Annotated in this window: 45 protein-coding genes (1 of these 45 running past the window's edge); 19 read left to right on the top strand and 26 right to left on the bottom strand. The window is 74.9% G+C overall.

Annotated elements, in window-relative coordinates:
- Both ACZ7LB_RS09640 and ACZ7LB_RS09645 read left to right on the top strand, forming a co-directional pair.
- Positions 1-342: transposase (locus tag ACZ7LB_RS09640; RefSeq protein WP_471466647.1), on the top strand; the 342-nt coding region annotated here is incomplete at its 5' end.
- Between the two features lie 457 nt (positions 343-799).
- On the top strand, positions 800-1,138 hold the full coding sequence (locus ACZ7LB_RS09645) for a DsbA family protein (protein WP_471466649.1): 339 nt from the start codon (positions 800-802) through the stop codon (positions 1,136-1,138).
- Positions 1,139-1,161: 23 nt separating this feature from the next.
- On the opposite strand, the gene ACZ7LB_RS09650 is transcribed toward ACZ7LB_RS09645, so the two are convergent.
- Positions 1,162-1,569 carry a VOC family protein gene (locus tag ACZ7LB_RS09650; protein WP_471466651.1) on the bottom strand — a complete coding sequence of 136 codons (408 nt, stop codon included), beginning with the start codon at positions 1,567-1,569 and terminating at the stop codon, positions 1,162-1,164.
- A gap of 589 nt (positions 1,570-2,158) precedes the next feature.
- Positions 2,159-3,904, bottom strand: a complete 1,746-nt coding sequence (locus ACZ7LB_RS09655) for a SulP family inorganic anion transporter (RefSeq protein ID WP_471466653.1) — start codon at positions 3,902-3,904, stop codon at positions 2,159-2,161.
- A 1,729-nt stretch (positions 3,905-5,633) separates the two neighbouring features.
- Between ACZ7LB_RS09655 and ACZ7LB_RS09660 the strand changes: the two genes are divergently transcribed.
- Complete coding sequence (locus ACZ7LB_RS09660; protein WP_471466655.1) at positions 5,634-7,592, top strand: AfsR/SARP family transcriptional regulator; 1,959 nt, start codon at positions 5,634-5,636, stop codon at positions 7,590-7,592.
- Between the two features lie 328 nt (positions 7,593-7,920).
- Here the strand turns inward: ACZ7LB_RS09660 and ACZ7LB_RS09665 are convergent, their stop codons facing one another.
- Complete coding sequence (locus ACZ7LB_RS09665; protein WP_471466657.1) at positions 7,921-8,787, bottom strand: pyridoxamine 5'-phosphate oxidase family protein; 867 nt, start codon at positions 8,785-8,787, stop codon at positions 7,921-7,923.
- A 792-nt stretch (positions 8,788-9,579) separates the two neighbouring features.
- Here ACZ7LB_RS09665 and ACZ7LB_RS09670 point away from each other — a divergent pair.
- The 9 genes from ACZ7LB_RS09670 (at position 9,580) to ACZ7LB_RS09710 (ending at position 22,647) form a co-directional block, all read left to right on the top strand.
- Positions 9,580-10,611: an iron-containing redox enzyme family protein gene (locus ACZ7LB_RS09670; RefSeq protein WP_471466659.1), complete on the top strand. Its 1,032-nt coding sequence runs from the start codon at positions 9,580-9,582 to the stop codon at positions 10,609-10,611.
- Between the two features lie 35 nt (positions 10,612-10,646).
- The gene (locus ACZ7LB_RS09675) at positions 10,647-11,333 is read left to right on the top strand and encodes a 2OG-Fe dioxygenase family protein (RefSeq protein ID WP_471466661.1); all 687 of its coding nucleotides are present in this window, start codon (positions 10,647-10,649) and stop codon (positions 11,331-11,333) included.
- An 83-nt stretch (positions 11,334-11,416) separates the two neighbouring features.
- Entirely contained in the window at positions 11,417-12,325 is a 909-nt protein-coding gene (gene dapF / locus ACZ7LB_RS09680) for a diaminopimelate epimerase (protein WP_471466663.1), read from the top strand.
- On the top strand, positions 12,322-13,425 hold the full coding sequence (locus ACZ7LB_RS09685) for a pyridoxal phosphate-dependent aminotransferase (protein ID WP_471466664.1): 1,104 nt from the start codon (positions 12,322-12,324) through the stop codon (positions 13,423-13,425). Before dapF ends, ACZ7LB_RS09685 begins: the two co-directional genes overlap by 4 nt.
- Positions 13,426-13,487: 62 nt before the next feature.
- Positions 13,488-16,667, top strand: coding sequence for a non-ribosomal peptide synthetase (locus tag ACZ7LB_RS09690; RefSeq protein ID WP_471466666.1), 3,180 nt, complete (start codon positions 13,488-13,490; stop codon positions 16,665-16,667).
- Positions 16,660-18,102, top strand: coding sequence for a serine hydroxymethyltransferase (locus tag ACZ7LB_RS09695; protein ID WP_471466668.1), 1,443 nt, complete (start codon positions 16,660-16,662; stop codon positions 18,100-18,102). The genes ACZ7LB_RS09690 and ACZ7LB_RS09695 overlap by 8 nt, the downstream gene beginning before the upstream one ends.
- The gene (locus ACZ7LB_RS09700; protein ID WP_471466670.1) at positions 18,099-20,525 is read left to right on the top strand and encodes a non-ribosomal peptide synthetase; all 2,427 of its coding nucleotides are present in this window, start codon (positions 18,099-18,101) and stop codon (positions 20,523-20,525) included. The genes ACZ7LB_RS09695 and ACZ7LB_RS09700 overlap by 4 nt, the downstream gene beginning before the upstream one ends.
- Positions 20,522-21,331 (top strand): thioesterase domain-containing protein, encoded by an 810-nt coding sequence (locus ACZ7LB_RS09705; RefSeq protein WP_471466672.1) that lies wholly within the window; start codon positions 20,522-20,524, stop codon positions 21,329-21,331. The genes ACZ7LB_RS09700 and ACZ7LB_RS09705 overlap by 4 nt, the downstream gene beginning before the upstream one ends.
- A 2-nt stretch (positions 21,332-21,333) precedes the next feature.
- Positions 21,334-22,647: an MFS transporter gene (locus ACZ7LB_RS09710; RefSeq protein ID WP_471466673.1), complete on the top strand. Its 1,314-nt coding sequence runs from the start codon at positions 21,334-21,336 to the stop codon at positions 22,645-22,647.
- Positions 22,648-22,863: 216 nt separating this feature from the next.
- Here ACZ7LB_RS09710 and ACZ7LB_RS09715 read toward each other — a convergent pair whose 3' ends face one another.
- From ACZ7LB_RS09715 to ACZ7LB_RS09735, 5 genes are read right to left on the bottom strand one after another with little or no spacing between them, the layout of a single operon-like run.
- Positions 22,864-24,162 (bottom strand): NtaA/DmoA family FMN-dependent monooxygenase, encoded by a 1,299-nt coding sequence (locus ACZ7LB_RS09715; RefSeq protein WP_471466675.1) that lies wholly within the window; start codon positions 24,160-24,162, stop codon positions 22,864-22,866.
- Entirely contained in the window at positions 24,159-25,238 is a 1,080-nt protein-coding gene (locus ACZ7LB_RS09720; protein WP_471466677.1) for an LLM class flavin-dependent oxidoreductase, read from the bottom strand. Before ACZ7LB_RS09720 ends, ACZ7LB_RS09715 begins: the two co-directional genes overlap by 4 nt.
- A 41-nt stretch (positions 25,239-25,279) precedes the next feature.
- Positions 25,280-26,041: an amino acid ABC transporter ATP-binding protein gene (locus ACZ7LB_RS09725; RefSeq protein WP_471466679.1), complete on the bottom strand. Its 762-nt coding sequence runs from the start codon at positions 26,039-26,041 to the stop codon at positions 25,280-25,282.
- Positions 26,038-27,819, bottom strand: coding sequence for an FAD/NAD(P)-binding protein (locus tag ACZ7LB_RS09730; RefSeq protein WP_471466681.1), 1,782 nt, complete (start codon positions 27,817-27,819; stop codon positions 26,038-26,040). The genes ACZ7LB_RS09725 and ACZ7LB_RS09730 overlap by 4 nt, the downstream gene beginning before the upstream one ends.
- The gene (locus tag ACZ7LB_RS09735; protein ID WP_471466683.1) at positions 27,816-28,673 is read right to left on the bottom strand and encodes an amino acid ABC transporter permease; all 858 of its coding nucleotides are present in this window, start codon (positions 28,671-28,673) and stop codon (positions 27,816-27,818) included. Before ACZ7LB_RS09735 ends, ACZ7LB_RS09730 begins: the two co-directional genes overlap by 4 nt.
- Positions 28,674-29,151: 478 nt before the next feature.
- Between ACZ7LB_RS09735 and ACZ7LB_RS09740 the strand changes: the two genes are divergently transcribed.
- On the top strand, positions 29,152-30,174 hold the full coding sequence (locus tag ACZ7LB_RS09740) for an ABC transporter substrate-binding protein (RefSeq protein ID WP_471466685.1): 1,023 nt from the start codon (positions 29,152-29,154) through the stop codon (positions 30,172-30,174).
- Positions 30,175-30,271: 97 nt separating this feature from the next.
- Here the strand turns inward: ACZ7LB_RS09740 and ACZ7LB_RS09745 are convergent, their stop codons facing one another.
- From ACZ7LB_RS09745 to ACZ7LB_RS09755, 3 genes are all read right to left on the bottom strand, one after another.
- Positions 30,272-31,252, bottom strand: coding sequence for an SGNH/GDSL hydrolase family protein (locus ACZ7LB_RS09745; protein WP_471466687.1), 981 nt, complete (start codon positions 31,250-31,252; stop codon positions 30,272-30,274).
- A 279-nt stretch (positions 31,253-31,531) separates the two neighbouring features.
- Positions 31,532-32,377, bottom strand: a complete 846-nt coding sequence (locus tag ACZ7LB_RS09750; protein ID WP_471466688.1) for an ankyrin repeat domain-containing protein — start codon at positions 32,375-32,377, stop codon at positions 31,532-31,534.
- Positions 32,378-32,436: 59 nt separating this feature from the next.
- A complete protein-coding gene (locus tag ACZ7LB_RS09755; RefSeq protein ID WP_471466690.1) occupies positions 32,437-33,366 on the bottom strand; it encodes a carbamate kinase in 930 nt (309 codons plus the stop codon).
- A gap of 128 nt (positions 33,367-33,494) precedes the next feature.
- Here ACZ7LB_RS09755 and ACZ7LB_RS09760 point away from each other — a divergent pair, with 128 nt between their 5' ends.
- The 4 genes from ACZ7LB_RS09760 to ACZ7LB_RS09775 all read left to right on the top strand — a co-directional run bounded on the left by ACZ7LB_RS09760 (position 33,495) and on the right by ACZ7LB_RS09775 (position 38,005).
- On the top strand, positions 33,495-34,451 hold the full coding sequence (locus ACZ7LB_RS09760) for an oxamate carbamoyltransferase subunit AllH family protein (protein WP_471466692.1): 957 nt from the start codon (positions 33,495-33,497) through the stop codon (positions 34,449-34,451).
- Positions 34,448-36,004: an acyl-CoA synthetase FdrA gene (gene fdrA / locus ACZ7LB_RS09765; protein WP_471466694.1), complete on the top strand. Its 1,557-nt coding sequence runs from the start codon at positions 34,448-34,450 to the stop codon at positions 36,002-36,004. The genes ACZ7LB_RS09760 and fdrA overlap by 4 nt, the downstream gene beginning before the upstream one ends.
- Positions 36,001-37,428: a YlbE family protein gene (locus tag ACZ7LB_RS09770; protein ID WP_471466696.1), complete on the top strand. Its 1,428-nt coding sequence runs from the start codon at positions 36,001-36,003 to the stop codon at positions 37,426-37,428. The genes fdrA and ACZ7LB_RS09770 overlap by 4 nt, the downstream gene beginning before the upstream one ends.
- Before the next feature lie 85 nt (positions 37,429-37,513).
- Complete coding sequence (locus ACZ7LB_RS09775; protein ID WP_471466698.1) at positions 37,514-38,005, top strand: DUF1097 domain-containing protein; 492 nt, start codon at positions 37,514-37,516, stop codon at positions 38,003-38,005.
- A 146-nt stretch (positions 38,006-38,151) separates the two neighbouring features.
- Here ACZ7LB_RS09775 and ACZ7LB_RS09780 read toward each other — a convergent pair whose 3' ends face one another.
- The 9 genes from ACZ7LB_RS09780 to ACZ7LB_RS09820 form a co-directional block, all read right to left on the bottom strand.
- Entirely contained in the window at positions 38,152-39,450 is a 1,299-nt protein-coding gene (locus ACZ7LB_RS09780; RefSeq protein ID WP_471466699.1) for an MFS transporter, read from the bottom strand.
- A complete protein-coding gene (locus ACZ7LB_RS09785) occupies positions 39,447-40,634 on the bottom strand; it encodes an amidohydrolase (RefSeq protein ID WP_471466701.1) in 1,188 nt (395 codons plus the stop codon). The genes ACZ7LB_RS09780 and ACZ7LB_RS09785 overlap by 4 nt, the downstream gene beginning before the upstream one ends.
- A gap of 283 nt (positions 40,635-40,917) precedes the next feature.
- Positions 40,918-41,586 (bottom strand): GntR family transcriptional regulator, encoded by a 669-nt coding sequence (locus ACZ7LB_RS09790; RefSeq protein WP_471467149.1) that lies wholly within the window; start codon positions 41,584-41,586, stop codon positions 40,918-40,920.
- A 399-nt stretch (positions 41,587-41,985) separates the two neighbouring features.
- Positions 41,986-42,924 carry an NAD-dependent epimerase/dehydratase family protein gene (locus ACZ7LB_RS09795; RefSeq protein ID WP_471466703.1) on the bottom strand — a complete coding sequence of 313 codons (939 nt, stop codon included), beginning with the start codon at positions 42,922-42,924 and terminating at the stop codon, positions 41,986-41,988.
- A complete protein-coding gene (locus tag ACZ7LB_RS09800; protein ID WP_471466705.1) occupies positions 42,921-44,075 on the bottom strand; it encodes a cytochrome P450 in 1,155 nt (384 codons plus the stop codon). Before ACZ7LB_RS09800 ends, ACZ7LB_RS09795 begins: the two co-directional genes overlap by 4 nt.
- A gap of 304 nt (positions 44,076-44,379) precedes the next feature.
- Complete coding sequence (locus tag ACZ7LB_RS09805; RefSeq protein WP_471466707.1) at positions 44,380-45,858, bottom strand: class I adenylate-forming enzyme family protein; 1,479 nt, start codon at positions 45,856-45,858, stop codon at positions 44,380-44,382.
- A complete protein-coding gene (locus ACZ7LB_RS09810; RefSeq protein WP_471466708.1) occupies positions 45,858-46,598 on the bottom strand; it encodes a glycosyltransferase in 741 nt (246 codons plus the stop codon). The genes ACZ7LB_RS09805 and ACZ7LB_RS09810 overlap by 1 nt, the downstream gene beginning before the upstream one ends.
- Entirely contained in the window at positions 46,595-47,203 is a 609-nt protein-coding gene (locus ACZ7LB_RS09815) for a 3-oxoacyl-ACP synthase III family protein (protein WP_471466710.1), read from the bottom strand. The genes ACZ7LB_RS09810 and ACZ7LB_RS09815 overlap by 4 nt, the downstream gene beginning before the upstream one ends.
- Entirely contained in the window at positions 47,200-47,628 is a 429-nt protein-coding gene (locus ACZ7LB_RS09820; protein ID WP_471466711.1) for a 3-oxoacyl-ACP synthase III family protein, read from the bottom strand. The genes ACZ7LB_RS09815 and ACZ7LB_RS09820 overlap by 4 nt, the downstream gene beginning before the upstream one ends.
- Positions 47,629-48,492: 864 nt before the next feature.
- Here ACZ7LB_RS09820 and ACZ7LB_RS09825 point away from each other — a divergent pair.
- Both ACZ7LB_RS09825 and ACZ7LB_RS09830 read left to right on the top strand, forming a co-directional pair.
- Positions 48,493-48,858, top strand: a complete 366-nt coding sequence (locus tag ACZ7LB_RS09825) for a hypothetical protein (RefSeq protein ID WP_471467151.1) — start codon at positions 48,493-48,495, stop codon at positions 48,856-48,858.
- Positions 48,859-48,877: 19 nt separating this feature from the next.
- The gene (locus tag ACZ7LB_RS09830) at positions 48,878-49,981 is read left to right on the top strand and encodes a protein kinase family protein (RefSeq protein ID WP_471466713.1); all 1,104 of its coding nucleotides are present in this window, start codon (positions 48,878-48,880) and stop codon (positions 49,979-49,981) included.
- Positions 49,982-50,113: 132 nt separating this feature from the next.
- Here ACZ7LB_RS09830 and ACZ7LB_RS09835 read toward each other — a convergent pair whose 3' ends face one another.
- The 6 genes from ACZ7LB_RS09835 to ACZ7LB_RS09860 all read right to left on the bottom strand — a co-directional run.
- A complete protein-coding gene (locus ACZ7LB_RS09835; protein WP_471466715.1) occupies positions 50,114-50,899 on the bottom strand; it encodes an NYN domain-containing protein in 786 nt (261 codons plus the stop codon).
- A 199-nt stretch (positions 50,900-51,098) separates the two neighbouring features.
- On the bottom strand, positions 51,099-52,064 hold the full coding sequence (locus ACZ7LB_RS09840; protein ID WP_471466717.1) for a ribose-phosphate diphosphokinase: 966 nt from the start codon (positions 52,062-52,064) through the stop codon (positions 51,099-51,101).
- Positions 52,061-53,143, bottom strand: a complete 1,083-nt coding sequence (locus ACZ7LB_RS09845) for an alkene reductase (RefSeq protein ID WP_471466719.1) — start codon at positions 53,141-53,143, stop codon at positions 52,061-52,063. Before ACZ7LB_RS09845 ends, ACZ7LB_RS09840 begins: the two co-directional genes overlap by 4 nt.
- 18 nt (positions 53,144-53,161) lie before the next feature.
- On the bottom strand, positions 53,162-54,094 hold the full coding sequence (locus tag ACZ7LB_RS09850) for a pseudouridine-5'-phosphate glycosidase (RefSeq protein WP_471466721.1): 933 nt from the start codon (positions 54,092-54,094) through the stop codon (positions 53,162-53,164).
- The gene (locus ACZ7LB_RS09855) at positions 54,091-54,345 is read right to left on the bottom strand and encodes a tautomerase family protein (RefSeq protein ID WP_471466723.1); all 255 of its coding nucleotides are present in this window, start codon (positions 54,343-54,345) and stop codon (positions 54,091-54,093) included. The genes ACZ7LB_RS09850 and ACZ7LB_RS09855 overlap by 4 nt, the downstream gene beginning before the upstream one ends.
- Positions 54,346-54,443: 98 nt before the next feature.
- Positions 54,444-57,671, bottom strand: the 3' portion of a protein-coding gene (locus tag ACZ7LB_RS09860) for a non-ribosomal peptide synthetase family protein (RefSeq protein ID WP_471466725.1). It continues 606 nt past the right edge of the window; the window shows 3,228 of its 3,834 coding nt (coding positions 607-3,834); its start codon lies beyond the right edge, outside the window — the gene reads right to left on this strand; the stop codon is at positions 54,444-54,446.

Below are 57,671 nucleotides of genomic sequence, written 5' to 3' on the forward strand. Positions count from 1 at the left end.
GACAGTCAGGCCCTGGTCCCGCTCGTGAAGGGCATCCCGCCGATCCGTTCGCGCCGCGGTCGGCGACGGCGCAAGCCCGGCAAACTCCACGCCGACAAAGGATACGACTACGCCCACCTGCGGCGATGGCTACGCGAACGCGGCATCACCCACCGCATCGCCCGCAAAGGAATCGAGTCCTCGCAACGGCTGGGTCGCCACCGGTGGACCGTGGAACGCACCATGTCCTGGCTCGCCGGCTGCCGCCGCCTCCACCGACGCTACGAACGCAAGGCCGACCACTTCATCGCCTTCACCAGCATCGCCTGCACTCTCATCTGCTGCCGCAGACTCGCCAAATGAGATGACTTCTTAGGGCATCGGCGCGGCAGCGAAGCCGTCGCACCCGTGCGGGTGTGCTTCGCCCCGTCGTTCGCGGTCCGCGGGCGGGACGAGGCGGGGCGACAGCCACAGCGGCGCCGAGTGTGATGGCGGAGGCGGTGGCTGCGTGGGTGGCCTCCTCACCTGACCGCCGCCCGGGGAAGACGCGCCCGGGCTCGGCGCGCCTTCACCGGGCCGGAGCAGACGACCCCGGCCGAGCAGCCACTCACCCGACATCGACGCCTCGCACATCAAGGCCCTGCTCCGCGGCGCGCCGAACGCGCGGAACAGGAAGCCGAAGGCTGCGACCATCCCTCGCAACACACCACCCCGCGGTTCACGGAGTGAGCGCAGCGGCCCCGGGGACTTCTCGGGGTCCCTGCCAGGACAAGCAGCACCCCTTCGCCCGTACGGCGCCGAACTGCGCGATGCTGGAGACATGGAAATCGAAATCCTGGTCGTGCCGGACTGCCCCCACCAACAGCTCGCCGAGCAGCGCCTGAGACAGGCCCTGGACGACGCCGGGCTGGACACCGCCGGCTTCACCACCCGGGTGGTCACCGACCAGGCCGAAGCCGAGCGGTCCGCCTTCACCGGGTCCCCGACGATCCTGATCGACGGCCGCGACCCGTTCGCCGAGCCCGGCACCACACCCTCGCTCTCCTGCCGGATCTACCGCACCCCGCAGGGCCCGGCCGGAGCACCCGGCCCCGACCAGCTCCGGCAGGCCCTTCGCGAAGCAGCCCACACCGCAGGCCGGACGGGTGGTGCGAGGTAGTAGGGCGGTGGCCGGGGCCCGGGTCAGGGACGGGCGTACGGGCGGGTGATGACCTCCATGTTGTGGCCGTCGGGGTCGTCGAAGTAGACGCCGCGCCCGCCGAACAGGCGGTTGATCCGGCCGGGTTCGGTGTGCGGGGGATCGGCGTAGTGGGTCACGCCGAGTCCCTCCAGACGGGCGAGCACCGCGTCGAACCGCTCGTCGGGCACGAGGAAGGCGTAGTGCTGCGACTGGATCGGCCCGTCGGACAGTTCGTAGTAGTCGAGGGTGACGCCGTTGCCGAGGGCGACCGGCAGGAACGGGCCGAACGGCGCGCCGACCGCGAGGTCCAGGACCGCGGCGAGGAACTCGGCGGAGGCGCGCCGGTCGCGCGCGTGGACGACGGTGTGGTTCAACTCGACCGGGGCAGCGGTGGGTTGCGAAGGGGACATCGGTGAATGGTCTCCAGGTCCTGTGGTTCGTGGGGCGGAACGCCCGTACGCGGGCGGGAAGCACGAAGACGAGGAGGGAGGGGCGGCGCTCTGGCCCGCCCGGCGCTCATGCCCGGGCCGGGAACCCCACGACGACATGGCCCAAGGCCGACCCGGCAGTCACCCGGCCGACCCTAGCGGCCTCCGGCGGACGGGGGCAACAGCGTCTCCGCCGGGGACGGTGGGACCGCCGGAGGGTGAGGCCGACGGGCGGTGGGGACGCCGGACGGGTGGGAACGGTGGGCACGACCGCCGGAGCCCGGCCGCGGGGCCGTGCCGGGCCGTCCCGCCGAGCGGTGTCGCCGGGCGTCCCGTCGTGGCGCGGTGCCGTCGTCCCGCCGTCCCGGCCCTCCCGCCGTCCCAGCCGTCCTGCCGCACCGCCAAGGTGTCCCGCGACGGCGCGGGCGTCGGCGTGACACCGTCCTGCCGGGCCGGCCCTCCACCGCACTTGCCGGGCCGCGTACCACCGCGCCGCCGTGCGGTGGCCCGGGCGCGGCCCGAACGCCGGGCCCTGCGCTCCGTCCGCCCGCCCCCGGGTTCCCCGGATGCCTCAGGGCGACGGTGCCGGTGATTCCGCCGGGTCGTCCGTCCGGCCCGGCGGACGCTTCCGGGGGCCGGGGCCGGGGAGGACGCCGTGGGTCTCCAGGTGCTCGCGCGCGGCGCGGATCGCGTCGGGGGTGGTGGCGTACTCCCGGCCCGCCGCGCACAGCGGCTCCAGCGCGCCCACCGACGCGAGCACCCCGCGCTGGTCGGGGCGTATCCCGGAGGCGAGCACCAGGATGCCGCGCCGCCGCAGCTTCTCCGCCGCGTCCTTGAGGACCAGGGCGCCGGTGGCGTCCACCGTCGAGACCCGGGACATGCGCAGGATGACCACCCGGATGTCGGCGACCTCGGTCAGCTCCAGCAGGAAGCGGTGCGCGGCGGCGAAGAACAGCGGTCCGTCGATGCGGTACGCCACGATGTGCTCGGCCAGCAGCGCGTGCTCCTCCGCGTCGTGGTCGCCCCGGTCCAGCGGCACCCGGTCGAAGCGGGCCTGCCGGGCCACGGCGCGCAGGGCGAGCCCCCCGGCCACCACGAGCCCGATGACCACGGCGTACACCAGGTCCAGGACCAGGGTCGCGGCGGCGGTCAGGACGAGGACCACGGCATCGGAGCGGGTGGCCCCGGCTATCGCCCGCAGCGAGCCCACCTCGACCATCCGGACGGCGGTCGCCAGCAGCACCCCGGCCAGCGCGGCCAGCGGGATCCTGGAGACCAGCGGGGCCGCCGCGAAGACGATCACGGCGAGGACGGCCGCGTGGGACAGGGCGGCGAGCCGGGAACTGGCGCCGGTGCGCACGTTGACCGCGGTGCGGGCGATGGCTCCGGTCGCCGGGACCCCGCCGAAGAGCGGGGCGGCGATGTTGGCCAGGCCCTGGCCGAACAGTTCCCGGTCCGGATCGTGCCGCTGTCCCACGGTCATGCCGTCGGCGACCGACGCGGAGAGCAGGGACTCCAGGGCGGCCAGGGCGGCCACCGCCAGGGCCGGGGTGAGCAGACCGCCGAGGGCGGCCGGATCGAGGAAGGACAGGGAGGGGGCGGGCAGCCCGGCGGGCAGGTCCCCGATGGGGCGCACGGAGTCCAGGAGGGGGAGCTGGGCGGCGGCGGTCGCGGCGACCACGGCGATGATCGAGAAGGGCACCGTGGGCCGTATCCGCGCGCCCACCAGCATCACCGCGGCCACGGCGACCGCGAACCCGGCCGCCGTCCAGTCCGGGGACGCGGCGAACGCCTCCACCGCCCGCCAGGCCACCACGAGCACCCGGTCGCCCTCCGGCGCGGCCACCCCGAGGGCGTTCGGTATCTGCTGGAGGCCGATCACACAGGCGATGCCGAGGGTGAAGCCCTCGACCACGGGGGCCGGGATGTACTGGGTGCAGCGCCCGGCCCGCAGCAGGGCGAGGGCGACGAGGATCACGCCCGCCATCAGTCCCACCGTGAGGACGCCCGTCGGTCCGTACTCGGCCACGATGGGCACGAGGACCACGGTCATGGCGCCGGTCGGCCCCGAGACCTGGAGCCGTGAGCCGCCGAACACCGCCGCGCACGCGCCCGCCACCACCGCGGTCGCCAGGCCCGCCTCGGCGCCGAGCCCCGAGGAGACGCCGAAGCCGAGCGCGAGCGGCAGCGCGACGACCGCGACCGTGAGGCCGGCGAGCAGGTTGCGGCGCGGATCGCGCCGCACCTCCGCGAGATCGGCCCTGCCGGGCAGCAACGAGACGATCCGGGCCCACCCCCGGCTGACTGCGGTGCTCATCCGGCGGCGACCTCGGCTTTCCCTGACGACCCGGCCCCGGCCCGGCACGACCGACGGGCACGGCGCCTCTGCTCCGCTCCGCCATCCGGCTCATCCCGGTCCACCCCGCACGGGGTGTGGGCGAAGACCGTGTCCACCTCGGATTGCGTGCACGGCCAGTACAGCATCTAATCAATTGCGAAATTTTTCAATTCGGCAACTCCTCCACCGCGACACCCCGGGGTCCCCACCGCTCGGGAGCCCCGGGCCGCCCCGTCCTACGGGTCCCCTCCGTGCGTGCCGCCCACGGGGCGCACGGAGCGGACGCCCGGAGCCCGTGCGGGGGAATCCCTGTGCGGAGGAAGCGCGGGCGGAGAGGAGGCGGGAGGGCGGGGGAAGCGTGACGGCGCGGACACGGACCGGACGGCACGGACTGCACGGGCACAGGGGGTGGGGGGTCGGTGGGTCACCGGCCGCCGTGGGGCCGGCCCCACGGCGGCCGGCCGTCGTCGTCCGTTCACGGGGCCGGGCCGCCCCCGGCCGGAGGTATGCGGAAGGCCGCCGGGCCTCCGGGCCGTACCCCCGGGCGGGCGGTCGCCCGGTGCCGCCGGGCCTCCGTCGGGTGCCCGCGTCCCCGTCCGACCGGCCGTCGAATCCCGGCCCCCGGGCGAAGCCCGGCACCGGCCGGCCCGTGATCCCGGAAAGGCGGTGGGCGCCGCCCGGGGGAGGCCGATATCGACCCCTGTCCGACCGGGAGCGCGCGGTGGTCATTTCGGGGGTGGCCGGGCGGGCCGGGGGTGGGGTGACAACAACTCAGGCCGTCGCTAACCTGGGCTATCGGGGGTGTCTTACGGATACAAGTTGCGGGGGAATCGTGCTCGATCAACCTCGGGACCGTTGGTTCGGTGAGGGGTCCGGATGTGATCGCGTCGACGCGGGACGGACTCCCCGAAGTAATCCAGCCGTAGAGCCGCAGAGCGGGTAAGCCCGCCCCGGTCGCGCCGCGGTGCCGCTCCCTCCCGGCGATTCCCCTGCGCCGCCGTCCTGATCCGGCCATTCTCCCGTCGTCCGTCCGCCGCCCCGGAGACCGCCCCTTCCTCCGTGCGCTCCTCATTCGCCATGCCCCACCCGTCACACGCACATCCTTCTTCTCGTGCGCACATCCTTTTGCCGAAAGGGGTCGGGTGACGTCCTCGACGCCATTGTCCCGGCTCGGAGGGAGAGAAGTGGAGACCCGTCACCACCCGTCCGCCCCGGACACCCGCGGTGCGCCTTCCGACGGGGGAAACGGAGTAAATTGCTCCGACATCCCCGACCGGCGGGCGCGATACGAGGAACCCGATGGCTGAACCGTGACCGGAGGAATTGCGGCCGGAATTCTCCTTACTCCGTGGTGCGTTGGACGTGCCGGAAAGCGCGTGGCGCCGGTCCGCGTTTGAGCGGGGAGGCACCCGTGGCCGCGGAGGGTCTCCGGACCGGTCCGCCGGGCGTTGTCCGGACCGCGTGGGGTCGTGTTGCGGCCCCGGCGCCGGACGTGACATCGAGGAAACCGGAACCGTGAGCAAGCCGACGCTCCCACCCCGTTCGCCGGTGGCGCGTGCCCGATCCGAGGGCATGCCGCCGGACCGGCCGGCGACCCGGGGCGGTGGCGGTCGCGCCGGCCCGTTCCGCCCGAGCGGGGCGGCGGGCCCGGCGACGGACGGAACACCACTTCAGGAGGCGAATCGTGATGGCCACCGGGGGAGCCCCCTTGCGGATTCAGCTCTTAGGGCCGGTACGCGCCTGGCGGAACGGCGCGGAGGTGGCGCTGGGTCCGCCCAAACAGCGGGCCGTGCTGGCCCTGCTGGCGAGCCGCGCCAACGACGTCGTGGGCGTCGACGGCATCGTGGACGCCCTCTGGGGCTGCGACATGCCGCAGACCGCCGTCAACGGGGTGCACACCTACGTCAGCGGACTGCGCCGCGCGCTGGAGCCCGGGCGCCCCCGGGGCGCGGCGGGCTCGGTCCTCACCTCCGAGCCCGGCGGGTACTGCCTGCGGCTGGACCCCATGGACGTGGACGCCGCCCTCTTCACCCGCGTCCACGGTGACGCGCGGAGACTGCGGGGGGAGGGCGCCGCCGAGGAGGCGCTGCGGCTCTCCGAGCGGGCGCTGTCCCTCTGGTGCGGCGAGGCGTACGCGGGGGTCCCCGGACCCTTCGCGGCGATGGGCCGCACCCGGCTGCGGGACCTGCGGCTGACGGCCGTGGAGGAGTGGGCCGCCGACCTGCTGGAGGCGGGCCGCCCCACCGAGCCGGTCGCCGAACTGACCGGCGCGGTCGCCGAGGAACCGCTGCGGGAGAAGCTGCGCTGGCTGCTGATCCTGGCCCTGTACCGCTCGGGCCGGCAGGCCCACGCCCTGCGGGTCTACGAGGAGACCCGGCGGCTGCTCAGCACCGAGCTGGGGATAGAACCCGGCGCCGAACTGCGCAGCCTGCACCGACGCATACTCTCCGGGCAGCCGGAGCAACCGGACCGGCCGGACCCGGGGGAGGTGTCCGGCGGCCGCCGCCCGGCCGCCCCCCGGGACCCGTTCCACGGCGCCCCCCGGCCCTTCCAACTGCCTCCCCTCGCACGCGGGTTCACCGGACGCGTGATGGAACTCGCCCTGCTGGAGAAGATGCTGGACGAGGAGACCGACCACCACGCCGCGACCACCCCCGTGGCCGTGGTCGACGGCGCGGGCGGGGTCGGCAAGACGGCGCTGGTGCTGGAGCTGGCCCACCGCCTCGTCGACCGCTACCCCGACGGCGCCCTCTACGTCGACCTGCGCGCCACCGGGCAGCGGTCCCGGCCGCTGAGCGCCGCCGAGGCCCTGGCCCAGCTCCTCGGCGGCCTGGGCGTCGACGCGTCCCGGCTGCCAGCGGAGACCGCCGCCCGCGCCACCCTCTACCGCAGCCTGCTGCACGGCCGTCGGATGCTGGTGGTGCTGGACGACGCGGACAGCGCCGACCAGTTGCGGCCGCTGATCCCCCGGGGCACCTCCTGTGTCCTCGTGACCGGCAGGCGGCGCCTCGCCGGGCTCGCGGCACGGGACGGGGCGCACCTGGTCACCGTCGGCCCGCTCGCCGACGAGGCGTCGGCCCGGCTGCTCGTCGGCCTCAGCGGCGGACGGCTCGACGGGCAGGACCGGGCCACCGCCCGCCTGGTGGCGCTGTGCGGGGGACTGCCGCTGGCGCTGCGCGTCGTCGCCGACGGGCTGGCCGCCCACCCCGAGGTGCCGCTCGGCGTGCTGGTCGACCAGTACACGGAGGAACAGGGACGGCTGGACCGGCTGATGGTGCACGGCGACGCGGCGGCCAGCATGCGCTGCGTCTTCGAGACGTCCTACGCGGCGCTGCCCGCGGACGCGGCGCGCATGTTCCGGTACCTCGGCCTGCACCGCGGCCCGTTCACCGCCAGGACCGCGGCGACGCTGGCCGCAACGGACCGGGTGGCCACCGGGCGGCTGCTGTCGGTGCTGGTCTCCCACCACCTGCTCCAGGAGGAGGCCGGCCACCAGTACCGCTTCCACCCGCTCATCGGCGCCTACGCCGCCGAATGCGCGCTGCGGGAGCCGCCCGCCCACCGCCAGGAGGCGCTGGACCGGCTCCGGACGGGCTCCGTCGACCCCTATCCCTGGCTGCTCTCCGGGGACGGCGGCTGGCAGAACATCTGCGCCGCCGCCCTCTGACCACCGGCCCGGCCCGGGTCCCCGCCCGGATTCCCCGCCCGAGCCCCGTCCAGGGCCCCTCATCCGTGCCCCGGCGCCGAGAGCCCCTTGCCCCGGTTCCCCGGCTCCCCGATGCCTCGGCCCGGAGAGCCCCCTGTCCCCGCTCCCCGGCCCGATTCCACGCCTACCGCGCCCCGACTCCGCCCCCCCGGAAGGGGAGTTCGAGACGGGGCCCGTCTCCGGCCCGCACCCCTGTCTCCGGCCCCGCACCCCCGGGAACACCCCCGGGACTCCGCCCGGGACCGGGTTCACGGGTTCCCCGCCCGCAGCCTCCCCGGGCGGGCCGCCCTCAGGCCGTTCCGCCCGCCGGCCCGGCGGCGCCGGACTCCGGCTCCCCGGTCGGCCCCGCCTGGAGCACGCGGGTGATCCGGAACCGCACCACCGGTCCCTCCGGGGCCAGCCGCACCCGGGCGGTGCCGGTCAGGTGCAGCGTCGCGCCGCGCCGCGCGTCCACGAACACGACGCCGGCGCGGGGGTTGAGGGTGAGGTTGCCGAGCGTGGTGAACATGGAGTTGCCCGGATACTCCGCCCAGGACAGCTCGGTCGGCGACACCACCTCGACGAAGCCCGGCGCCCCGCCCCGGTGGCTGGCGTCCGCGGCGCCGGTGTCGGAGGCCGAGGCCACGAAGAAGGTGCCCGCCTCCGCGACCCACCGCCGCTGGGCCGCGTCGAGCGCGTCACCGGGGGAGACCTCGCCCCGGGGGAGGGCCAGCGGACCCGGTCCGTTCCAGTCCCGCAGCCGTCCGGGGCAGTTGGTGAAGATCTGCGCCGTGTCGACCGCCAGGCCCCGCGCGCTGGGCCGGGCCGTCCCGTTGACGCGGAGCCGCAGTCCCGTACGGCTGTCCGGGAAGAGCAGGCCGATCTCGAACGGGCCGCCCGCCGCGTCGCCCAGGGGCACGGCGCAGCGGGACCGGTCCAGGGCCAGGGAGAGCGAACGGGGGCCGGTGGCCCGCGCGAAGCCGGGCGGGCCGGTCAGGGCCGAGGCCCAGACGTCCCCTCCGGCGTCGGTCCAGCCGGTCACCACGAGCCGCTGGGTGCCCAGGAAGGCGGCGAGCACGTCGCTCAGGCCGTCCCGCATCACCCGGGCCGACCGGCCGGCCTCCGCCGACAGGCCCAGACGCTCCTGGATCTCCCGTTCGCCCCGGTGGTACCCCACGCTTCCGGTGACTCCTCCCCGAGAACACCCGCCGAGTGCAGCCCCCGGGCCGGGCGGCGCGCACCGGAACCGGCGGCGGACGTGCCGCGGCCCGTGCCGGGCGACCGGGGCAACGTAGCAGACCGCCGCCGCCCCCGCGCCGCCCCGCGACCGCTTCCGGACGACCGGAGGACGAGGACGCGCCCGACAGGCCAACCGGCCGGTACCACAAGCGGCTTGGCGCGGCCCGTGCCGACGGCCCCGCCCTTCCGGCGGCACACCCCCCGTGCGGCGGACGGTACCCCGCCGGTCGGCTCCCTCCGCCCGGGCGATCCGGACCGCGTTCCGCCCCCGCCGGGGCCCCGTTCCCGCCCCTCGGCGGGACGCCGCTCCCGTTCCCGGCGGGCCCCGCGGCACCCCTCGACGCGGGCTCGCGGGGGCATCCAGACGGCGTCCATGTCTTGTCCAGGGAGCCTTCGTACACTGCAAACGCCCACAGCCCGTGCGGAATTCGAGCCTGTCCCGGCGGCACGGGGAAGAGGAACGACGAAGGGAGGAACGGAACAGGACCGCACTCACCCTCCGTTCCGCGTCCCTCCACGGTCTCCCCGCGTCAGGGGCCGGCGGCCGGTGCCTTCGCACCGCCCGCCCACCCCTTCAGCGGCAGACGATGCCGGACCCGCGCCATCGCGCCGGGTGATCCGTCTGCCGGACGCCGCCGGGCATGAAATCCGTCCGCCACCGTCTCCCGAAGGACGGTGAACGACTTCGTGACGGAAGTCTGATTCATTCAACGACATCAGAGGAAACCACATGTTAGAGGTCAGCAGCTCCAAAGGACAGGCTCCCCCGCTGTCCACCGTGGACCGGATCACCGCCCTCCTCGGAACCGCCCCCGAGAAGGTCGACTCCACAGTGGCCGGGGCGGAGCGGGAGCGCTTCCTGGCGGAGGTGGCCGGCATCAACCGGGCGGCGGCCGCGGGCGACATGGAGGCCCTGTACGCCCAGCAGTACCTGCTCGACCGCATCTACCAGCTCTACACCAGGATCCCGAGCGGGGAGAACGCCGAGGGATCGGTCTTCGTGTACGAGATCGGGCGGCTGCTGGAGACCGCCACCGCCGCGGCCCAGGACGCCCTGATCGCCCCCGAACTGCTCGACGGGATCCCCACGGACCCGCGCGAGTACCTGTCCTGGCTCAAGCACACCGCGCGCGGCCACCGGGTGTACAAGCACCCGTACTACCACGAGTTCATCCGCAACACGGCGACCGAGAGCGACCTGCGCAACTACGTGATGCAGGAGTCCGTGGTGGACGGCCGCTTCGACGACCTCCTCGCGCTGATGCAGGTGGGCACCTCCGGCGACGCCAAGATGGAGATCGCCGCCAACTTCTGGGACGAGATGGGCAACGGCGACCACGCCCAGGTCCACACGACCCTCTTCAACAAGATCTTCGAGGTCTTCGAGATCTCGGACGACGAGCTGGAGCGCTCGCTCACCGCCACCTCGCTCCTCAACGGCAACCTCGCCGTCATGCTGTCCCGGCACCGCTCCCTGTACCCGGAGGCCGTCGGCTTCCTCGGGATGACCGAGTGGATGGCGCCCGACCGGTTCGTCCAGGTCGTGCACGCCTGGGAGCGTCTCGGCCTGCCGGAGGTCGGCATCACCTACCACCGGCTGCACATCACCATCGACTCCCAGCACGCCCAGGGCTGGTTCCACAACGTCGTGCTGCCCGCCGCCGAGTCCGCGCACATGCGCCGGGCCATCGCGCGCGGCATCCTCTGGAGGCTCAACTCCTCCGCCGCCTACCTGGACGAGCGCATGCCGTCCGCCGCGTGACGGCCGACCGAACCCCACCGACCGGAGGAGAGACCATGCCGCTCGGCAGCGAAGGCTACGCCATCATCGACCTGCCGGACGTCGCCCCCGACGTCCTGCCCAGCTACGACGACTGCCCCGTCGACGAGTACATGGGCAACGGCACCCGGTTCAAGCGGTTCACCCAGTACCGCCTCCGGGCCCGGGACGACGACAACTGGTCGTTCGAGCGGCTCCCGCACCGCGACTACACGACCTACAAGAAGTTCAACTCGGTCGGCGGCGGCATCCGCCGCGTCTACGAGCCGATCCAGGTGGACTTCACCCCGCTCATCCGGGCCGGCATCACCGGGCTCGGCCTCGACCGGTCCGAGGACTGGCAGATCAACGTCCACCAGAACCGGACCCGTGCCGAGGGCGGCAGGCCCGGCCCCCTCACCCCCGAGGGCGTCCACCACGACGGCCACGAGTTCGTGATGATCGGCATCCTCGGCAAGGTGAACGTGGCGGGCGCCGTCACCCGCCTGTGGAACCCGGGCGCCGACGAGCCCTTCTGGTCCGGCACGCTCGAACCGGGGCAGGCCGTCCTGCTCGACGACCGGGCGCTCGCCCACGACGTCACCGACGTGCGCTCCGCCGACGGCGGTCCGGGACACCGCGACATCGTCATCATCGCGTTCTCCCGGTGGGCGGAGAAGTGGTACGGCGACGAGCACGACGCCGCCGCGCTCGCCGAGCAGTAGCGCCGGGGCGCGGCGCCGCCCGGGGGCGGGTACGACGCCCCGGGCGGCGCCGCGCCGTGTCCCGCAGCCGAGGGAGACCAGCCGTGACCGACTTCTTCAAGTACCAGGCAGCAGGCAACGACTACGTGGTGATCGACCCGCGCGGCTCCGGCTTCACCGTGAGCCCCGAGGCGATCCGGCTGATATGCGACCGGCACCGCGGCATCGGTGCCGACGGCGTCCTGTTCGGGCCCCTGGAGCAGCCCCGCCCCGGGGTCCCGGTGCCGCTCGCCCTCTACAACTCCGACGGCTCCGACTGCGGCAGGAGCGGCAACGGGCTGCGGATGTTCGCCCTGCACCTCGCCACCCGCGAACCCGGCGGCTGGGCCGACGGACGGGAGTTCGTCCTGCGCACGCCCGCGGGCGACTGCCCGGTGCGCATCCTCGACGCGGAGGCGGGCCGGGTGCGGATCGGCATGGGCCGCCCCGACTTCAGCGCCGCCGCCCTGCCGCTGCTCGCCGAGGACGGGACCCCCCACCCCGGACGGGCCGTCCGGGTGCCGCTGACGGTGGACGGCGAACGGCTGACCGTCACCAGCCTGCACAACGGCAACCCGCACACCGTCGTACCCGTGGACGAGCCGACGCCGGAGCTGGCCCGGCGGCTCGGACCGGGCATCGCCCGCCACCCCCGCTTCCCCGGGGCGACCAACGTGCAGTTCCTGCGGATGCTCGACCGCGGCGTGATGCTGCTGGAGGTCTTCGAGAGGGGCGCCGGCTATGTGACCGCGTCCGGCAGCAGCGCCTGCGCCGCGGTCTCCGCCGCCCGTGAACTCGGGCTGTGCGACGGCCGCGTCGAGGTCCGGATGCCCGGCGGCACCGCCGAGATCACCGTCGCCGCCGACGGCGGCGTCACCATGACCGGCGACGCCGAGCAGGTGGCCGCCGGAACCTTCGCACCCGCCCTGCGGGCACGGCTCGACCGGCTGACGGAAGAGGTGGCGGCACGATGACCGGAACCGCGGAACCGCTCGGCGAGTACCCGATCCAGCGCTGGGTGTTCGAGGACGCCGTGGGGCGCTTCGACATCGACCTCGGCGACAGCAACATGCTCCCCGGCCGCCTCGACGACCTCACCCTGCCCGCCGGGCTCGCCCTGGACTACGGCCACGACCACGGCCTGGGGCCGCTGCGCGAGGCGGTGGCCGGGCTGTACGGCGGGAGGGCCGACTCGGTCCTCATCACCCAGGGCGCGCAGCAGGCCCTCTACCTCGTCTACCGGACCCTGCTCACCCCCGGGTCCCGGGTGATCGCCTTCCGGCCCGGCTGGCAGCAGTCCTGGGACGTGCCCGCCGACCTCGGCTGCCGGGTCGACCTGGTGGGCTTCCGCCCCGACTTCGGCTTCGACATCGAGGCCGCCGAGGCGGTGGCCGGTCCCGACGTCCGGCTGATCGTGGCCAACAGCCCGTGCAACCCGACCGGCCGGCGCATCTCCGACAAGGACCTGGACGCGCTGCTGGCCCTGGCCCGGCGCACCGGCGCCCACCTGCTGCTCGACGAGGAGTACGCGCTCGACCTCTCGCGCTCGGCGGCCCTCGGCGAGGACCGGGTGATCTCCGTGTCCAGCCTGTCCAAGGTCTACGGCTTCCCCGGGCTGCGGGTCGGCTGGCTCTACGCCGCCCCGGAGCTGGTGGAGCGCTGCACCCGGCACAAGTTCCTTTCCACCATCTCCAATTCGGTGCTGTGCGAGACCCTGGCCCTCGACGTCCTCGCCGACCGCGAACGCCATCTGCGCGCCTACCGCGACCTGACCGGCCGGGGCCTCGGACTCGTCCGGGACTTCGCCCGGCGCAACCGGGACGCGGTGACCCTCGTCGAGCCCGAGGACACGCCGTTCGCCTGGCTGTGGCTCACCACCGGGGAGCAGCCCCTCGCCATGTGCCGCAGGGCGCTGGACGAGGGCGTGCTGCTGATGCCCGGCGAGACCCTCGGCTCCGGGGACGGCTTCCGGATCTGCTTCGCCCGCCCGCCCGAGGACGTGGCCGAAGGACTGGCCCGCGTGGAACGGGTGCTCCGGCCGCCCGCCCCCGCCCCCGATCCCGCCGCCCCCTGAGGCCGGCTCCCACCCCCGTACGGCCCCCTGGGCACCTCACCACCGAACGGAGTTCTGTCACGATGAGCGACCCGTCCACCGCCGAGACGCGCCTCCCCCTGTCCTTCGGACAGGAACAGCTGTGGTTCCTGGACCAGTTGAACCCCTCGGAGACCACCTACAACGTCCCCACGGCCTACCGGCTGCGCGGCCCGCTGGACGTGCCCGCCCTGGAGCGCGCGCTCAACCTGCTGCTGGCGCGCCACGAGCAGCTCCGGACGACCTTCCACGCGGCGGACGGCGTCCCGTACCAGATCGCGACCCCTGTGCGGCACCGGCCGCTGCCGGTCCGGGACCTCGCCCAGGAGGCCCCCGGCGACCCGGAGGAGGCGCTGCGCCGGGTGCTCCAGGCCGAGGCCGACACCCCCTTCGACCTGGCGGCGGGGCCCAACGCCCGGTTCCAGCTCCTGCGGATCGCCGCCGACGACCACGTGCTCAGCCTGAACTACCACCACATCGTCACCGACGGCTGGTCCGGCGGTCTGATCAGCCGCGACATCTCCCAGGCGTACGCCGACCTCGCCGCCGGCCGCGAGCCCGCGCTGCCGGAGCCGTCCGTCGGCTACGCCGACCACGTCGAGGAGCAGCGCCGCCAGCGGGCCGAGGGGGTGTGGGAGGAGGAGCTCAAGTTCTGGCAGCAGCGGCTGGCCGGCCTGGAGGCGCTCGAACTCCCCGCAGACCGGATCCGTCCCGCCCGGCCCACCCGGAACGGCGAGACCTTCGTCGCCGAGTTCCCCGCCGAGGTGCTGGCCGGGGCGCGGGCGCTGGCCCGCGAGCAGGGGGCCTCCCTCTACATGGTCGTCGTCGCCGCGCTGAACGTGGTCCTCGGCCGCTACAGCGGACAGGACGACATCCCCCTCGGCGTGCCCATGCTAGGCCGGACCGATCCCGAACTCGAGGACGTCGTCGGCCTGTTCATCAACATGACGGTGCTCCGCACCGATCTGTCCGGCGGGGTGACCTTCGCCGAACTGCTGGAGCGGATCGCCGACACCAACCTCGACATCTACGACAACCAGGAGGTGCCGTTCGAGCAGGTCGTGGACCGGGTGCAGCCCACCCGCGAGGCCGGGCGCAACCCGCTGTTCCAGATCGCCTGCCAGCTCCTCGGCGAGTCGACCACCGGCGACGCGCTGCGGCTGGAGGGGCTGGACAGCGAGTCGATCACCGTCTCGGGCGGGCGCTCGCGCTTCGACCTGTCCTTCACCTTCATGGAGGGCGAGGAACGGCTGCGGCTGATCGTCGAGTTCGCCACCGACCTCTACGACCGCTGGCGGATGGAGGCCCTCGTCGGCCATCTCCGGAGCGTCCTCACCGCGGCGGCCGAGGCGCCGGACACCCCCATCGCCGAACTGCCGCTGCTCTCCGCCGAGGAGCGCGCCGAACTGCTGGAGGCGGGCCGCGGCGCGGACTTCGACTTCCCGGACGAGCCCGTGCACGCCACGATCGCCCGGATCGCCGAGGAGCACCCCGACCGGGTCGCCGCCGTCTGCCGGGGCGTCGAGATGACCTACGGCGAACTGATGCGCCGCGCGGGCAAGCTGGCCCGGTACATCCGCGCCCGGGGCGTGCGGCCCGAGGAGGTCGTGGCCATCGCGATGGACCGCGACCTGGACGCCCTGGTGTCGATGCTGGGCGTGATGCTCTCCGGAGCGGCCTACACGGTCATCGACCCCTCGCACCCCAACGCCCGCCTGGACCACATGCTCCGGGACACCAAGGCGCCGCTGGTCATCACCCGGGAGGCGGCCCTGGGCGACCTGCCGGACTCCTGCGGCTGGGAGAGCGTGCGCATCGACGCTGACTGGGAGCTGATCGAGGCGCGGTCCGACGCCGAGCCGCTGGCGGAGCTGACCACGCGGACCTCCCTGGTCTACATCCTCTACACCTCCGGCTCCACCGGCCGCCCCAAGGGCGTGATGATCGAGCAGCGCGGCCTGCGCATCTTCATCGAGGCCTACCGGCGCACCTTCGGCGAGTGGACCCACGGGGACCGGCTGCTCCAACTGCCCGCCCTGACCTTCGACATGTCCCAGGGCGAGATCTTCGCCGGGCTGATCAGCGGCGCCGCCCTGGTGCTGGTGGCACCGGAGGACGCCTCGTCCCCGGAGTCCCTGGGCGGCCTGATCCGCGACCAGCGGGTCACCTACGCAGGACTGTCGCCCGCGATCCTCTCCGTCGTCGAGGCCGGGCCGTACCCCGACCTGAAGCACATCATGGGCGGGGCCGAGGCGCTCCCCGCCGAACTGGTCAACAAGTGGAACCTGCCGGGGCGTTCGTTCGTCAACCTCTACGGACCCACCGAGGCGTCCATCGCGACCACCGAGTACCTGTGCGAGCACAAGGAATGGCAGTCGTCGCCCCCCATCGGCCGGCCCGAGTTCGCCCGGCTGCACTACGTGGTCGACAAGGAGTTCAACCTCGTCCCGGTCGGCGTCCCCGGCGAGCTGCTGATCGGCGGTGACGAGGGCCTGGCCCGCGGCTACCTGCACCAGCCGGAGCTGACGGACGAGAAGTTCGTGCCCGACCCCTTCCTGGGCGAGGGCCGGGTCTACCGCACCGGCGACCTGGTGCGCTGGACCCGCGACCTCCAGATCGACTTCATCGGCCGCCTGGACAACCAGGTGAAGCTGCGCGGCCTGCGGATCGAGCTCGGCGAGATCGAGTCCGGGCTGCTCACCCACCCCGGGGTCCGGATGGCCCTGGTCCTGCTGCGCGAGGACGGCGGCGAGAAGCAGCTCGTCGCCTACTACACGGTGCTGGGCGACACCTCCCCGACCGTCGCCGAACTCCGCGAGCACCTGGGCGCCACGATGCCCGAGTACATGGTGCCGACGGCCTGGGTGGAGCTGCCGGAGTTCCCGCTCACCCCGGCCCGCAAGATCAACCGTGCCGCCCTCCCGGCCCCCGTGTCGGGCACCGGCGGGGAGGCGGACTTCGTCGCCCCCGCGACCCCGACCGAGGAGAGGGTCGCCGAGGCCTTCGGCTCCGTCCTCGGCCAGGAACGGGTCGGCGCCGACGGCACCTTCTTCGACCTGGGCGGCAACTCGCTCCAGGCGATGCGGGTGGTGAGCCGCCTCAACAAGCACTTCCGCGTCAAGGTCAACGTCCGCCTGCTGTACGGGGGTGCCACCGTGGCCGCCGTCGCCGCCGCCATCGACGCGCTGACCGGCTCCGGGAACGCGGCGGCCGGCCGTGCCTGACCCCACCCGGGACACCTCCCCGCCCGGGGACGCGGCACCGGCCGCCACCGGCTCCCGCCCCGCCCAGTCCGCGCTGCTCGGCTGGGGCGCGGCCCTGCTGGACCGGACCGATCCCGAACTGGCCCTGCTCCTCGACCGCGAGGTCGAGAAGCAGGGCACCACCCTGGCCATGGTGGCGTCCGCCAGCTTCGCCGGCCCCTCCGTCCTGGCCACCGGCGGCGCCGCCCTGTCCAACGTCACCGCCGAGGGGTACCCCGGCGCCCGCTACCACCCGGGGGCGGCCCGGTTCGACGGCGTGGAGCGCCTCGCCGTCGAGCGCGCCCGCGAGGTGTTCGGCGCCCAGTACGCCAACGTCCAGCCGCACTCCTGCTCCTCGGCCAACCAGGCCGTCCTGGCGGCGCTGCTGCCCCCGGGCGGCACCCTGCTCGCCCTCGACCTGGACTCCGGCGGGCACCTCACCCACGGCTCCAGCGCGTCGGTGACCGGGCACCACTACCGGGCCGTCCACTACGGCCTCGACGAGGCCGGGTTCATCGACCACGACCAGGTGGCGGAGCTGGCCCGGACCCACCGGCCCAAGGTGCTCATCGCCGGGGCCAGCGCCTACTCGCGGATCATCGACTTCGCCCGGTTCCGGGAGATCGCCGACTCCGTCGGCGCCTATCTGATGGCCGACATCTCCCACATCGCCGGGCTGGTCGCGGCCGGGGAGCACCCCAGCCCCGTCGACCTGGCGCACGTCACCACCACCAGCACCTACAAGCAACTGGGCGGGCCGCGCGGCGGGATGATCCTCATCGGCCGGGAGCACGTCACCCCCGGCCCCGACCGACGCACCCCGCTGGCCCGGCTGATGCAGCGGGCCGTCTTCCCCCAGACCCAGGGCACCCCGAACCCGGCGGCGATCACCGCCAAGGCGCACACCCTCAAACTGGTGGCGGAACCGGCGTTCAAGGAGACCATGCGGCTGGTCGTCGACGACGCCGCGACCCTCGCCGGCGCCCTGGCGGGGCACGGGTACCGGGTCCTCACCGGAGGCACCGACAACCACATGATCCTGCTCGACCTGCGCGGGCGCGGCATGACCGGAGTGGTCGCCGAACGCGCCCTGGAGGACTGCGGCATCCTCACCAACCGCAACCGCATCCCCGGCGACACCAAGCCCCCGCTCGTCGCCGGCGGGCTCCGGCTCGGCACCAACATCCTCGCCCAACGGGGCATGGGACCCGCCGAGATGAGGATCTGCGCCGACCTGCTGGACGAGGTCCTCACCGCCACCACCGCGCTGGGCGACACCGAGTACCGCACCGACCCGGAGACCGCCGACCGGGTCCGCGCCAGGACGGCGGACCTCTGCCGCGCCCACCCGCTGCCCCTCGGGCCCCCCGACGGCACCGCCACCGCCCGCCCCCGCACGCCAGGAGAGAGGTCGTGACCCCCAACCCCGGGCCCCCCGCCCCGTCCGTCCCCCCGCCGGCCCCGCCGCCCGCGCTGCTCCCGGCCGACCGGCCGCGACGGCCCGGTGCCGCGCCCCGGCTCACCGGCACCGCCACGGCGCCGCTCGGCCCCGGGGCCCGCACCGCCCCCGGCGACCTCCTCCTGGCGGGCTTCGCCGCGCTGCTGCACCGCTGGACGGGCCAGGCCGCCCTCTCCTTCGCCGCGCGGACCCCGGAACGCGGCGCCGTCCGCGTGGGCCGAGCCGTCAGCGGCACGGCCACCCTCGCGGACCTCGCCCGGGACCTCGGGGAGGGCTGTGCACCGGCGGCCGGGGCCGCCGCGGACGAGTTCGAACTGACCCTGACGGCGCCCGCCGGGGACGGCGCCGGGCGGGAGGCCCTGCTGCGCTACGACCCGGCCCTCTTCGACCGGGCCACCGCCGACCGGCTGCTCGACGGCTACCGCACCCTGCTGGAGGACGCGCTCGCCACCCCCGGCCGCCCGGTGGAACGGCTGGCCCTGCTCCCGGAGCCCGAGCTGCGCCGGATGCTCGTGGAGTGGAACGACACCCGGGCGGACCTCCCGCACGAGAGCTGCCTGCACACCGCCTTCGAGGACCGCGCGGCCGGGGCCCCCGACGCCCCCGCCCTGATCGGCACCGACCGCTCCTGGACGTACCGCGAGGTCAACGAGGCCGCGAACCGGCTGGCCCACCATCTGCGCGACCTGGGCATCGGCCCCGACCAGCGGGTCGGCATCTGCCTGGAGCGCTCCTTCGACCTGCTGGTCGCCGTCCTCGGGGTGCTCAAGGCGGGCGGCGCCTACGTGCCGCTCGACCCCGGCTACCCCGGGCAGCGGCTCGCCGCGATGATGACCGGCAGCTCCTGCGCGGCCGTGGTCAGCCGGAGCGGCTCGGCCCGCGGCCTCCCCCTGACGGACACCCGGCCGGGCGGCCCCACCGTGCTCCTGGACCGCGACGCGGGACTCCTCGCCGCCCGCCCCGCCCACGACCCGGAGGGCGGCGCCACCCCCGACGACCTCGCCTACGTCATCCACACCTCGGGGTCCACCGGGGCGCCCAAGCCCATCGCCCTGCGCCACCGCGGCGTGGTGAACAACATCGCCGACCTCAACACCCGCTACGGAGTGGGCCCCGGCGACCGGGTCCTCGCCCTCTCCTCGCCCAGCTTCGACATGTCCGTCTACGAGTTCCTGGGACTGACCGCGGCGGGCGGCACCGTGGTCCTGCCCGACCCCGCACGGGTCAAGGACCCGGAGCACTGGGCGGAACTGCTGGCGGCCCACCGGGTCACCGTCTGGAACTCCGCCCCGGCCCTGCTCGACCTGGTCGTCGGCCACCTCACCGACACCGGCTCACCGCCCCTCCCTGACCTGCGGCTGGCCCTGCTCGGCGGCGACTGGATCCCCGTCACCCTCCCCGACCGGGCCCGCGCGCTCTTCCCCGCCCTGCGGTTCACCGCGCTCGGCGGGGCCACCGAATCGTCCATCCACTCCACCCTCCACGAGGTGACGGAGACCGACCCGGCCTGGACGAGCATCCCCTACGGCCGCCCCATGGCCAACCAGCGCACCTACATCCTCGACGACCTCCTCCAGCCCGTGCCGCCCGGCGTGCCCGGCGAACTCCACCTGGCGGGCACCGGACTCGCCCGGGGCTACCTCGACCGGCCGGAGCAGACCGCCGAGCGGTTCCTCGACTGGTCCTTCGGCCCGGTCCGCGACGAACGCCTCTACCGGACCGGCGACGTGGCCCGCTACGGGCCCGACGGCCTGATCGAACTGCTCGGCCGGTCCGACTTCCAGGTCAAACTGCACGGACTGCGGATCGAACTCGGCGAGATCGAGGCCGTGCTGCGCGCCCACGAGGACGTCCGCGAGGCCGTGGCCGCCGCGCGCCCCGACGGCTCCGGCGACCTCCGGCTCGTCGCCTACGTCGTGCCCGCCTCCGGCGCCCGCCCCGATCCGGGCGCGGTCACCCGGCACGCCGCCCGGTCACTGCCCGCCTACATGGTGCCCGGCACCGTCGTCGTCCTGGACGGACTGCCCCTGACGCCCAACGGCAAGGTCGACCGCAAGGCACTGCCGGAGCCCCCGGAGGAACCCGCCGGAGAGCGCGAGGGCTACGCGGCGCCCGCCACCGAGACCGAGCGGACGGTCGCCGGAATCTTCGCGACCGTGCTGTCGGTGCGGCGGGTCGGCGCGGACAGCGACTTCTTCGCCGTCGGCGGCAACTCGCTCCAGGCCCTGCGCGCCGTCACACGGCTCAGCAAACACTTCGGGATCAGGGCGAACGTCCGTATGCTGCACGGCGGGTCCACCGTCAGCAGCATCGCCTCCGTCATCGACCGGCAGCTCGCCCAGCCGCCGGCCCCGACCCCGAAGGAAACCCCGCGACAGTGACCGAACCCTCCCCCGACAGCCTCGTCACCCTCCGGGAGACGGGCGGTCCGAACCCGCTGTACTGCGTCCATCCGGTGTCCGGGTCGCCGTACTGCTACTCCGGCCTGGCCCACGGGCTGGGCACGGACACCCCGGTGCACGGGTTCGAGGCGCCCGGATTCGACGGTGTCTCCGAACCCGCCGCGTCCATCCGGGAACTGGCCGAACGCCACACGGCCACCCTCCGGGACGCCCGGCCGCACGGCCCCTATCTCCTGCTCGGCTGGTCGCTCGGCGGCGTCGTCGCCTACGAGATGGCCCGGCTGCTGTCGGCCGCGGGGGAGGAGGTGCCGCTCCTCGTCATCATCGACGCGGCGCTGCCCCGGCTCCAGCCGCTGCCGCCGGAGGACAGCCTGGCGCGCTACTTCCTCTACGACTTCCTGGGAGTGACCGAGGGCCGCGCCCCCGACGTCGACAGGGCGGTGTCGGGACTGGGGCCCGGAGCCCGCCCCGCCGACCTGTTCGCCGCGGTGGAACGGGAGCGCGCCGTGCCCGAGGAGTTCGACGCCGAGTTCCTGCTGGAGCGCTACGCCCTCTTCCGCACCCATGTCAGGGCCCTGCGGCAGCACCCGCTGGGCCCCGTCCACGAGGGCCCCGCGATCCTCGTCAGGGCCGCGGTGACCGAGGACTGGCTGCTGGGGTGGGGACCCCATCTGCCCCGGCTGACCGAGCACACGGTGCCCGGCGACCACCACTCCATGTGGCAGGGGCCCGGACTGGACGCCATGAGCGGGATCGTCACCCGCGCCTTACGAGAGGTGAGCTGAGCATGGCGGAGCCCACCGCCCCCACCGGGGCGGACACCGCGAAGCCCCCCGGCCCGCCCCGGTCCCTCTGGCACCACCGGGACTTCATGGTGTTCTGGACGGGGGAGGCCCTCTCCCTCTACGGCACCCAGATCACCAACCTCGCCCTCCCGCTCACCGCCGTCCTGGTCTTCGACGTCGGGGCCGAGCAGCTCGGCCTGCTGCGCTTCGCCCAGCTGGCGCCGTTCCTCGGGCTCGCCCTGGTCTTCGGCGTCTGGGTGGACCGGGTGCGCAAGCGGCCCGTGATGCTCGGCGCCAACCTGGTCCGGATGGTGCTCATCGCCCTGGTGCCGCTGCTCCACCAGTTCGACCTGCTGACCCTCCCCCTGCTGTACGCGCTCGCCCTCGGCGTCGGCGTGGCCACCGTGCTCTTCGACGTGAGCTGGATGTCCTACGTCCCCGTGCTGGTCAGGGACCGGCAGAGCCTGCTGGAGGCGAACAGCAAGCTCAACGCCACCCTGTCCTCGGCCGACATCGCCGGACCCGGGCTCGCGGGCACCCTCGTCAGCGCCTTCTCGGCCCCCTTCGCGATGACCGCCAACGCCGTCTCGTACGCCGTCTCGGTGGTGTCCCTGATGGTCATCAGGACACCCGAACCGGTGCCCGAGGCCCCCGCGGAGAAGCGGCGGCTGCGCGCGGAACTCCTGGAGGGCCTGCGCTGGGTGTTCGGCAACCGGTGGCTGCGCGCCATCGGGCTGGTCGGCTGCGCCTGCAACTTCCTGCTGACCATGGTGCAGTCGCTGTTCCTGCTCTACGCCGTGCGCGACAAGGACCTCTCGGCCGCCGCGGTCGGCTTCGTGATGGGCGCGGCGGCGGTCGGCGGCCTGCTCGGCGCGCTGGTCTCCGGCAAGGTGGTGCGCACGCTGAGCGTGGGCACCGCCTACCGGGTGTCGGTCTCGGTCATCTTCCTCGGCCCGCTGCTGGTGCCCGCCGCCGGCGGCCCCCGCTGGCTGCTCCTGGGCATGTTCGTGGCCTCGTTCTTCCTGGAGTACTTCGGCAGCAGCGTCTCGAACGTGCTCATCGTGAGCCTGCGCCAGACCATCACCCCGCAGCACCTGATGGGCCGGATGACGGCCGCCATGCGGATGCTGCTGTACGGCGGCGGCGCGCTGGGCGGCCCGGTCGGCGGTCTGCTGGCGGTGGTGGCCGGGCTGCACGGCGCGCTGTGGATCGCGGGGCTGCTCTCCGCGGCCATGCTGGTCCCGATCTTCCTGTCGCCGGTCGGCACCCTGCGCACCATGCCCACCGGGCCGGAGGACAGCGCCGTCGCCGCGTGAGAGGAGCCCCGCCGCCGGGCAGCGGCGGCGGGGCTCCCCGGTCCGCGTACACGCGGCCCGCGTGCTCCCGGGCAGGGACGGCCGGTCGGTGCCGGCCGGCACCGCGCCGCCGGGCACCGGCGGGCCGCGCGACCCGGTGTCCGGACCCGGCGGGAGGCGCCCCGTCTCCGGGGCGTCCCGCGCCTGGGCCCGGGGCGCCCGTCCGCCCCCGGGAGGTCAGTCCGTGGGCGCGGTCGGCGCCAGACCGAGGTGCGACCGCAGGGTGCCGCCCTCGTACGCGGTGCGGAACACCCCGCGCTCCTGGAGCAGCGGCACCACCCGGTCCACGAAGTCGTCCAGCCCGCCCGGCGTCACCTGCGGGACGAGGATGAAGCCGTCGGCGGCCTCCCGCGCAACGAAGTCCGTCAGCTCGGCGGCCACCTCCCCGGGGGTGCCGATGAAGGACTGACGGGCGCTCGCCTCGATCACCGTCTGCCGGATGGACAGCCCCTTCTCCTGCGCCAGCGCCCGCCACTTCTCGGCGGTCGCGAGGGCGTCCCCCCGCCCGGCCCGCCCCTGGGTGAGCTGTGCGTCGGGCACCGGGTCGAAGCCGGGCAGCGGCCCGTCGGGGTCGTACCCGGAGAGGTCGGCGCCCCACACCTGCTCCAGCGCCAGCAGCGCGGTGGCCGGGGAGATCTGCCGCCGCCGGATCTCCGCCGCCCGCTCCCGCGCCTCGGCCGGGGTGTCCCCGAGCACGACGGTGACCCCGGGCATGATCTTCAGCTCCTCCGGACGGCGGCCGTACGCCGCCAGGCGCCGCTTGACGTCGGCGTAGAAGGCCCGGCCCGCCTCCAGGGTGCCGTGCCGGGTGAAGATCACGTCGGCCGCCGAGGCGGCGAACTCGCGGCCCTCGTCGGAGTCCCCGGCCTGGATCAGCACCGGCCGGCCCTGCGGGGACCGCGGCAGGCCGAACTCGCCCGCGATGTCGAAGTGGTCCCCGCGGTGGGCGAACGGCCGGGGCTCGCCGCCCGGTGTCCAGGAGTCCCAGACCGCCCGCGCGGCGGCCACCGCCTCGGCGGCCCGGGTGTAGCGGTCGGACCGGTCGAGGAAGCCGCCGCGGCGGAAGTTCTCCCCGGTGAAGGCGTCGGAGGAGGTGACCACGTTCCACGCGGCCCGGCCCCCGCTCAGGTGGTCCAGCGTGGCGAACCGGCGGGCGAGTTCGAAGGGCTCGTTGAAGGTGGCGTTGACCGTGGCGGCCAGCCCCAGCCGCCCGGTCACGGCGGCCAGCGCGTTCAGCACGGTGAGCGACTCGGGGCGGCCGACCACGTCCAGGTCGTGGATGCGGCCCTTGTGCTCCCGCAGCCGCAGCCCCTCGGCGAGGAAGAAGAAGTCGAACAGGCCGCGTTCGGCGGTGCGGGCCAGGTGCTCGAAGGAGGAGAAGTCGATCTGCGAGCCCGACCGGGGATCGGTCCACACGGTGGTGTTGTTGACGCCGGGGAAGTGCGCGGCGAGGTGCATGGTCCTGCGGGCGGTCATGGGGTCCCCCCGGTGGCGGCGTACTGGTTGGCGGGCCGGGCCAGGCCCAGATGGTCCCGGAGCGTGGCGCCCGGGTAGAAGGTGCGGAACAGGCCCCGGTGCTGGAGCAGGGCCACCGTGCCGTTGACGAGCCGCTCCAGGTCGCGGTGCGGCTCGGCCGGACGGAAGTGGAAGCCGTCCACGGCGCCCTCCCGGTGCCAGGCGATGACCAGTTGGGCCAGGTCGACGGGCCCGCCCCGGTACCGGGGGCCGTGCGGGGTGGGCCGGGGGCCGCCCCCGCCGTGTCCGGGAGCGGCGGCGCCCTCCCCGTCCCCGAGGTCGACCTCCAGGCTCGCGAGGACCCGCAGCCCCTCCGGGTCGCGTCCGTGCGCCGCCGCCGCGGCCCGCAGCTCGGCGCGGACCGCCGCCGCCTCCCCGGGGTGCGCCGCCCGCACCAGGGCCACGTCGGCGTGGCGGGCCGCGACCGCGCGGGCCGGGCGCTCGGTGGCGTCGACCACGCGCACCGGATGGCCCTGGGGCGGGCGCGGCACGATCGAGGGGCCCCTGACGGAGAAGGAGGCGCCGCTGAAGTCGACGTGGTGCAGCTTGTCCCGGTCGACGAAGCGGCCGGTGGCGGCGTCCCGGATCTCGGCGTCGTCCTCCCAGCTGTCCCAGAGCCGGGCCGCCGCGTCGGCGACCTCCCCGGCCTCCCGCCACAGCGCGTCTGCGGGCGCGGCCCGGCGGCGCCCGAAGAGCCGGGCCTCGCCCTCGGTGGCGGACACGTCGATCCGCCATCCGGCCCTGCCCCGGGAGACCCAGTCCAGGGTGGCCACGGCGGCCTGCACGTGGAACGGCTCGGTGTGGGTGGTGGTGACCGTGGGCACCAGCCCGACCCGGGAGGTGTCGGGCGCCACCCGGGAGAGCACCGCGAGCGCGTCCGGCCCGGGGCGGCCGAAGCCGTCGCCCAGGGTCACGAAGTCCAGGGCGCCGCGCTCGGCGAGCCGCGCGGCGTCCACGTAGGGCCCGGCGGTGCGCACCGCCGGCTGGTCCAGGGCGGTGGCCAGGTGCAGCCGCCGCCCGCTGTGCGTGGAGGTCATGGGGGACCGTTCCTTCCGTTCAGCCGTCTCGGACCGCGCGCTCACAGGACCTTGGAGAGGAACGCCCGGGTGCGCGGATGCCGCGGGCGGTCCAGTACGTCGGCGGGCGGGCCCTGTTCGACGACGCGCCCCTCGTCCATGAACACCACGGTGTCGGCCACCTCACGGGCGAATCCCGTCTCGTGGGTGACGACGATCATGGTGGTGCCCCGCCGGGCCAGGTCCCGCATGACGTCCAGGACCTCGCCGACCAGTTCGGGGTCGAGCGCCGAGGTCGGCTCGTCGAACAGGAGCAGCCCCGGTTCCAGGGCGAGCGCCCGCGCGATGGCGACCCGCTGCTGCTGGCCGCCGGACAGATGGCGCGGATAGGCGTCGGCCCGCTCGGCCAGCCCGACCCGCTCCAGCAGCCGCCGCGCCGCCTCCCCGGCCTCGCGGCGGGAGCGGCCCAGCACGGACACCGGCGCCTCGGTGATGTTCTCCAGCGCCGTCAGGTGCGGGAAGAGGTGGAAGTTCTGGAAGACGAAGCCGATCCGGGTGCGCCGGCGCAGCACCTCCCGCTCGGGCAGTTCGCGCAGCCGGTCGCCGGAGCGCCGGTAGCCGACCGGTTCGCCGCCGACCTCGATCAGCCCCCGGTCCGGTTTCTCCAGGTGGTTGACGGTGCGCAGCAGCGTGGACTTGCCCGAGCCGGACGGCCCCAGGATCACGGCCACCTCTCCGGCGCGGACGGTGAGGTCGATGCCCCGGAGCACCGGATGCGGGCCGAAGCTCTTGTGGACGGACCTGATGTCCACGGTGAGGCTCATCGGGGTGTCTCCTCCAGTCGGGGGTGCGGGCGGGCGCCGTCCGGGGCGCCCAGCAGGGTCAGGGCGGACCGGGCGGCCGCGTCGTTCTGCCGGAACGCCGGCCCGCCGGTGCGCGGCCGGTGGAAGCCGCCGGAGCCGCGCGCCTCGGTGTACGGGCCGAGCGCGAACCGGCGGGGGTGCGGCCGACCGGACCGGTCCAGCAGCCGCCCGTCGGCCGGGTCCACCGCCAGCAGGCCCTCGGCGGTGGCGGCGGCCCCCTCGGCGTACAGGGCGCGCAGCAGCGGATCGCGGGTCCGCTCGACGGTGGGGTCCGGCAGCCGCGCCTCGACCAGCGCGCGGGCGTCGACGGTGGCGCCGGGCACGGTGGCGGAGGCCGCCCGGAACACGCCGTCCGCGGCGGTGACGGTCATGTCGGCGCCGAGGAAGCGCAGCACCCCGGCCCGGGACAGGGCGAGCATCTGGCGCAGCCGGGGGCCGGGCGGGCCGGAGGCGAGGTGGTTGAAGAGGCCGTGCCACCCGGCGTCGGCGCCGCCGAGCCGCTGGAGCTGCCCGTAGACGGAGAGCAGGGCGAGGAAGACGGCCAGGTCGGTGCTGTGCGCGGGGTCGTGGCGCCGGGCCAGGTCGGCGCCCACGTACCGGCGCATCCCCGCCTGGAGCTCCTCGGTCGTGCCGTACCGCACCCCCCGCAGCGGCCGGTCGAGGGCGGCCAGGTCGAACCGGTCGGCCGGGTCGGGCACGGCGGCGGCGACCAGCGCGGCCCGCTCCGCCGCGCCGGCGGTGGCGTACCGGGCCTCGAAGGCGGCGAGGCCGCCGGCGGCCCGCTCGGGATGGGCGGTGAACAGCCGGTGGTAGTGGGCGAAGCCCAGTTCCTTCTCGATCAGCGGCCACACCTCCCGGCGGAAGTCCGGTCCGCCCGGCCGGGCGAGCAGCTCCTCGACCTGGGCGGGCCCGAAGAACCGCGGCAGTGGCGGCCGTTCGCCGACGAGGCGGTAGCCGATCTTGGAGTGGTAGGGGACGCCGCGCCGGGAGCCCACGTACAGCACCGGCTCCCGCCCGGACGGCCGGTAGCCGCCCGCGTGGTGGCGCCCGCCCCGGCCCTCGGTGAGCAGCACCATCAGGTCGACGAAGGCCAGTCCGAAGCCGCGCACGAGGACCGGCTCGCCGGGGCGCAGCGCCGACAGATCGCTGTCGGCGGTGAAGTCCGGCGGCAGGTGGACCAGTCCGTGGGCGCGGGCGTGCGCCGCCAACTCGCGCTGCTCGGCGTCCGGTTCGGCGTCCAGATGGCCCAGGGCGAGGATGACGACGTCGGCGTGGAGGGGCAGCGGGCGCCGGGTCAGCCACACCCGCTGGCGCCCCTCGCGGGGCCCGTCGACCCGCACCGCGCGGCAGGCGTGGCGGTGGACGACGAAGCCCTCCGGCAGGGAGGCCACGGCGCGTTCGTACGCCCAGCGGAGATAGGCGCCCTGCGTACGGCGGCCGGCGAAGACCCGGCCGTCGAGTCCGGCCCACTCGTGCAGGGTGGGCCCGGGGCGCACCGGTCCGTCCATCTCGACGGTCTCGTCGGTGAACAGGGTGACGTCCTCGGCGTGCGAGTTCATCCAGAGCAGCGGTGACTGCCGCTGCCGCCAGACGCGGCCCGCGCCCGGCGGGTACGGGTCGACGAGGTGGATGTCCAGGCCCCGGCCCGGGTACAGGAGCGGCGCGTTGGCCGCGACGCGCTCCAGGACGCCGGTGCCGCGCGGCCCGGCGCCGACGACGACGAGGGAGGGCCGGCTCATCGGGTGCGCTCCGTGCCGCGCGCGTAGTGCCGCTCGACGTAGTACTGGCCGACGCCGAGCACCGAGGTGACGACGGTGTACCAGACGGTGGCCACCATCAGCAGCGGGATCACCTGGTAGGTGCGGTGGTAGACGAGCTGCACCGAGTAGAGCAGGTCCTGCACGGCGATGACGCTGACGATGGAGGTGCCCTTGAGGGTGCCGATCAGCATGTTCCCGGCGGGCGGGACGATGGAGCGCATGGCCTGCGGGAGCACGATCCGCCGCAGCCGCCGCCACCGGCCCAGTCCGAGCGCCTGGGCGGCCTCGGTCTGGCCCCGGTCGACGGAGAGGATGCCGCCGCGCACCACCTCGGCGGCGTAGGCGGCCTCGTGCAGGGTGAGGCCGATGACGGCGACGGTGACCGGGCCCAGCAGGTCGACGGTGCGCACCCCGAGGACGCTCGGGTACAGGGCACCGATGTTGAACCACAGCAGCAACTGCACCAGGATCGGTATGGACCGGAACAGCCAGACGTAGCCCCAGCTCACCGCGCGCAGCACGGGGTTGGCGGAGAGCCGGAGCACGGCGAGCAGGGTGCCGAGCGCGAAGCCCAGCACCATGACGACGGCGGTCAGCCACAGGGTGAGCCAGAGGCCGCGCAGCACGGCGTCGGAGGTGAAGTAGCGGGCGACGACGTCCCAGTGGAAGGCGTCGTTGCGCAGCACCGAGGTGGCGGCGGCCCCCAGCAGGAGGAGGACGAGGACGGCGGCCGTCCACTGGCCGGCCCGGCGCTGCGGGACGATCCTCGGGAGGTCCGCCCGGTCCGGGGCCGCCGGGACGGCGGCGGGTTGGGCGAGGGTGTCGGAGGGCATGGGAGGGCTCCGTGGCATCGGGTCGGCCGGACGCCGCGGCGGTGCCTTCACACGGTGCGCGCACGGGGCGCGCGGTCCGCGCCCAGCGGCGCGGATACGGCCGAGCCCCTCAGCAGGGCCGTCCGCCGAGACTACGGGGCGGTTTCGGTGCGTTGTCAACCCTGTCCACACTGTGAGCGATGCGTCTCAGGTCGTTGACGCGGACGGTGGACGCCTGCTGCACTTGACCCATGCATCCGCAGCAGTGGCTGGTCACGCGCTCCCACATCGACTTCGGTCGAGTGTGGTCCTCCTCCTGTTGAGCCGACCCCGCCGCCTGCCCTGAACTCCCGCCCGGCCAGGGCGGCTTCACGCTTTTTCGCGGCTTCCCGCGCCCCTGCCTCCCGCCCGCGCCGTCCGCCTCGCGCCGCCGTCATCACACGTGTTCCCCCCTCCCCTCGCGCCGCCCCCCGCCGTCGTCCTCAGGAGACCGTCCACCATGCGTACGCTCTCGCGTGCCCGGAACAGCCGCTGGAACAGAAGGAGCCGGAGGTCCCGCGGACCGCTGGGGCCCGGGGGCCCGGAGAGATCCGGCCGCCGGCGCCCGTCCCTCCTCCCGGCCCTCGCCGTCCCGCTGGCCCTGCTGCTCACCGCCTGCGGCACGGGCGATCCCTCGGCCGACGGCGCCGGGGCGGGGGCCGGTTCCGGCGCGGTCCCGACCGCCGATGTCGTCTCCGGCATCGCGGAGAACCCGGCCGCGGCACGGCTGCTGCCGCCCGGCAGCGGTGAACTCACCCTGGCCGTCAGTGTCGGCGGCACCCCGCCCGGCACCACCTATCTGGCCGACGGCAGGACGCTGACCGGCCAGGACGTCGACTTCTCACGGGCCGTCGCCAAGGCGCTCGGCATCCGGCTCAAGGTGGAGCAGGCGTCCTTCGAGGCCATCCTGCCCGCCCTGGACAGCGGCAAGTACGACATCGGCGCCTCCAACTTCGGGGTCACCGAGGAGCGGCTCGGCACCATCGACTTCGTCACCTACATCAACGACGGCCAGGGCTTCGCCGCCCGCGCGGACAGCGGACTGTCCCCGGTTACCGATCTCGTCCGGCTGTGCGGACGGAAGGTGGCGACCAGCGCGGGCACCACCTTCGAGGCCACCCTCACGGAGAACGTCCACCGGTGCGCGGAGGCCGGGAAGAAGCCGTACGAGGTGCGGACCTACAGCGAGACGGGCGCGCTCTGGTCCTCGCTCCAGCAGGGCCGCAGCGACGTGGTGATGTCCACGATCAACGGCCTGCGCTACGCCGTCGCCCACCAGCCGGGCCTGGAGTTCCTCAACGAGTTCCACCGCCTGGACGTCGGCTTCGCGCTCAGGAAGGGCTCCCCGCTGGCGCCCGCCCTCCAGGCGGCGGTGAACGGGCTCATCGAGGACGGCACGTACGACAGGATCCTCGGGAAGTGGGGGACGACCGGTTCGGCCATCCCCCGGTCCGAGATCTCCCCGCCGGAACTGAAGGACTGACGGAACGTCAGCAGGTGGCGGCGCGGCGGGGGGAGGGCCGGTCCCGGCGCCCGCCGGTCCGCGCGTCCCGTCCGCTCCTTTGGGCCTGCCCGGAGCGTCAGTCCAGGCCGATGCCGTCCAGCATGGCCGCCGTCACGTGGTCCGCGGCGTTGCGGTGGCCGCGGGCGTTGGGGTGGACCGCCGCCACCTGGTCGGGGACGCGGGTGAAGACGCCCTCGACCCACTTGCCGCTGTCGCAGACGCTGTGCTGCCGGGAGGAGTCGTAGAGGTCGACGAACCGCGCGGAGTCCTGGCCCGCGGCCGACTTCTCGATGACCTTGTTGAGCGGCTCCAGGACGTCCCGGCGCAGCCAGTCGAGGTCGTCGCGGGTGACCGGGCCGAACTGCTCCAGGTCGTTGTAGCGGCACATGGAGGTGTCGGCGGGGATGACGGTGGGGTAGCCGACGGCCAGGATCCGGGCGTGCGGGGCGCGTTCGTGGAGCACGGTGAGCATCTCGTCGTACTCCCGGCCCACCTTCTCCAGCCGGGCGGGGATGCCGCCGGCGAGGTCGTCCTCGCAGGGACTGCCCACGCCGCCGCTGCCCGAGCCCAGTTGGAGGCACTGGAAGAGGATGTCGGCGAAGCCGAGGGTGTTGCCGCCCACGCCGACGGTGATGACATCGGTGCCGGGGCCCACGGCCGCGGACTGGGGCGGCACCGCCGGGAAGGGGTAGTCGGGGTCCTCGGAGAGCGGCGGCAGATGGCGGCCGATCGGCTCCTGGGCGCGGAAGGTGACGTCCTCGATGGTGGCGGCGCCGCAGCTCACGTTGGTGAGGTCGAACAACGATCCCAGGTCGCGGTCGATGACCTGCGGGTACGACTGGTCGGTGCGCTCGCAGCCGTCGCGGGGCACCTCGAAGGTGTCACCGGCGGCCGGGATGACACCGGCGGTGTAGGAGTCGCCGAGCGCGACCCACTGGTGGGCCGCCGCCGCCACCGCGGCGGGCCGGGCCCCGGCGGACTGCGCCGGGACGAGGGAGCAGGCGGCGAGTGCGGCGGCCGAGCCGATCACGGCCAGCCGGGTGCGGGAGCGTGCCACGGGTCCTCCAGGAATGCGGCATGGGGGCGCCCGTGAACACCGGGCGCCGGAAGGCGGGGAGGCGTCACCGAACCCACTCGTCCGTGCGTCACCGAACGCACTCGCCCGCCTGCGGACTGCCACATTCTGCTGGTGGAGGGCGTCCCGATGGGGGACGCCGCCCCGGCGCGCCGGGGTGTGCGTGCCCCGTGCGCGGGGTGCGGCACCGGGGCCGCCGCCCGCCATGCCCGTGCCCGGCGGGCCCCTGGTGCCGCCCGCCGGGTGTCCCGGTCCCGGGCCTCAGGACGCGGCGTCGATCGCCGCCACCATCCGCGGGTAGCCGCGCCGGTCCGCGAGGTCGCGGGGGAGGACGCCCTGGCCGTCGCGGATCGACGGGTCCGCGCCCGCGTCGAGGAGCAGGGTGACGACCCGGAGGTGGTCCTCGGAGCCGTTGCCCAGGACGATCGCCTCGTGGAGGGCCGTCCACGACAGGTTGTTGACGTGGTTCACCGGGACGCCGGCCTTCAGCAGGATGCGGACGGTCTCGACGTGTCCGTGCTCGCTGGCCGGGATCAGCGCCGTCCCGCCGTAGCGGTTGGTGCTCCGCACATCGGCCCCGTGGTCCAGGGTGAGCCGGAGGATCTCGTCGAGGCCCTCCGCCCCGGCGTAGAGGAACGCCGAGTCCTGGAGGGAGTCCTTGGCGTTGGGGTCGGCGCCGGCCTCCAGGAGCAGCCGGGCCATCCCCGTCCGCTCCGCCTTGGTGGCCTCGACCAGGGGGGTCCGGCCCTCGCGCCCCCGCTTCTCCAGGTCGGCGCCGTCGGCGACGGCCCGGGCGGCGGCGTCCAGGTCGTCGTCCGCCACCGCCGAGGCCAGCCGGGCCGTCGCCCCGGCGTCCGGGGCGGCGGGGCGGGACGAGGGGGCACCGGACGCCGTGCCCGCCGTGGCGGGGGCGTCCGCGGAGGGCGTCCCGGAGGGGGCGGCCGACGGGCCGCCGGTGGCCGCCCGCGGGGTGCCCGCCGCGGCGGGCGTCGAGTCGTCGGCCGCGCAGGCGGCCAGCGTCACGGCCACCAGCCCCGCCCCCAGGACGCGGGCCAGCCTCGTGGCCGTGTGCGGCAGGGGCCTGCGCGGCCCGGTCCGCCGGATCATGGTGTGTCTCCCTTCAGCGGTGCGGCCCGGGGGGCCCGGCGGGCCCCCCGGGGTGGTGGTCACACGAAGACGATGCCGCCGTCCACGTCACCGCGGATCTCGGTGCCGACCTTGCGGTCCAGCAGGTCGTCCAGCCGGTCCAGCGGTCCGATGAGCGCCCGCCCGCCGGCCCGCGCGACCCGGATCGCCGCGTCCACCTTGGGCTTCATTGAGCCCTCGGCGAAGGCGAGTTCGGAGATGGCGTCGGCGGACGCGGTCAGGATGTCCCGCTGCCGGGGCGTGCCCCAGTTCTCGCTCACGTAGTCGCCGTCGGTCAGCATGATCAGGGTGTCCGCCTCCAGTTCGGCGGCGAGCGCGGCGCTGGCGAGGTCCTTGTCGACCACCGCCTGCATGCCGACCTCGCGGCCGGTGCCGTCGATCCGGACCGGCACCCCGCCGCCGCCGACGCAGACGACCAGCCGGCCGCTCTCCAGGAGCAGGCGCACCGCCGGCGCCTGGACCACCCGCACCGGGTCGGGGGACGGTACGACCCGGCGGAAGGTGTCGCCGTCGCGGGCTATCGTCCAGCGGTACTCCGCCGCCGCCTCGGCCGCGTCCTGGGCCGAGTAGGTGGGCCCGATCAGCTTGGCCGGCCGCTCGAAGGCGGGGTCGTTCTCGTCGACCACCGTCGTCGTGAGCACGGTCGCCACCTCGCGTTCACCGACCAGCGCGTTGGTCAGCTCCTGCTGGACCACGTAACCGATCATGCCCTGCGTCTCCGCGCCGAGGATGTCCAGGGGGTAGGCGGCGACGTCCTGGTAGGCCAGGTTCTGCAGGGCCAGCAGGCCGACCTGCGGCCCGTTCCCGTGGGTGATGACCACCTCGTGCTCGCGGGTGAGCCCGGCCAGCGCCCGGCACGTCGACTGCACGTTGACCCGCAGTCGTTCGGCCGTCATCGGCTCTCCGCGACGGGCCAGCGCGTTCCCTCCCAGGGCCACGACCACTCGCATGTCCGCTCCTTCGTTCTCGCTCCCTGCGGGCCCGCGCTCTGCGTGACCGCATCATGAGCTGGATGGTATACCATTTCGACAAGGATCGTCCCCGGTGAGAACCCATGCGCGAGGTGAGGGAAGGGGTCATGACAACAACCGCTCCGGTCGTCCCGGTCAGGGCCGTGTCGCTCGACGCCGCGCTGTCCCGCCTGCTGTCCCGCGGCCCCCTCGCGGCCCGGGTGGACTCCGTCTTCACTCACACTGTCAACCTTCTGACCTCGGGTGATGTGCTCGTGACGCTCTGCTCCCGAGTGCTGGACGACGCCCCGTGGTCGGTCCGCGCGGACGTCCCGGACTGGTCGTCCCTCGGTGCCGTCCCGGGTGCGCCCGTGACGCTGACCGCACGGGAGATCCACTTCGGCGCTCCCGGGCGGCGCTCCGTACTCCTCGTCGGAGCGAAGGAATGGGATGCCATATCCACGGTGCTGGAACTGGGCCCCGCGGAGCTGCGGACCAGGGCACGGGCGCTCGCGGTGCTCCTGGACCGGGACGGCGTCACCGGCGGTATGCACACCCGGCCCGGCGCCCCGCACCCCCCGCCCGGCCGCGAGCCGAACGCCTTCGAGGCCGAGGTCGCCGCCCGGCTGCGCGCGGGCCGGACCGCCCTGGTGCGCGCCGTGGCCGCCCGGGACCTCCCCGCCGTCGGACCGGCCGCCGCCGGGCTGCTGGGCCTCGGCCCGGGGCTGACCCCGGCCGGGGACGACTTCCTCACCGGCCTCGTACTCACGGCGGCCCAGCCGGGCAGCCGCCTCGCCCCGTACGCCGGGGCGGTCCGCGACGTACTGGACCGCCACCCGGACCGTACGACGCGGCTGAGCCGGATCACGCTCCGCGAGGCCCTCCGCGGACGTGCCCGTCAGAGCCTGCTCGACCTCCTGTGCCGTCTCCTCGCCCCCGGCGAGCGGGACCCCGCCGGATGGTCCGAGCACCTTCGCGTCCCGGCCGGCCGTGTCCTCGGCATCGGCCACACCTCCGGGACCGACCTCCTGTCCGGCCTGCTGGCCGGGCTCCGCCTGGAAGCAGAACTGAGAGGTTCCATGTGAACGTCCAAGCGAACGTCACAGCAGTGATCAAGAAGAACACCTACTTCGACTCGGTGTCCCTGATGTCGATCTCGACCCGGGCCAACCAGCTCGACGGCGTCGAGCAGGCCTTCGTGGCCATGGCCACCGAGATGAACAAGGGCGTACTGGACAACCTCGGCCTGCTCACCCCCGGGCTGGAGGCCGCGGGCAACGGCGACCTGATGATCGTCACCGTGACCGGGGAGGGCACCGACCCGGAGGCGACCCTCGCCGCCGTCGAGGAACTGCTGACCAGGAAGGCCCCGGCCGGGGGCGGGAGCCGTGTCACCCACCGCACCATCGCCGCGGCCGCCGCGGCGGACCCCTCGCGGAACCTCGCCGTCATCGCCGTCAACGGCGCCTACGCGGCCCGCGAGGCCCGCCGGGCGCTGGAGAACGGCCTGCACGTGATGATGTTCAGCGACAACGTCACGGTCGCCGACGAGATCGCCCTGAAGGAACTCGCCCACGAAAAGGGCCTGTTGATGATGGGCCCCGACTGCGGCACCGCGATCGTCAACAACGTCGGGCTCTGCTTCGCCAACGCGGTCCGCCCCGGTGCGATCGGCGTCGTCGCGGCCTCCGGCACCGGATCGCAGGAGGTGAGCGTGCGCGTCCACGCCCTCGGCGGCGGGATATCGCAGCTCATCGGCACCGGCGGACGCGACCTGAGCGCCGAGGTCGGCGGCGTCATGATGATCGACGGCATCCGCGCCCTGGCCGCCGACCCGGCCACGGAGACGATCGTCCTCGTCTCCAAGCCCCCGGCCCCCGAGGTCGAGCGGAAGGTCCTCGCCGAGATCGCCGCCGCGGGCAAGCCCGTCGTCGTGTACTTCATCGGCGGCTCCGAGGAGGCCGTCACCGAGGCGGGCGGGCACTTCGCCGCGAGCAGCCAGGACGCCGCGCTCCGGGCCGTACGCCTCACCGGCGACCCCCTGGCCTCCGTCCCCGGGCCCGACACCGCCCGCGTCGAGGCGGCGCGCGCCCGGCTGAACGCCGAACAGCGCCACGTCCGGGGCCTGTTCTGCGGCGGCACACTGTGCGACGAGGCGATGTACGCGCTGCTCGACGCGGGCGAGGACGTCTGGAGCAACATCCAGAAGAACCCCGACCGCGTCCTCGGCGCCTCCGACACCGCCCGTGGCCACACCTTCCTCGACTTCGGCGACGACGAGTTCACCAACGGCCGCCCGCACCCGATGATCGACCCGTCGCTGCGGCTGGAGCGCCTCGTCAAGGAGGCGCACGACCCCACGGTCGGCGTCGTCGTCATGGACTTCGTGCTCGGCTTCGGCTCGCACGAGGACCCGGTCGGCGTGACCCTGCCCGCCATCGCCGAGGCGAAGGCCGTCGCCGCCGAGGCCGGCCGCCACCTGGAGATCGTCGGCTACGTCCTCGGCACCGACCTCGACACCCCCGCGCTCGCCCAGCAGGTCGCCGCACTGGAGGCCGCGGGCGTCACCGTCACCCGCAGCAGCACCGAGACCGGGCAGTACGCCCACGCCGTCGTTCGGAAGGGAACCCCCGCATGACCACGCCCACCACCCAGCTCTTCGACGGCACGCTGAACGTCGTCAACGTCGGCCTCAGCATGTTCGAGGACGACATCGCCGCCCAGGGCGCGAACGTCACCACCCTCGACTGGGCGCCCCCCGGCGGTGGCAAGCCCGAGGTGCTCGCCGCCCTCGACGTCCTCGCCCGGCCCGATCTCGCCGCCCGGATCGAGGCCGCCAACGCCGAGGCCGTCGAGCGGATCACCAGCGCCAAGCCGATGCTGGTCGGCTTCGGGCGCGCCCTCGACGTGGTCCCCGGCATGACCCCGACCACGATCATCCACGCCGGGCCGCCCATCACCTGGGAGCGGATGTCTGGCCCGATGAAGGGCGCCGTGCTCGGCGCGATCGTCTTCGAGGGGCTCGCCGCCGACCTGGAGGAGGCCGAGCGGGTCGCGGCCTCCGGCCGGATCACCTTCTCGCCCTGCCACGAGCACGACTGCGTCGGCTCCATGGCCGGTGTCACCTCGGCGTCGATGTACATGCACGTCCTGCGCAACGAGACGCACGGCAACCACGCCTACACCAACCTGTCCGAGCAGATGGCCAAGATCCTGCGGATGGGCGCCAATGACGCGAGCGTCATCGACCGCCTGGTCTGGATGCGGGACGTGCTCGGCCCCATGCTCAAGGAGGCCATGGAGATCGGCGGCCCAGTCGATCTGCGCCTGCTGCTCGCCCAGGCCCTGCACATGGGCGACGAGGCGCACAACCGCAACGTCGCCGGCACCCTGCTGCTGTTCCAGGCGCTCGCCCCGTCGCTGCTGCGGACCGGCTTCACCACCGAGCAGAAGAAGGAGGTCTTCGACTTCGTCGCCGGCTCCGACTACTTCTCCGGCCCCACCTGGCTCGCCATGGCCAAGGTGGCGCTGGACGCGGCGCACGGCGTCGAGGACTCGACGATCGTCACCACGATGGCCCGCAACGGCGTCGAGTTCGGCCTCCGGGTGAGCGGCCTGCCCGGCAACCACTGGCTGACCGGGCCCGCCCAGAAGGTCGTCGGCCCCATGTTCGCCGGGTACCGACCGGAGGACGCCGGGCTCGACATCGGCGACAGCGCGATCAGCGAGACCTACGGCTTCGGCGGCTTCGCGATGGCCGCGGCACCGGCCATCGTGGCGCTCGTCGGCGGCACCGTGGAGGAGGCCGTCGCCTACACACGGAGCATGGGCGAGATCACCACCGCCGAGAACCCCAACCTGACGATCCCCTCGCTCGGGTTCCAGGGGCTGCCGACCGGCATCGACATCCGCAAGGTGCTGGACACCGGGATCCTGCCGGTCATCAACACCGCCATCGCGCACCGGGAGCCGGGCATCGGCATGATCGGCGCCGGCATCACCCACCCGCCCGCCGAGGTCTTCGAGAAGGCGGTCATCGCCCTCGCGGAGCGGCTGGCCTGATCCCCGGGCCGGCCCGCGCCCCGGGGCCCCGACGGGTCCACGGGGCGCGGGCCGCCGTCCCCCTCACCCCTCCAGGGAGACTGGTGTGAACCGGTACCTGATCGCCACGGCGGCGTTCACCGGAGTGTTCTGCGGCATCTGGGGAGGCTTCGCGGGCACCGTCGGCCTCTCGGCCTGGGCCGGGTTCGCCGGCTGCACCGCCTACTTCGCCTGCGGCCGGCGCCTTCTGCACGGTGCGGCGCTCACCCTGACCAGCAGCTTCGCGGGAGTGCTCTGCGCCTGGCTGATGATCGAGGGCGCGGTCGTGCTGGGCAGCGGCGACGTCGCGTACGCGCTGACCGTGGGCCTCTTCGTGACCTGCATCGTGCTGCTCGGCCACTTCCGCTGGACGTCCTTCGTCCCCGGCACCTTCGTCGGCTGCTACTCCCTCTTCGCCATCCAGGACAACGACTGGCCGCTGCTGCTGGCCTCCCTGGCCGCGGGCATCCTCCTGGGGCTCCTGTGCGACTGGGGCGGCAGCACCCTCTTCGCCCGCTGGAAGCCCGCGCCGGAGAGCGCCGCCGTCGACGCGGGCTGACGACGGCCCTCTCCGTCCGGTGGCGGCCGACGACGGCGACGCCCCGGCCGGTCCCGCCACGCGCGGACCGGCCGGGGCGCCGCCGTACCGGCGCGGGCCGGGAGCGGCGGTCCGACGGCCGCCCCCGGCGCCTCACGCGGGGCACCTCACGCGGCCGACCGGTCCCGGACCGCCGTGGGACCGCCGGCCGGCTCCGCGGCCGGCCCGTGCGCGGGGCCGCCGAACCGCAGCAGTTCCGGGGTCCGCAGCGCGAGCAGCCCCAGCGCGGCGACGAGGACGATCCCGGCGCCGGACACCGTGGCCTCCAGACCGGCCCACTCGGCGAGGCCCCCGAGGGCGAGCGTCGCCAACGGCATGATCCCGATGGCGAGTTCCTGGAGCCCCAGGGCCCGGCCGTGCACCGCCGGTTCGGTCGTCATCAGCAGCAGCGTCGTCTGCAGCACCCCGAACGCCGCGCCGGCGACGCCGATCAGGCAGATCAGCACGAACGACAGCACCGCGTCGTGGGAGAGCGCGAACAGGGCCCACAGGAACGCCCAGAGCGCCGTCCCGCCGACGAACACCGCCCCCTTGCGCGGGAAGTCGCCCATCCCGGCGATGACCAGCGATCCCACGAGCCCTCCGACACCGCTGCAGGTCAGCAGGGCGCCGAGCCCCGCGGCGTCCATCCCCAGCGACTCCTCCGCGAAGACCGGCATGAAGGACTGGTACACCGGCCACAGCAGCGTGTTCGCCGCGAGGGTGACCAGGAGGACCGCCACCGCGAGCCGGTTGCGCCCGATCAGCCGGAACCCGTCGGCCACCATCGCGAGCACCGGTCCGGTCCCCTCGTCGACGACCCCGCCGTAGGGGCGCAGCGGCAGCAGCAGCACCAGCGAGGCCGCGTACCAGGCGGTGGAGACCCAGAGGGCGGCGGGCGCGCCGATCGCCGCGATCATCGCGCCGCCCAGCCCCGGGCCGATCACCTGCGTCATGTTCAGCGCCATGGAGTTGAGCGCGTTGGCGTTCGACAGGTTCTCCCGGCCCACCAGTTCGAGCACCAGGGAGGCCCGGGCGGGCTGCGAGGGGGACTGCGCCAGGCCGATGGCCAGCCCGCCGACCACCAGCACCCAGTACGACAGCAGATCCGCCGTGGCCAGCGCCGCCACCAGGGAGACGGCGACCCCGGCCCACCCGCAGGCGACGATGAGCAGCCGGATCCGGTTGTGCCGGTCCGCGTAGGCACCGGCCACCGGCCCGAGGAACATCGGGGCCAGCCGGGCGGAGGTGAACACCGCGACGAGGAACGTCGAGTGGGTCAGGTCGAAGGCGAGCCAGCCCATCACCAGGGTCTGGGTCCACACGCCCCCGAAGAAGAACACGTTGGAGAACCACAGCAGCCGGAAGGGGCGGTTGCCCCTCAGCGACGCCAGCGGGCCGCCCGGACCTCGTCCGCCTCCCCTCACAGGAGGAGGTCGCCGTCGCGGGCGACGACCCGGCCACCGGCCATCACCAGCTTGCGCGGGGCCACCCGGACCAGCGCGTCCGGCACGTTCTCGGCGTCGACGAGCACCACGTCGGCGGGGGCTCCCGCGACCAGGTCGTGGTGCTCGCGGTGGACGAACGCCCGGCCCTCCGAGGTCGCCAGCCGCACGGCGGCGACCAGGTCCTCGTCGGTGTGCAGCCCGTGCAGCCGGGCGAACCCGAGGGCGATGGCGAGCATGTCGCCGTCACCGAAGGGCGACCAGAGATCGCGGATGCCGTCGGTGCCCAGGCCGATGCCGATGCCGCGGTCGGTCATCCCGCGCCACGGCAGCGGCGCGGACCGCACCGGGGCGACCGTCGCCCAGGAGATCCCGGCCTCCTGGAGGCCGTCCAGCAGGCCCGGCAGGCGCCCGGCGGGCAGCTCGCCGAGGGCGAAGCCGTGCGAGACCGTCACCTTGCCCCGCAGCCCGGTCCGCAGCGTGCGGTCGATGATCAGCTCGTACTGGAAGGCGCCCAGTTCACCCCCGTCGTGCAGATGGATGTCGAGCCCGGTGCCGTGCCGCTCCGCGATCCGGAACAGCCCGTCGAGCTGGGCGACGGGGTCGCGGTCGATGCCCGCCGGGTCGATGCCGCCGATGCTCGCCACCCCGGCCGCGGCGGCCCGGTCCAGCAGGTCCAGCACGCCGGGGCGGCGCACCACGCCGTCCTGCGGGAAGGCGACGATCTCCACCTCGACGGCCCCGCCGAGGCGGTCCGCCGCCTCGCGCACCGCCTCGACGCCCCGCAGGCCGACGCCCAGGTCGACGTCCACATGGGTGCGGGTCGCGGTGGTGCCGTGCCGGACGAACTCCCGCAGCACGGCGGTGGCGCTGTCGACACCGGGCAGCCCGTACCGGTCGCGCTCGGCCCGCTCGTGGGCGATGCGGCCCTCCGTCGTGGAGTCACCGCCGTAGGACACCCAGGGCTTGCCCCACCAGCTCTTGTCGACGTGCGCGTGGGCGTTCACGAAGCCGGGCAGGGCCAGGAGCCCGCCCCCGTCGACGAGTCGGCCCGCGGGCGGGCGGACGGAGGCGGGGCGCACCTCCTGTATACGGGTGCCGTCGATGAGCACATCTACGGCGGGGCCTCCCCAGGGGCGGACGTTCGTCAGGGTCGTCAAAGACATGGAGAAAATGGTATCCCATTTTTGGTTCCATGGTCCGGCGCGGCGCGGGGTAAGGCCGGGGGCGGGGGCCCTGGAGAGGGCCGGGCAGGAGGGCACCCCGGGGCCCGGCGGGGGTTCGGCGGGGCCCGGGAGGGGCATGGCGCGGGCCACGGGGCGGGCGGCCGGCCGCGGCGCCGGGCCCGGGCCGCCAGGGGGCGATCCCCGGCCCCCGGGCCGCGTGCGCGCCGCCCGGGGCGACGGCCCGCCCCGGGCGGAGGGGACTTCGGCCCGGCGGCGGCCGGGGCTACGTCGTCCGGTTCTGCTTGCGGTGCTCGATGGCCGCCGACCGGCTGCTGGACAGGTGCTGCGCCACCAGCTCGTCGACCCGGGCGACGTCGCGCTCCGCGACCGCCTCGTAGAGGGCCTCGTGCTCCCGCGCGATGGCCAGCAGGTCGTCGTGCTGGCTGAGCAGCCAGCGCAGCCTGCTGCGCAGCACCCGTTCCAGCTCGGTCAGCAGCTCGTTGGCGGCCAGCGTGGCGATCGTCTGGTGGAAGTCGGCCGCCGCGCGGCGCGCGCGCACCGCGTCCCCGGCCCGGGCCGCGTCGAGTTCCGCGTCCACGTCGGCGCGCAGCCTCTCCAGGCCCGCGCGGGTGTGCCGCTGCGCGGCCAGCCGGAACGACAGGGACTCCAGGGCCGACCGCACCTCGTCGAGGTCGGTGATGTCACTGGGGGTGAACTCCCGCACCACCGCCCAGGACCGGGGGCGCGGTGTCACCAGCCCCTCGGCCACCAGCGCCTGGAGGGCCTCCCGCACGGGAAGCCGGCTCACGCCCAGCGCCTCGGCCAGGTCCCGCTCGACCAGCCGGCTGCCCGGCTGCCGCACGCCGTCCAGGATCTCGTCCCGCAGCTGCCGCGTGACCCGCTCCGACTCGGGAGCGAACTCCTCCGGCACCGTGGTCCCGTCCTTCTTCACTCGCTTCACACGACGATTCTCCACGATGCCCGGCGCGGGGCCGCGCCCCCGGCCCGCCGTCACCGGTCCCGGCCCGGTGTGCCCCGCGCCCGGCGGGCGGCGTCCGGGGGCGGCGCACCGGCCCGCCGACACATCGGCGCGGCGGGTCGGCGCGGGGCGCCGGTGGGGCGGACCGGTGCGGGGCGGGCGCGTGCCGATGGCGCGGCTGGCGTGGGGCGACCCGGCGCCGGGCGCCGCCCGAAGCGGGCGCCCGCACACGGCTGCGCACCGCCCCGCGCCGGTGCGTCTCATCCAGCCTCACCCCGCCCCGCCTCACCCCGCCCCGCCTCACCCCGCCCCGCCCCGCCCCGCCCGGCCCCGCCCCCGGCGGGGCCCAGGCCGCCCGCCCGGGCCCTTTGGTCAACCATCCGTCGAGGTCACGGGGGTTCCGCCGCGCACCGGGGCGCCCGTGTGGTCCGCGAGGGTGCGCCGGGCCGTCCACCCCCTCGACTCGGCCCGGCCGACGTCCAGGACGACGGAGTGCGCCAACTGGTCCACGGCGTACCGGGACAGCGTCGGTTCCGCCCGGTGCCGCACCCGGGCCAGCCGCTCGGCGACGCCCGCCGCGGTCCGGGCCAGCGGCAGCGGCACGTGGCCGACGCGGGGCCGCACCCCGTGGGCCCGCAGCACCGCCCGGACCGCCGCGTCCCGGTCGTACGGCACCGGGTCGGCGATGTTGTACGCGCCCGGCGGCCACCCGGCGGCGAGGAGGCAGGCGTCGGCGAGGTTCTCGACCGCGGTCAGGCTGAGCCGGACGCTCGGGCCGGGCAGCAGGAGCAGCCCCCGGCGGACGCGTGACAGCAGCCGGGGCACCAGATGCGGGTCCCCGGCGCCGTAGACCGCCCGGGGCCGCAGCGCCACGGCGCCCGCGGCCAGCGCCAGGGCCTCCCCGGCGGCCTTGGTGCGCCCGTAGGCGTTGAGCTGCCCGCGCACCGGATGGTCCTCCGTGATCCGGGAGCGGCCGGGCCCGGGCGCGTAGACGCTGGCGCTGCTCACCCACACCACCGGCCGCCCCCCGGCCGCCTCCAGCAGCCGCGCCGTGCCGTCGACGTTGACGGCGCGCATCACGGCCTCCGCCGGGGAGCCGGGAACCGGGTCGCCCACCGCCGCCGCGCAGTGCACGACGAGGTCCGCCCCCGACAGGTCCGGCACGTCGCGCTCGGCGTCCCACGGGACGTGCTGCCCGACCGGACCGGGCCGTCGCCCCACGCACAGCACGCCGAGGCCCCGGGCGGCCGCCGCGAGGGCGACGTGGGAGCCGCAGAAGCCGGTGGCCCCGGTGACGGCGACGGTGGTCACCGGGCCTCCGGGCGGCCGGGGCCGGTGGTGGCCCGGACGGTGAGGGAGCGCCAGCCGGGCAGCGCCGCGCGCCGGTCCGCCCGGACGCGCAGCACCACGGGCCGGTGCGCGGCGAGCGCGGCCAGGACGTCGTCGAGCTGGGCGCGGGCCAGCCGCGCGCCGGGGCAGGCGTGCGGTCCGGCGCCGAAGACCAGCCGGGCCGCGGCGGCCGGTGCCGGGTCCAGGGCGTCGGGCGGCCGGTCGTGGGCCCGCGCGGCGTGCCGGACCACCAGGGCCAGCCGGTCCCCGGCCCGCACCGGGCACCCGTCCAGCCGCGCGTCGGCCGCCGCCACCCGGGGGAGCAGTGGGGAGGGCGCGAGCACCCGCAGCAGTTCGCCGGCCAGGGCGGGGCGCAGCCCGTCGTCGGCCGCCTGCTCCCAGAGCCCCGCGTCGGCGCACCAGGCGGCGGCACGCGGCAGGGCCGCGACGGTGGTGTTGACGGCGGCGACCGCGAGGACGGCGCGCAGCGCGGGGTCCGCCGCCGTCCCGGAGACGGGCGCGAGCAGCGCCTCCAGCCGTGCCGCCGCCTCGTGGGCCGCCCGCGCGGTGCCGGGCGGGCGGGGGCCGGGCAGATGGCCGCGCACGGCGGTGGCCGCCGCGTCGGCCGCCGCCCCGGCGATCTCCTCGGGCCCGGCGGTCGTGCCGCCCAGCAGCGCGCGGACGGTGGCCCCGGCCATCTCCCGGGCGAGCGGCACGAGGTCGACCTCCCGGCCCGCGCCGAGGGGCGCCAGGCGGCGCTCCAGGACCTCCCGCCACACCGGCCGCAGCCGCTCCACCCCGGCCGCGCCCAGGCCGTCGGCAACGGCGCGCCGGGCGGCGCGGTGTCCGTCGCCCTCCTGGTCGAACAGGGCCCCGCCCGCGGACAGTTCGCGGGCGGCGCCGCCGGTGGTGCCCGGGGCGGCGCGGTCCAGCGGGACGCGGGTGAGCGCCTCGCGGCAGGGCTCGGTGCCCTGCACCAGCACGGTGCCGCCGACACGGGTGACGGCGCGGCGGCGGGTGGCGGCGAGGAGGGCGAACAGCACCGGGCGGGACCGGGTGTACACGCGCCGGTCGCGGCGCCGGGCGGCGCGCAGCGCGGCCGGGGCCGGGGGCTGGGAGGGGACGGTGGTCATCGCGAGGTCACCCGCTTCGGTTCGGAGGGCGTCGGGGCGGTGCGGCCGTCCGGCGGCCGGACGGCGGGCCGGCACGGGCACGGGCACGGGCACGCGGGCCGGCACCGGCTCGGACACCGGTACCGGCATCGGTGCCGGCACGGGCATCGGTGCCGGGGCGTCCCGATGGGCGTCCGCCGCGCTCTCGGGCCCGTGCCCCGGCCCGCCTTCCCGGTCCGGCCCCCGGTTCGTGCCCCGGTCCGGGCTCCGGCGCGGCCCCCCGCGGCCCCGTCCTCCCGCGAGGCCCGCCCGCCGCCCCCGGCGGTCATCGCCCGGCCCCTTCCGCCAGGCGCCGGGCGGCGAGGCGGGCGGTCGCGGCCCGGTCCGGCTTCAGGGAACGCCCCGCCAGCGGGACGTCGTCGAACAGCACCGCGTCCGGCCGGGCGGTGCCCATCCGGGCCAGCGGCTCCGCCAGGGCCGCCCGCAGCGCGGCGGGGTCGGCGCCGGGACCCGGCTGGACGACGGCGACCAGGCGCTCGTCGCCGTCATCCGCCGGAACGCCGACGAGCAGGGCCAGTTCGACCCCCGCCACGTGCAACGACGGTTCGTACAACCCCGGATAGACGTTCTCCGCGCGCCGCAGGACCATGTCCTTGAGGCGGCCCTCCAGCACGATCCGGCCGCCGTCCAGCCGGGCCCGGTCACCGGTGGCGATCCAGGGGTCGGCTGCCTCGCCCAGGCAGCGGTCCCGGGCGGCGGGGCCGGTCAGCAGCAGCTCCCCGGAGGCGCCGGTGGTGGCCCGTACCCCGGGCAGGGGCGCGCCGGCCAGGTCCCCGTCCCCGGTGAAGGCCGCCTTGTCGGCCTGCTCGACCGCCGCCGCCGGGAACAGCTCGGTCAGCGCGTACACCCCCCACGCCTCGTCGGCACCGGCCCGCTTGACCCGGGTGAGCAACTCGGCGCCGGCCGGGGCCGACCCGGTCCACACCCGCCCGCCGAACCGCCCGCCCCGGGCCAGGACACTCCGCAACTGAGGTGGTGTCAGATAGGTGGACTGCGGCGACAGGCACCGTAGTTGGCGGGAGAGCACCCCGGGGGTGCGGGCGGGCAGCGCCACCGGCGCCCCGCTCGCGAGGGAGGGCACGAGGACGAAGAAGGTGCCGCCGAGGACGGGCCGCCCGGCGCCGGGCCGGACCAGCTCGGCCACCGTGGCCATACCGGCGGCGAGCGAGGACCGGGTGTGCACCACGGCGCGGGGCCGGGAGGTGGTGCCCGAGGTGAACACGATGACCGCGTCGCCGTCCCCGTCCACCGGCCGGGGCAGCGGTGCCGCCCGCACGCCCGCGTCCAGGGCCGGGGCGCAGCCCGGCAGCCGGGGTCCGACCGTGGCCACCGGCCCCAGCTCCGCCAGGTGCGGCAGCGCGAGCCGGGCCCGGCGGGCCAGCGGCCGGGCCCAGCCCGCGACGGCCTGGGCGGCCGCGTCGGCGAGGACGACGTCCGGAGGGGCCAGGGCGAGCCGGGCCCGCAGCACGTCCGGCCCGGCGCCGGGGTCCAGCACCGCGGCCCGCGCGCCGAGGCGGTGCACGGCGAGCATCACCGCCAGCGCCCGGGGCCCCGGCCGCAGGGCGACCCCGACGGTGCAGCCCCGCCGGACGCCGCGCGCGTGCAGGGCGGCCGTACAGCGGTCCGCGAGGTCGGCCAGGTCCCCGGAGGTGGCCGTGGTCCGTACGGCGCCGGTCCGGGTGGCGCCCAGGACGGCCGGCCGGTCCGGGTGGCGCCGCAGGGTGTGCGCGAGGGCGTCGAGCATCAGCGCGGGTCCTCCCCGTGCCGGCCGGGCCCCTTGCCCAGGTACCAGCGGGCGGTCCCGGCCGGGCCGTACGCCCGCAGCCGCCGGCTGGAGTTCTCGACCACCATGTCCCGGGCCCGGACGATGGCGGTGGTGCGGCGGCGCACCCGGTTCAGGAAGATCCGGTCGGTGGGGGAGGGGCGGCGCGGCATCCCCCCGACCGCCTCGTACAGCGCCGCGGTGACCGCCATGTTGTTGCCCGCGTGCATCCGGTAGGGCGTCAGGTAGCCGTGGCGCCGCCGGTGGGCGGGGCGTAGCCGGCCGAACAGCGCGGCGGCGCGGACCAGCGCGCGGAAGGCGGCCCGCCCGAGCGGCCCGTGCTCGTCGGCGCGCGCGTCCACGCGTCCGCAGACCAGGCCCGCGCCCTGCCGCAGGGCGGAGCGGGCCCCGGCCGTCCAGCCGGGACGCGGCAGGCAGTCGGCGTCGGTGCGGGCCAGCCAGGTCGCGCCGTGCCCGATCGCGTACCGGAAGCCGGTGTCCACCGCGCAGCCCACCCCCTTCTCCGGCTCGTCGAGGACGTGCACCGGGAAGGGCGCCCACCGGGCGAAGTCGTGGGCGAGGGCCGCGGTGCCGTCGGTGGAGGCGTTGTCCACGACGACGAGGGTGAAGTCGCGGTCCCGCTGGGCCGCGAGCGCGTCCAGCGTGGCGCCGATCCGCGCGGCCTCCTGGTGGGCGGGCACCACCACCCAGAGCGCGGTCACGCCTTCTCCCAGACCATCGTCATGATGCTGACCCCGCCGCCCAGCCCCACGAACAGGACCCGGTCGCCCGGACGCAGCCCCGCGTGGACGCGGTCGAGCTGCACGCCCAGCGTGGCGCTGGCCATGTTCCCGAGCGTGGGGACGGTGACCACGAGCCGGTCCCGGGGCACCCCGGTCAGCTCCACGAACCGGTCCAGGTAGGGCACCGTGACCTGGTGCACCAGGACGTGCCGGAAGTCGTTCCAGCCCAGTCCGGTGCGCCGCCGCATCCGGTCCAGCACCGACGTGCCGACCTTCTCGAAGACCGCGCGCAGCTCGCCGCCGTCGCCCCGGAAGTACGTGTGCTCGTCACCCCGGGGGTGGCGCGAACCACCGCCGGGGATGCCGCCGACCCGCCAGTGCTCGGAGTGCGTCTCGGTGTCCACGTCGACGATGCCGCCCCGCTCCACCGCCTCCAGGACGACCGCGGCGCCCGCGTCGCCGAAGGTGTAGCCGGCGAACCCGTCCCGGAGCTGCCCGGCGCCGGACGGCGCGTGCCGCACCGCGCGGCTCGGCGTCTCACCGGTGACGACCAGGGCCCGGCGGGCCCGCCCGGCGAGGATCATCGCCCGTGCCGTGCCGTGTCGATGCCGTTGACGAAGCTGTTGCAGGCGTTGGTCACGTCCAGCGCGTGCGCCCGGGAGCCGAGCGCGGCCTGCACGACGTGCGCGGTCGCCGGTTCCGCCATGTCCCGCGTGGCGGAGGCGAACACCAGCAGGTCCAGGTCGTACGGGGCGAGCCCGGCCCGCTCCAGCGCCGTCCGCGCCGCCCGCACCGCGAGCGTCGAGGCGTACTCGCCGTCCGTGACGGCCCGGCGCGAGACGATGCCGGTGACCCGTTCGAGCACCCGGGGCGGCAGGGGGAGCCCGGAGGCCGCGGCGACGCGCTCCCGAAGGCGGTCCGAGGTCACTTCGCGCTCCGGGAGGCAGGAGGCCACCGCGATGATGCCCGCCCGGCACTCCGGCGCGGTGGCGGCGTGGTCTATGTGCATGGCCCGGATGCTAGGAGCGCCCCGGCGGGCCCCGCCTGAGTGCCGGTACTCAGACGGAGTGGGTGATCGTCCGGTCCCGCGCGCCCCCGGAAGCGCCCCGCACGGCGGACGGCGGCGGTGCCGACGCGCCCGCGGGAACCGCTCCACGGCGGCCGGCGCGCGGCTCGGCCGTGGAGCGTCACCCGGGGCAGCGGACGGCCGTCCGCGTCGGACAACGGGGTGCCGCGGTCGCGGTGTTCACCCGCCGGGGTCCCGCCGTCCGGAAGCTCCCGCGTCCGCGGGCAGTCCGGGCAGTCCGGGCTGGCCAGGGCCTCCCCGGCGCGCGCGGTCCGGGCCCGCACGGGGAGCCCCCGGTGCGACAGCCCGCCGGGCTCGGGATCAGCGGTGCGCGCGACCGGGATCGCGTAGGTGTCGGTGCCGTCGTCCCGGGTCAGCAGCGCGCAGCCCAGCGGGACCAGCGCACCCGCCAGGCGGTCGAGCTGCCGGACGGGGAGGCCGCCCCGGCGCGGCGGGGGCCCGGAGCCGGCCCCCGGCCGGGCGGGGCAGGGCGGCGCCGATGCCCTCCGGCGGGATCCCGAGGGCACGCACCCGCCGGGCCACGGACTCCGCCGGCCGGCCCGGGTGTTCCTCCCCGGTCCGGTCCATCGCGAAGACCACGTCGTCGGTTCGCGGTCCCCGCGCCCGCTCGTCGGGGGTCAGGACCGGTTCGCTCAGATGTGCCACGACACCAACGCTGTCAACGGCGCACCGGGGCCGTGCCGTTCGTGCCCGGGGCGGCGAAACCCGGTGGCCGCCCCGCCGCGGCGGCCGGTACCGTCGGCCTCCCGGCGGCCCGCACGGGGGTCCGCCCCGCCGAGGAGGAGCATCCGCGTGACCAGCCGGCCAACGACCACGCTGTGGCGTCCGACCGGTCCCCGGGAACTCGAACTGGTCCGGGCGTCCGGCTGGCGGGACTGGCCGCCCAGGCTGCCCGAGCAGCCGATCTTCTATCCGGTCCTCAACGAGGAGTACGCCGTGCGGATCGCGCGGGACTGGAACGTCAAGCACGACGGCGCCGGGTTCGTCACCCGTTTCGAGGTCGGGACGGACTTCCTGCGTCGCTACCCCGTCCAGCGGGCGGGCGGCAGCACGATCCTGGAACTGTGGGTGCCGGCCGGGGAACTCGACGAGTTCAACGGGCACATCGCGGGGAGGATCGAGCTGGTGCACGAGTTCCGCGGGCACCCCTGACGGAAGGGAACCGGACACCATGGACGCCTCCCGGGAGCCGCGCACGGCGGGGAGCGGTGCCCGGCACACCGGGCGCCGGTCCGCGTACGCCACCGCGGCGGCGCGGCTCGCCCGGTTCGGCGACCGAGAGCTGGGCGACGCCGTGGCCGCCGCGGGAGAGGCCGGTTCGGGCATCGGCGGCAGGCGGGCCGAGATGGAGATCGAGGGGATTCCGGTCTTCGTCAAACGGGTCCCGCTGACGGAGATCGAGACGCGCCCGGAGCACCTCCGTTCCACCGCCAACCTGTTCGGGCTCCCCCTCTTCTACCAGTACGGCGTGGGGTCGTCCGGGTTCGGCGCCTGGCGCGAGCTGGCGGCGCACCTCATGACCACCTCCTGGGTGCTGCGGGACGAGTACGGCGGATTCCCCCTGCTGTACCACTGGCGGGTCCTCCCGGACCGGCCGCCGCCGGACGTCGCCGACGAGTTCGGCGGCGTCGACGGCGCGGTCGCGTACTGGGAGGACTCGCCCGCCGTGCGCGCGCGGCTGGAGGCCATCGGCAGGTCGTCCCTGAGCCTCGTGCTCTTCCTGGAACACCTCCCGCAGACCCTCGGGACCTGGCTGGCCCGCGCCGGTGACGCGGTCCGTCCGGGGGCGGAGGACGGCGGCCCCCATCTGTGGGCGTGGCGGGAGCTGCTCCGGGGAGCGGAGTTCATGGGCTCGCGCGGGCTGGTGCACTTCGACGCCCACCTCGCCAATGTGCTCACCGACGGCGAGCGGGTGTACTTCTCGGACTTCGGGCTGGCCCTCGGCCGGGGCTTCGACCTCACGCCGGAGGAGTCCGCCTTCCTCGACGACCACCTCGTCTACGACCGCTGCTACGTTCCGTGGCACCTGCTCCGCCACCATCTGCCCGGGGCCTGGCGCGGCGGGGCGGAGTGCGGCGCCTTCCTGCGCGACTGGATGGCGGGCCGCCGCCCCGGCGGGGTTCCGGCCGGGATCGCGGCCGCCGTCGACCTCCATGCCCCGGCCGCCCTCGTCATGGACGGGTTCGCCCGCCGCCTCGTCAGGGAGAGCAGGCGCACCCCCTTCCCGGCGGCGGAGATCCGCCGGGCCCTGGGCGGCCCGGAGGGCATCGGGTGACGTCCCCGGCCGCCCCGGCTCGCGTGGTCCCGCCCTGTTCCCGGCCCGGCCGGCCCGGTCGCGAGGACCGGTCCCGGTCCCACCGGCCCGGGGCGCCCAGCCGGAGCCGATGGCGGGCACGGGGCGCGGCGGTCAGTGCTCAGGCGCCGTCTGCCGCGGGCCGCCCCCGGCGTGGCGCCGGTCGCGGACGTAGATGACCGTCGTCTTCCCTCCGCCGACCGTACGGCGGTCCAGTTCGAACAGGGAGGTCGCGGCGAGGAGGTCGCTGAGCTTGGCGTACCCGTAGGTGCGGGAGTCGAAGTCGGAGCGCTGCTTGGTGATGATGTGGCCCACGTGCGCGAGGTGCGACCAGCCGTCGTCGTCGGAGGCCGCTTCCACCGCGTGCCGCAACAGGTTGACCAGCGCGGCGTCGCCCTTCAGCCGGGCCGCCGTGGCCCGCGCGGCCGGCCTGGCCTCGGCCGGGGCGTCGGAACTCTTGAGGTTCTCCACGTAGATGAACTTGTCGCACGCCGCGACGAAGGGCTTGGGCGTCTTGCGCTCGCCGAACCCGTACACCGTCAGCCCGGACTCGCGCAGCCGGGCCGCGAGGCGGGTGAAGTCGCTGTCGCTGGAGACGACGCAGAACCCGTCGAAACGCCCCGAGTACAGCAGGTCCATCGCGTCGATGACCATGGCGGAGTCGGTCGCGTTCTTGCCGGTGGTGTAGGCGAACTGCTGGATGGGCTGGATGGACTGGGCGAGCAGGTGCTCCTTCCAGCCCTTCAACTGCGTCCCGGTCCAGTCCCCGTAGGCCCGCTTGACATGGGCCGTGCCGTACTTGGCGACCTCCGCCAGCAGTTCCTCCAGCGCCGACGGCTGCGCGTTGTCGGCGTCGATCAGCACCGCCAGTTTCGCCGTGTTCTCTCCGGTTCTCTCCACAGCAGGCGACCGTAGTCCAGTAATCCGCGGGCCGGGAGCCCCCGTTCAGCACGGACGGCCGCCCGGGGCGGTGTCGGCCGTCGCGGTGCCGGCCGGGCCGTGTCGCCGGGCCGGCCGCGCCGGGCCCCCTCCGACGCGGCGGGCCCGGACGCCGGCGGTCGCGCGACCACCGGCGTCCGGGCCCGGCCGGACGGGTGCCCTACAGGTCCTGGAGGAGGTTCGTCACCGAACCGTTCTCGAAGATCTCCCGTATCGCGCGGGCGATCAGCGGCGCGATGGACAGGACCTCGATCTTGTCCAGTCCGGTCGCGGCGGCCGTCGGCAGGGTGTCGGTGAAGACGAACCTGCTGACCCTGCTGTTCTTGAGGCGGTCCAGGGCCGCCCCGGACAGGATGCCGTGCGTCGCGGCGACGATGACGTCCTCGGCACCGGCGTCGTGGAGGGCGTCCGCCGCCGCGCAGATCGTGCCGGCGGTGTCCACCATGTCGTCCACCAGGACGCAGACCCGGCCCTCGACCTCGCCCACCACCTCGTGGACGCTCACCCGGTGCGCGACGTCCTTGTCCCGCTTCTTGTGGACGATCGCGAGCGGAACGCCCAGCCGGTCGCACCACCGGTCCGCCACCCGCACCCGCCCGGCGTCCGGGGACACCACGGTGAGCCGCTGGTGGTCGGTGCCCGCGGCCACGTGGTCGGCGAGCAGCGGAAGCGCGAACAGGTGGTCGACCGGACCGTCGAAGAAGCCGACGATCTGGTCGGTGTGCAGGTCGACCGTGATGATCCGGTCCGCGCCGGCCGCGGTCAGCAGGTCCGCCAGCAGCCGGGCCGAGATGGGCTCCCGGCCCCGGTGCTTCTTGTCCTGCCGCGAGTAGCCGTAGAAGGGCACCACGGCGGTGATGCTGTGCGCGGACGCCCTCTTCAACGCGTCGATCATGATGAGCTGTTCCATGATCCACGTGTTGATCGGGGCGGTGTGCGACTGCACCACGAAGCAGTCCGCGCCGCGCACCGACTCCTCGTGGCGGACGTAGATCTCGCCGTTGGCGAAGTCCCGTGCCCGGGTGGTCACGAGACCGGCGCCGAGCTCGGCGGCGATGCGCCCGGCGAGATCGGGGTGGGCCCGCCCCGTGAAGACCTGGAGCCGGCGCTCGGCGGCCGGAGTCACCGCCCGTCCTCCTGGCCCAGGGCCGGGTAGTCGGTGTAACCGCGGTGGTCGCCGCCGTAGTAGGTGGCCTCGTCGGCGGCCTGGAAGGGACCGCCCGCCCGGACCCGGGCGGGCAGGTCGGGGTTGGCGAGGAAGAGCGCCCCGAGGGAGACGGCGTCGGCCAGGCCCTCGTCGAGGACCTGCTGGGCGGTCTGCGCGGTGGACGGGAAGGAGTCCGGCGCGGCGTGCGGGTTGAGCACCAGGTTGCCCTTCCACAGCTCGCGGATCACGAGGGTCACCGGCCGGGTGACCATCTCGCACACCTCCAGGAACGCCAGGCTCGGCAGCGCCGGGACGAGGGCCCGGTAGAGGGCCTCGGTGTCGCCCTCGGCGATGTCGTTGTACGTGTTGGCGGGCGAGACGCGCACGCTGGTGCGCTCGTTGCCGATGGCGGCGGCGACGGCCTCGGTGACCTCGACGGTGAGGCGGATGCGGTGGGCGATCGAGCCGCCGTAGGCGTCGGTGCGGCGGTTGGTGTTCTCGGCCAGGAACTGGTGGAGCAGGAAGCCGTTGCCCGCGTGGACCTGCACACCGTCGAAGCCGGCCTCGACGGCGTGGCGGGCGGAGGTGACGAACTCCCGCACGGTGGCGGCGATCTCGTCACCGGTCAGCTCGTGCGGGACGGGGTAGTCCCGCGGGCCCTCCGGGGTGAAGCTCTGCCCGGCGGCGGCGACCGGCGACGGGCCGACCGGCTGGTGGGCGTCGGCGTAGAGGGCGGGGTGGCCGATGCGGCCGGAGTGCATGAGCTGGACGACGATCCGGCCGCCGCGGGCGTGGACCGCGTCGGTGACGGCGCGCCACGTCCGGACGTGCTCCGGGTCGTGCAGGCCCGGCGTGTTGAGGAAGCCCTGGCCGAGCGGGGAGGGCTGGGTGCCCTCGGTGATGATGAGGCCGGCGGAGGCGCGCTGGGCGTAGTACTCGGCCATCAGTTCCGTGGCGGCGCCGCCGGGCTCGGCCCGGTTGCGGGTCATCGGCGCCATGACGAGGCGGTTGGCGAGCCCGATCTTGCCGAAGGTGGTGGAGTCGAAGAGCGAGGTCATGATCTTCCTTGACTGGTTTCAGGAGGTGGCGGACTGATGGCGGGCGTAGGCGGCGGCCAGGCGGCCCCCGACCTCTGCCGTGGAGATGAGGACGGCCATGTTGGCCTGTGCGGTCCGTCCCCCGGTCGCCCGGTCGACGGCGTGCATCAGGTACTTGGTGAGGCCCTGGCCGGTGACGCCGTCCCGCTCGGCCCGGGCGAGTGCGTCGGCGATGGCGGCCTCGGCCTCGGCGGAGTCGACGGCGTCCTCCTCGCGCGGCGGGGTGGTGATGACCACGCCGCCCGGGTGGCCCGCGGCCCAGTGGGTGTCGACGACCCTGGCGAGGAGGTTTTCGTCGTCGATCCGGTGCGGGGCGCGGAAGCCGCTGGAGGCGCAGTAGAAGGCGGGGAAGTCGTCCGAGCCGTGGGAGATCACCGGGACGCACTGCGTCTCCAGGTACTCCATGGTCAGCTTCAGGTCGAGGATCATCTTCGCCCCGGCGCAGACGACGGCGACCTTGGAACGGGTGAGCTGGACCAGGTCCGAGGAGATGTCCATCGTCGTCTCGGCGCCGCGGTGGACGCCGCCCAGGCCCGCCGAGGAGAAGAACGGGATGCCCGCCAGCTCGGCGGCGACCAGCGAGGAGGCGACGGTGGTGGCGCCCGCCCCGCCGCGGGCCAGCACCACCGGCAGGTCGCGGCTGGACACCTTCGGGATGCCCGAACCGGACGCGAAGCGCTCGATGTCCCGGTCGGTCATGCCGACCCGGATCGCGCCGTCCTCGATGCAGATGGTCGCCGGGACGGAGCCGCCCTTGCGGACGGCGGCCTCGACCCGCACCGCGGTCTCCGCGTTGTGCGGGTACTTCAGCCCGTGCGTGATCACGTTGGACTCCAGGGCGACGACCGGGCGCCCCTCGTGCAGGGCCTCGCGGACCTCTTCGGTGTGGACGACGGGTATCGCGGAGCTCATCGGGTTCCTTCGGTGGGGATGGGCTGGGAGTACTGCGGCTGCTTCCACAGCAGGTCGGCCTTGGCCTCGATCTCCGGGACGTGCACCCCGGCCGTCCAGTCGGCCGGGGCCACGGGCTCGACGGCGACCGACACGGAACCGGGCTCGACGCCGAACACCCGGGTGACCGTCCGCGTCAGTTCGGCCACCAGATCGGCCTTCTCGTCCTCGGTGAACGTGCGGGGGAAGTGCTTGATGCTGACGTGCGGCACGGCGGCGGACGTCCTTTCGGTTCGGGGGGAGCCCCACCCCGCGGCGGGGGACGCACGGGGTGGGGCGTTCTTGGGGGCCGGTCGGGTCCGGCGGACGCCTACCGGCGGCCGGCCACTTCACGGACACGGGCGACGAGTTCGTTCACCCCGTGCTCCTTCAGCACGCTGTAGTGGTCGCCGCTGAGCCGGACGACGCGCGGCGGACAGGAGCAGTAGCCGGAGGCGTTCTCCAGGAACGAGTAGTCGTCGCCGCGCGCCTTGAAGATCGTGACCGGGGCGTCGACCGTGCGCTCCTCCAGCTCGCGGAAGCTGTACTCGAACTCGTAGGTCCGGGCGACGATCCGGGTGATGCGGCGGATCGTCCCCTCGTCGAGCGCGGGCATCCGCTCGTGGACGAAGGCGACGAAGGAGTCCTCGTCCGTCACGCGCTCCAGGCAGTCCCGCACGGCCGGACCCTGGGCGGTGCCCGCGAACACCGAGAACAGGACGGTGAGGTAGGCGGGGTTGGCGAAGGACGACTCGCGGCCCCACTCCCGGCCCTCGGGATCCCGGATCGTCGGGTTGCCGGGACAGATCAGCAGCAGGTTCTCGACCTTCTCGCCGAGCTGCTCCAATTGCCAGGCCGCCTCGAAGGCCACCCGCGCGCCGAAGGAGTAGCCCCAGAGCGTGTACGGCCCCGAGGGCTGGACCCGGCGGATCTCGGCGACGTCGGCCCTCGCCGTCTCGCGGATCGTGGCGTGGGGCTCCTCGCCCGCGTTGACGCCGTGCGCCTGGATGCCGGTCACCGGCCGGTCGAGGCGGGCCCCCTGGGCGAGCAGGCGCAGGTTCATGGGATAGCCGCCGAGGCCCGGCCAGACGAACACCGGGTCGCCGTAGCCGCCGGGGTGCAGCGGCACCAGACGGGAACTGCGCCGCTGGGCGCCGTCGTCGATGCGGGCGGCCAGGTCGGCCAGTCTGGGTATCTCGAACAGCACCTGGAGCGGGAGGCGCGCGGAGAACTCCTTGTTGATCCGGTTCACCAGCGCCACCGCGTGCAGCGAGTTGCCGCCCGAGGCGAAGAACTCGTCCTGGGTGGAGACCCCGTCGTACTTCAGCATCCGTCCCCACTGGGCCGCCAGCCACTGTTCGGTCTTCGTCGAGGGGGCGACGTGGGGGGCCGAGGTACGGGCCGCGGTCACCTCCGGCAGCAGCGCGGTGGCCTTGGCGTCGATCTTCCCGCTGGCGGTGAGGGGCAGTTCGTTCAGCACCACGACACGGGCCGGGATCATGTAGTCGGGCAGGAACTGGGCGAGGTCGTCGCGGATCATCTCGGCCGGGCCCCGGGTGTGCACGGCGTCCTCGTCCATGCCCTCGTGCGCCGCCTGCTCCGGCGTGACGGGGCCGCCTACGAAGAAGTACGACGCGGGGGCGGGAGGGACCCCGGCGGCGGCGAGCAGGTCGTCCAGGGTCCGCGCGGAGGGCAGCGGGTGCCCGCTCTTCGAGGAGTAGCCGGACGACATGAAGCCCATGCCCGGGACGCGCTGCAGACGGTGCAGCAGGGTGCCGAGCACGATGTAGTGCCGCCATTCCTCGCGGGCCCGGGAGACCGCGCTGATGCCGACGGAGGAACGGTCGTAGACGCCCTGGTTGATGGCGATGACGTGGCGGCGCTCCACCGTCCGGTCGCCGATCCGCTCCAGCGCGCCGTCCCGGTGGTGGTAGAGGCCGGCCGGCAGCCCCGCCACCCGGTCGCCGTGCGTCTGCACGAACAGGTCCACCTCACCGGTGTCCGGCGGTCCCTGGTACGGGGCGAGGGCGAAGGTGCCCAGGTAGTGGTCCTCGGACTCCACGTCCAGCCGCGCGGTGACCGAGGGGTCGAAGCCGGCGGGGACGAGGGAGAGCCCGTACCGGGGCAGGACCTCCTCGAACAGGCCGAGCATGTGGCCCGCCTCGAACTCCAGCACCTCGACGATGTTGTTCTTGTAGACGGGCTCGATGGCGTGCCGCTTGCCGAGGAAGTGCACCTTCAGGCCGGGAGTTCGGCCGGAATCGGTGAGATCCGCGACACGTACGAGGGTATGCTCAAGAGGGTGGTGGTAGTAGACGCCCGACAGTCCGCAGATCCCCTCGATCTCCAAGTACATCTGGGCGGCGTAGAGGGCGCCGGGTGAGGCGTAGGCGTATTTGGGCAGCAGCCGTTCGTCACTGCGGAAGGGGCCGAACCAGCGGAGGACGGCGCCGAGTTCGTCGAGCGTGAGGTCGGTCGCCGCGCGGGGGGCGGATGCCTCGGCCGGGCGCGGGGCGAGCAGTGCGGCCACGTCGTCGGCGGTCAGTGCGCCGCCGCGGTAGAGCCGGTAGGTCTTGCGGGCGAAGGCGACTCTTCGCTGCTCCTCGGTGCCGTCCCGGCCGGGCAGCCGGACGGCGGGGCGGCCCTCCAGCCGCGACGCCTCGCGCAGACCGGGGTTCGAGAGCTGGGCCCTCACCTGGAGCTTGGAGGTCTTCGACTGGTGGTGGGCGGCGTCGCTGCGGCCCTGGTCCATCACCGCGGCCGTGCGCTCGTTGAGTTCGACCGCGGCGACGAGGGTCTTGCCCCCGGTGCGGGCGTCGTCGGTGACGACCGCCGCGGCCCTGCGCACCCACATGTGCTCCTCGACCCGGGAGGCGACCTCCTCGAGTTCGACCCGGTAGCCGCGCAGCTTCACCTGGTTGTCGACGCGGCCGGTGAACTGGATGGTGCCGTCCGGGTTCCACTGGGCCAGGTCACCGGTGCGGTAGAGGCGCTCGGTGGGGTTGAACGGGGAGACGAGGAAGCGTTCCCGGGTCATCACGGGTAAGCCGATGTAGCCGCGGGCCACCTGGATCCCGCCGATGAACAGTTCGCCGCTCTCCCCGATGCCGACCGGGCGGCGGTCCTCGTCGAGGATGTAGCAGGTGACGTTGTCCGCCGGCACCCCGACGGGCACCATCCCGTGGGAGCACTCCGCGAGCGTCTTCTCGTCGGCCCAGTACGAGGTGGCGTTGATGGTGGTCTCGGTCGGGCCGTAGAGGTTGACCAGTCCCACGCCGGGCAACGCGCGCAACAGGTCCTGGGCGAGCGTGCGGGTGAGGGCCTCGCCCCCGGAGAACACCCGGGTCAGGGAGGAGCAGGTGCCCAGTTCCTCGGTGTCGACGAGGGCCTGGAGCAGGGTCGGCACGCCCTGGAGGGTGGTCACCCGGTGCTCCCGGATCATGCCGATGATGCCCTGGGGGTCCCGGAAGATCCCCGGGGTGCCCATGACGACCCGGGCGCCGACCGCGCAGGCCAGGATCTCCCACTGGGCGGCGTCGAAGCTCATCGGGGTCTTCTG

The organism is Streptomyces sp. NPDC107521 (assembly GCF_055598485.1).

Coding starts and splice junctions, on each gene's coding strand:
- ACZ7LB_RS09645 (WP_471466649.1), top strand. CDS start 800: ATGGAAATCGAAATCCTGGTCGTGCCGGACTGCCCCCACCAACAGCTC.
- ACZ7LB_RS09650 (WP_471466651.1), bottom strand. CDS start 1,569: ATGTCCCCTTCGCAACCCACCGCTGCCCCGGTCGAGTTGAACCACACC.
- ACZ7LB_RS09655 (WP_471466653.1), bottom strand. CDS start 3,904: ATGAGCACCGCAGTCAGCCGGGGGTGGGCCCGGATCGTCTCGTTGCTG.
- ACZ7LB_RS09670 (WP_471466659.1), top strand. CDS start 9,580: ATGTTAGAGGTCAGCAGCTCCAAAGGACAGGCTCCCCCGCTGTCCACC.
- ACZ7LB_RS09675 (WP_471466661.1), top strand. CDS start 10,647: ATGCCGCTCGGCAGCGAAGGCTACGCCATCATCGACCTGCCGGACGTC.
- ACZ7LB_RS09685 (WP_471466664.1), top strand. CDS start 12,322: ATGACCGGAACCGCGGAACCGCTCGGCGAGTACCCGATCCAGCGCTGG.
- ACZ7LB_RS09690 (WP_471466666.1), top strand. CDS start 13,488: ATGAGCGACCCGTCCACCGCCGAGACGCGCCTCCCCCTGTCCTTCGGA.
- ACZ7LB_RS09710 (WP_471466673.1), top strand. CDS start 21,334: ATGGCGGAGCCCACCGCCCCCACCGGGGCGGACACCGCGAAGCCCCCC.
- ACZ7LB_RS09715 (WP_471466675.1), bottom strand. CDS start 24,162: ATGACCGCCCGCAGGACCATGCACCTCGCCGCGCACTTCCCCGGCGTC.
- ACZ7LB_RS09720 (WP_471466677.1), bottom strand. CDS start 25,238: ATGACCTCCACGCACAGCGGGCGGCGGCTGCACCTGGCCACCGCCCTG.
- ACZ7LB_RS09725 (WP_471466679.1), bottom strand. CDS start 26,041: ATGAGCCTCACCGTGGACATCAGGTCCGTCCACAAGAGCTTCGGCCCG.
- ACZ7LB_RS09730 (WP_471466681.1), bottom strand. CDS start 27,819: ATGAGCCGGCCCTCCCTCGTCGTCGTCGGCGCCGGGCCGCGCGGCACC.
- ACZ7LB_RS09735 (WP_471466683.1), bottom strand. CDS start 28,673: ATGCCCTCCGACACCCTCGCCCAACCCGCCGCCGTCCCGGCGGCCCCG.
- ACZ7LB_RS09740 (WP_471466685.1), top strand. CDS start 29,152: ATGCGTACGCTCTCGCGTGCCCGGAACAGCCGCTGGAACAGAAGGAGC.
- ACZ7LB_RS09750 (WP_471466688.1), bottom strand. CDS start 32,377: ATGATCCGGCGGACCGGGCCGCGCAGGCCCCTGCCGCACACGGCCACG.
- ACZ7LB_RS09755 (WP_471466690.1), bottom strand. CDS start 33,366: ATGCGAGTGGTCGTGGCCCTGGGAGGGAACGCGCTGGCCCGTCGCGGA.
- ACZ7LB_RS09760 (WP_471466692.1), top strand. CDS start 33,495: ATGACAACAACCGCTCCGGTCGTCCCGGTCAGGGCCGTGTCGCTCGAC.
- ACZ7LB_RS09770 (WP_471466696.1), top strand. CDS start 36,001: ATGACCACGCCCACCACCCAGCTCTTCGACGGCACGCTGAACGTCGTC.
- ACZ7LB_RS09785 (WP_471466701.1), bottom strand. CDS start 40,634: ATGTCTTTGACGACCCTGACGAACGTCCGCCCCTGGGGAGGCCCCGCC.
- ACZ7LB_RS09800 (WP_471466705.1), bottom strand. CDS start 44,075: ATGACCACCGTCCCCTCCCAGCCCCCGGCCCCGGCCGCGCTGCGCGCC.
- ACZ7LB_RS09805 (WP_471466707.1), bottom strand. CDS start 45,858: ATGCTCGACGCCCTCGCGCACACCCTGCGGCGCCACCCGGACCGGCCG.
- ACZ7LB_RS09815 (WP_471466710.1), bottom strand. CDS start 47,203: ATGATCCTCGCCGGGCGGGCCCGCCGGGCCCTGGTCGTCACCGGTGAG.
- ACZ7LB_RS09820 (WP_471466711.1), bottom strand. CDS start 47,628: ATGCACATAGACCACGCCGCCACCGCGCCGGAGTGCCGGGCGGGCATC.
- ACZ7LB_RS09830 (WP_471466713.1), top strand. CDS start 48,878: ATGGACGCCTCCCGGGAGCCGCGCACGGCGGGGAGCGGTGCCCGGCAC.
- ACZ7LB_RS09845 (WP_471466719.1), bottom strand. CDS start 53,143: ATGACCTCGCTCTTCGACTCCACCACCTTCGGCAAGATCGGGCTCGCC.
- ACZ7LB_RS09850 (WP_471466721.1), bottom strand. CDS start 54,094: ATGAGCTCCGCGATACCCGTCGTCCACACCGAAGAGGTCCGCGAGGCC.